General features: G+C 62.3%; 50 protein-coding genes, 1 tRNA gene and 1 pseudogene (2 of these 52 running past the window's edge). 33 read left to right on the top strand and 19 right to left on the bottom strand.

Annotated features, from left to right (window positions below):
- On the top strand, positions 1-64 hold the final stretch of the coding sequence (locus SKZ59_RS03365; RefSeq protein WP_319990820.1) for a response regulator transcription factor. The gene continues 578 nt to the left of window position 1, outside the view; 64 of the gene's 642 nt are visible here — the last part of the coding sequence; its start codon lies off the left edge, out of view; its stop codon occupies positions 62-64.
- A 44-nt stretch (positions 65-108) separates the two neighbouring features.
- Here SKZ59_RS03365 and SKZ59_RS03360 read toward each other — a convergent pair whose 3' ends face one another.
- Positions 109-387, bottom strand: a complete 279-nt coding sequence (locus tag SKZ59_RS03360) for a XapX domain-containing protein (protein ID WP_139091116.1) — start codon at positions 385-387, stop codon at positions 109-111.
- Positions 388-460: 73 nt separating this feature from the next.
- Positions 461-1,147: a hydrolase gene (locus tag SKZ59_RS03355; protein ID WP_034747885.1), complete on the bottom strand. Its 687-nt coding sequence runs from the start codon at positions 1,145-1,147 to the stop codon at positions 461-463.
- A gap of 210 nt (positions 1,148-1,357) precedes the next feature.
- On the opposite strand from SKZ59_RS03355, the gene SKZ59_RS03350 reads away from it, so the two are divergent.
- Positions 1,358-1,990 carry a response regulator gene (locus tag SKZ59_RS03350; RefSeq protein ID WP_034747178.1) on the top strand — a complete coding sequence of 211 codons (633 nt, stop codon included), beginning with the start codon at positions 1,358-1,360 and terminating at the stop codon, positions 1,988-1,990.
- Here SKZ59_RS03350 and SKZ59_RS03345 read toward each other — a convergent pair.
- Positions 1,964-5,044 (bottom strand): two-component regulator propeller domain-containing protein, encoded by a 3,081-nt coding sequence (locus SKZ59_RS03345; RefSeq protein ID WP_319990819.1) that lies wholly within the window; start codon positions 5,042-5,044, stop codon positions 1,964-1,966. The genes SKZ59_RS03350 and SKZ59_RS03345 overlap by 27 nt on opposite strands.
- 6 nt (positions 5,045-5,050) lie before the next feature.
- A complete protein-coding gene (locus SKZ59_RS03340) occupies positions 5,051-5,749 on the bottom strand; it encodes a YoaK family protein (protein WP_319990818.1) in 699 nt (232 codons plus the stop codon).
- A 244-nt stretch (positions 5,750-5,993) separates the two neighbouring features.
- Between SKZ59_RS03340 and SKZ59_RS03335 the strand changes: the two genes are divergently transcribed.
- From SKZ59_RS03335 to SKZ59_RS03320, 4 genes are all read left to right on the top strand, one after another.
- Positions 5,994-7,868 carry an amidohydrolase gene (locus SKZ59_RS03335; protein ID WP_319990817.1) on the top strand — a complete coding sequence of 625 codons (1,875 nt, stop codon included), beginning with the start codon at positions 5,994-5,996 and terminating at the stop codon, positions 7,866-7,868.
- A 16-nt stretch (positions 7,869-7,884) separates the two neighbouring features.
- Positions 7,885-8,967, top strand: a complete 1,083-nt coding sequence (locus SKZ59_RS03330) for a porin (RefSeq protein ID WP_319990816.1) — start codon at positions 7,885-7,887, stop codon at positions 8,965-8,967.
- A gap of 83 nt (positions 8,968-9,050) precedes the next feature.
- The gene (locus SKZ59_RS03325) at positions 9,051-9,878 is read left to right on the top strand and encodes an AraC family transcriptional regulator (protein ID WP_319990815.1); all 828 of its coding nucleotides are present in this window, start codon (positions 9,051-9,053) and stop codon (positions 9,876-9,878) included.
- A gap of 77 nt (positions 9,879-9,955) precedes the next feature.
- On the top strand, positions 9,956-10,375 hold the full coding sequence (locus SKZ59_RS03320; RefSeq protein WP_319990814.1) for a cupin domain-containing protein: 420 nt from the start codon (positions 9,956-9,958) through the stop codon (positions 10,373-10,375).
- Positions 10,376-10,443: 68 nt separating this feature from the next.
- Here the strand turns inward: SKZ59_RS03320 and SKZ59_RS03315 are convergent.
- The 3 genes from SKZ59_RS03315 to pepN all read right to left on the bottom strand — a co-directional run bounded on the left by SKZ59_RS03315 (position 10,444) and on the right by pepN (position 14,436).
- Positions 10,444-10,519, bottom strand: a tRNA-Thr gene (locus tag SKZ59_RS03315).
- A gap of 117 nt (positions 10,520-10,636) precedes the next feature.
- Positions 10,637-11,638, bottom strand: coding sequence for a class 1 fructose-bisphosphatase (locus tag SKZ59_RS03310; protein ID WP_034747152.1), 1,002 nt, complete (start codon positions 11,636-11,638; stop codon positions 10,637-10,639).
- Between the two features lie 143 nt (positions 11,639-11,781).
- Positions 11,782-14,436: an aminopeptidase N gene (gene pepN, locus SKZ59_RS03305; protein ID WP_319990813.1), complete on the bottom strand. Its 2,655-nt coding sequence runs from the start codon at positions 14,434-14,436 to the stop codon at positions 11,782-11,784.
- Between the two features lie 198 nt (positions 14,437-14,634).
- Here pepN and SKZ59_RS03300 point away from each other — a divergent pair, with 198 nt between their 5' ends.
- On the top strand, positions 14,635-15,264 hold the full coding sequence (locus tag SKZ59_RS03300; protein ID WP_072455660.1) for a DUF4136 domain-containing protein: 630 nt from the start codon (positions 14,635-14,637) through the stop codon (positions 15,262-15,264).
- A gap of 311 nt (positions 15,265-15,575) precedes the next feature.
- On the opposite strand, the gene SKZ59_RS03295 is transcribed toward SKZ59_RS03300, so the two are convergent.
- From SKZ59_RS03295 to SKZ59_RS03280, 4 genes are all read right to left on the bottom strand, one after another.
- Positions 15,576-16,565, bottom strand: a complete 990-nt coding sequence (locus SKZ59_RS03295) for a quinone oxidoreductase (RefSeq protein WP_319990812.1) — start codon at positions 16,563-16,565, stop codon at positions 15,576-15,578.
- 23 nt (positions 16,566-16,588) lie between these two features.
- The gene (locus SKZ59_RS03290; protein WP_092608131.1) at positions 16,589-16,978 is read right to left on the bottom strand and encodes a methylglyoxal synthase; all 390 of its coding nucleotides are present in this window, start codon (positions 16,976-16,978) and stop codon (positions 16,589-16,591) included.
- Between the two features lie 28 nt (positions 16,979-17,006).
- On the bottom strand, positions 17,007-17,927 hold the full coding sequence (locus SKZ59_RS03285) for a DMT family transporter (RefSeq protein ID WP_319990811.1): 921 nt from the start codon (positions 17,925-17,927) through the stop codon (positions 17,007-17,009).
- 258 nt (positions 17,928-18,185) lie between these two features.
- Complete coding sequence (locus SKZ59_RS03280) at positions 18,186-20,669, bottom strand: alkaline phosphatase D family protein (RefSeq protein WP_319990810.1); 2,484 nt, start codon at positions 20,667-20,669, stop codon at positions 18,186-18,188.
- Positions 20,670-20,812: 143 nt separating this feature from the next.
- On the opposite strand from SKZ59_RS03280, the gene SKZ59_RS03275 reads away from it, so the two are divergent.
- From SKZ59_RS03275 to SKZ59_RS03215, 13 genes are all read left to right on the top strand, one after another.
- Positions 20,813-21,538, top strand: a complete 726-nt coding sequence (locus SKZ59_RS03275; RefSeq protein WP_034747129.1) for a YebC/PmpR family DNA-binding transcriptional regulator — start codon at positions 20,813-20,815, stop codon at positions 21,536-21,538.
- Positions 21,539-21,598: 60 nt separating this feature from the next.
- The gene (gene purD, locus SKZ59_RS03270) at positions 21,599-22,867 is read left to right on the top strand and encodes a phosphoribosylamine--glycine ligase (protein ID WP_046686096.1); all 1,269 of its coding nucleotides are present in this window, start codon (positions 21,599-21,601) and stop codon (positions 22,865-22,867) included.
- 125 nt (positions 22,868-22,992) lie between these two features.
- Positions 22,993-23,802: a hypothetical protein gene (locus SKZ59_RS03265; RefSeq protein WP_319990809.1), complete on the top strand. Its 810-nt coding sequence runs from the start codon at positions 22,993-22,995 to the stop codon at positions 23,800-23,802.
- A gap of 70 nt (positions 23,803-23,872) precedes the next feature.
- The gene (locus SKZ59_RS03260) at positions 23,873-25,423 is read left to right on the top strand and encodes a class I SAM-dependent methyltransferase (protein ID WP_319990808.1); all 1,551 of its coding nucleotides are present in this window, start codon (positions 23,873-23,875) and stop codon (positions 25,421-25,423) included.
- A 107-nt stretch (positions 25,424-25,530) separates the two neighbouring features.
- On the top strand, positions 25,531-26,445 hold the full coding sequence (gene hemF / locus SKZ59_RS03255; protein ID WP_319990807.1) for an oxygen-dependent coproporphyrinogen oxidase: 915 nt from the start codon (positions 25,531-25,533) through the stop codon (positions 26,443-26,445).
- A gap of 20 nt (positions 26,446-26,465) precedes the next feature.
- On the top strand, positions 26,466-27,113 hold the full coding sequence (gene nadD, locus SKZ59_RS03250; RefSeq protein ID WP_319990806.1) for a nicotinate (nicotinamide) nucleotide adenylyltransferase: 648 nt from the start codon (positions 26,466-26,468) through the stop codon (positions 27,111-27,113).
- The gene (gene rsfS, locus SKZ59_RS03245) at positions 27,114-27,803 is read left to right on the top strand and encodes a ribosome silencing factor (protein ID WP_058050453.1); all 690 of its coding nucleotides are present in this window, start codon (positions 27,114-27,116) and stop codon (positions 27,801-27,803) included.
- A 6-nt stretch (positions 27,804-27,809) separates the two neighbouring features.
- Positions 27,810-28,280 (top strand): 23S rRNA (pseudouridine(1915)-N(3))-methyltransferase RlmH, encoded by a 471-nt coding sequence (gene rlmH, locus SKZ59_RS03240; protein ID WP_034747108.1) that lies wholly within the window; start codon positions 27,810-27,812, stop codon positions 28,278-28,280.
- An 8-nt stretch (positions 28,281-28,288) separates the two neighbouring features.
- Complete coding sequence (locus SKZ59_RS03235) at positions 28,289-28,909, top strand: nucleoside triphosphate pyrophosphatase (protein ID WP_319990805.1); 621 nt, start codon at positions 28,289-28,291, stop codon at positions 28,907-28,909.
- 43 nt (positions 28,910-28,952) lie between these two features.
- Positions 28,953-30,416 (top strand): ribonuclease G, encoded by a 1,464-nt coding sequence (rng, locus tag SKZ59_RS03230; protein ID WP_034747098.1) that lies wholly within the window; start codon positions 28,953-28,955, stop codon positions 30,414-30,416.
- Positions 30,417-30,434: 18 nt separating this feature from the next.
- Positions 30,435-31,286: an aspartyl protease family protein gene (locus SKZ59_RS03225; RefSeq protein ID WP_319990804.1), complete on the top strand. Its 852-nt coding sequence runs from the start codon at positions 30,435-30,437 to the stop codon at positions 31,284-31,286.
- 5 nt (positions 31,287-31,291) lie between these two features.
- The gene (locus SKZ59_RS03220) at positions 31,292-32,077 is read left to right on the top strand and encodes an AraC family transcriptional regulator (RefSeq protein ID WP_319990803.1); all 786 of its coding nucleotides are present in this window, start codon (positions 31,292-31,294) and stop codon (positions 32,075-32,077) included.
- A 75-nt stretch (positions 32,078-32,152) separates the two neighbouring features.
- A complete protein-coding gene (locus tag SKZ59_RS03215) occupies positions 32,153-32,776 on the top strand; it encodes a LysE family translocator (RefSeq protein WP_319990802.1) in 624 nt (207 codons plus the stop codon).
- On the opposite strand, the gene SKZ59_RS03210 is transcribed toward SKZ59_RS03215, so the two are convergent.
- From SKZ59_RS03210 to SKZ59_RS03200, 3 genes are all read right to left on the bottom strand, one after another.
- Positions 32,752-33,291, bottom strand: coding sequence for a hypothetical protein (locus SKZ59_RS03210; protein WP_230518487.1), 540 nt, complete (start codon positions 33,289-33,291; stop codon positions 32,752-32,754). The genes SKZ59_RS03215 and SKZ59_RS03210 overlap by 25 nt on opposite strands.
- Positions 33,292-33,354: 63 nt before the next feature.
- Positions 33,355-33,834 (bottom strand): hypothetical protein, encoded by a 480-nt coding sequence (locus SKZ59_RS03205; protein WP_319990801.1) that lies wholly within the window; start codon positions 33,832-33,834, stop codon positions 33,355-33,357.
- A 109-nt stretch (positions 33,835-33,943) separates the two neighbouring features.
- Positions 33,944-34,969 carry a LacI family DNA-binding transcriptional regulator gene (locus tag SKZ59_RS03200; protein ID WP_051990818.1) on the bottom strand — a complete coding sequence of 342 codons (1,026 nt, stop codon included), beginning with the start codon at positions 34,967-34,969 and terminating at the stop codon, positions 33,944-33,946.
- A gap of 207 nt (positions 34,970-35,176) precedes the next feature.
- Here SKZ59_RS03200 and SKZ59_RS03195 point away from each other — a divergent pair.
- From SKZ59_RS03195 to SKZ59_RS03180, 4 genes and pseudogenes are all read left to right on the top strand, one after another.
- Positions 35,177-36,415 (top strand): annotated as a pseudogene (locus SKZ59_RS03195) (malic enzyme-like NAD(P)-binding protein); the annotation flags it as partial.
- Between the two features lie 252 nt (positions 36,416-36,667).
- Positions 36,668-37,879 carry an O-antigen ligase family protein gene (locus tag SKZ59_RS03190; RefSeq protein ID WP_319990800.1) on the top strand — a complete coding sequence of 404 codons (1,212 nt, stop codon included), beginning with the start codon at positions 36,668-36,670 and terminating at the stop codon, positions 37,877-37,879.
- Positions 37,880-37,929: 50 nt separating this feature from the next.
- Positions 37,930-39,663, top strand: a complete 1,734-nt coding sequence (gene msbA / locus SKZ59_RS03185; protein WP_319990799.1) for a lipid A export permease/ATP-binding protein MsbA — start codon at positions 37,930-37,932, stop codon at positions 39,661-39,663.
- Between the two features lie 35 nt (positions 39,664-39,698).
- Complete coding sequence (locus SKZ59_RS03180) at positions 39,699-40,799, top strand: glycosyltransferase family 9 protein (RefSeq protein ID WP_319990798.1); 1,101 nt, start codon at positions 39,699-39,701, stop codon at positions 40,797-40,799.
- A gap of 15 nt (positions 40,800-40,814) precedes the next feature.
- Here the strand turns inward: SKZ59_RS03180 and SKZ59_RS03175 are convergent, their stop codons facing one another.
- The 4 genes from SKZ59_RS03175 to SKZ59_RS03160 form a co-directional block, all read right to left on the bottom strand.
- The gene (locus tag SKZ59_RS03175; RefSeq protein WP_070301321.1) at positions 40,815-41,426 is read right to left on the bottom strand and encodes a response regulator transcription factor; all 612 of its coding nucleotides are present in this window, start codon (positions 41,424-41,426) and stop codon (positions 40,815-40,817) included.
- Entirely contained in the window at positions 41,413-43,008 is a 1,596-nt protein-coding gene (locus tag SKZ59_RS03170) for an ATP-binding protein (RefSeq protein ID WP_319990797.1), read from the bottom strand. Before SKZ59_RS03170 ends, SKZ59_RS03175 begins: the two co-directional genes overlap by 14 nt.
- Before the next feature lie 119 nt (positions 43,009-43,127).
- Positions 43,128-44,516: a sensor histidine kinase gene (locus SKZ59_RS03165; RefSeq protein ID WP_319990796.1), complete on the bottom strand. Its 1,389-nt coding sequence runs from the start codon at positions 44,514-44,516 to the stop codon at positions 43,128-43,130.
- Positions 44,513-45,199 carry a response regulator gene (locus SKZ59_RS03160; RefSeq protein WP_319990795.1) on the bottom strand — a complete coding sequence of 229 codons (687 nt, stop codon included), beginning with the start codon at positions 45,197-45,199 and terminating at the stop codon, positions 44,513-44,515. The genes SKZ59_RS03165 and SKZ59_RS03160 overlap by 4 nt, the downstream gene beginning before the upstream one ends.
- Positions 45,200-45,356: 157 nt before the next feature.
- On the opposite strand from SKZ59_RS03160, the gene SKZ59_RS03155 reads away from it, so the two are divergent.
- The 3 genes from SKZ59_RS03155 to SKZ59_RS03145 all read left to right on the top strand — a co-directional run bounded on the left by SKZ59_RS03155 (position 45,357) and on the right by SKZ59_RS03145 (position 47,675).
- A complete protein-coding gene (locus SKZ59_RS03155) occupies positions 45,357-46,178 on the top strand; it encodes a MipA/OmpV family protein (RefSeq protein ID WP_219327813.1) in 822 nt (273 codons plus the stop codon).
- A 147-nt stretch (positions 46,179-46,325) separates the two neighbouring features.
- On the top strand, positions 46,326-47,327 hold the full coding sequence (locus SKZ59_RS03150) for a VirK/YbjX family protein (RefSeq protein WP_319990794.1): 1,002 nt from the start codon (positions 46,326-46,328) through the stop codon (positions 47,325-47,327).
- Positions 47,328-47,444: 117 nt separating this feature from the next.
- Complete coding sequence (locus tag SKZ59_RS03145) at positions 47,445-47,675, top strand: DUF6139 family protein (protein ID WP_034747058.1); 231 nt, start codon at positions 47,445-47,447, stop codon at positions 47,673-47,675.
- 61 nt (positions 47,676-47,736) lie between these two features.
- Here SKZ59_RS03145 and dnaE read toward each other — a convergent pair whose 3' ends face one another.
- The gene (dnaE, locus tag SKZ59_RS03140) at positions 47,737-51,276 is read right to left on the bottom strand and encodes a DNA polymerase III subunit alpha (RefSeq protein ID WP_319990793.1); all 3,540 of its coding nucleotides are present in this window, start codon (positions 51,274-51,276) and stop codon (positions 47,737-47,739) included.
- A 137-nt stretch (positions 51,277-51,413) separates the two neighbouring features.
- On the opposite strand from dnaE, the gene SKZ59_RS03135 reads away from it, so the two are divergent.
- From SKZ59_RS03135 to SKZ59_RS03110, 6 genes are all read left to right on the top strand, one after another.
- Entirely contained in the window at positions 51,414-52,310 is an 897-nt protein-coding gene (locus SKZ59_RS03135; RefSeq protein ID WP_319990792.1) for a sulfurtransferase, read from the top strand.
- Between the two features lie 442 nt (positions 52,311-52,752).
- Entirely contained in the window at positions 52,753-54,228 is a 1,476-nt protein-coding gene (locus SKZ59_RS03130) for a flippase (RefSeq protein ID WP_080698425.1), read from the top strand.
- Positions 54,209-55,420, top strand: coding sequence for an O-antigen ligase family protein (locus SKZ59_RS03125; RefSeq protein WP_319990791.1), 1,212 nt, complete (start codon positions 54,209-54,211; stop codon positions 55,418-55,420). The genes SKZ59_RS03130 and SKZ59_RS03125 overlap by 20 nt, the downstream gene beginning before the upstream one ends.
- A gap of 18 nt (positions 55,421-55,438) precedes the next feature.
- Positions 55,439-56,629 (top strand): glycosyltransferase family 2 protein, encoded by a 1,191-nt coding sequence (locus tag SKZ59_RS03120; RefSeq protein WP_034747045.1) that lies wholly within the window; start codon positions 55,439-55,441, stop codon positions 56,627-56,629.
- Positions 56,622-57,443, top strand: coding sequence for a 2OG-Fe(II) oxygenase (locus SKZ59_RS03115; protein ID WP_034747042.1), 822 nt, complete (start codon positions 56,622-56,624; stop codon positions 57,441-57,443). The genes SKZ59_RS03120 and SKZ59_RS03115 overlap by 8 nt, the downstream gene beginning before the upstream one ends.
- On the top strand, positions 57,444-57,671 hold the 5' portion of the coding sequence (locus SKZ59_RS03110) for a glycosyltransferase (RefSeq protein ID WP_034747038.1). Its footprint extends 795 nt past the window's final position; 228 of the gene's 1,023 nt are visible here — the first part of the coding sequence; its start codon is at positions 57,444-57,446; the stop codon falls past the right edge of the window.

The raw sequence follows: 57,671 nt of genomic DNA, 5'->3' as shown, positions 1-57,671 counted from the left end.
CGTATCAAGCCGCACCGAGGCGGCCACGGTGGCCGCCCGGCGCGGCTTGCTGGGCGCGTTCTAGCTGCCGGGAACCGGGGTCAGACCCGCCGGGTCTGACCCCAGCATTTACGCTGCATCATCATCCGACTTTGCCGCGGCCTTGGCCAGCGTTGGCTTCGCTTCCACGCCGCTGATCTTCGGCACGCATTCACTGCGCAGCCACGACACCGTCACGGCTTCGCCCGCCATCAGGCGCTTGACGCTGGGGACGATCTGTTCGCCGATCAGCATGCCCAGCAGGCCGATCAGGGCTATCGCGGGCGGCGCCGGCGAGCGCACCTGCAAGACGGCGTAGATGATGCCAACGAGCAAGCCCACGGCCAGCGAAATCACATATAACTTCATGGCGCATTCCTTTCGATGAAAAAAAACGCCGCGCGCGGTCAGGCGCGCGGCGCATGGCATAGCCGCGCGGCGATTACTTGGCCGGCACCGGCGCCAGGGTCGTGTGTTCGCCATGGATGCGCTGCGGCGCCTTGTGCACCATCGTGTAGGCGTAGTCGACGCCCATGCCGTAGGCGCCCGAGTGTTCGCGCACGATGGCCATGACGGCGTCATAGGTTGCCTTGTGCGCCCAGTCGCGCTGCCATTCCAGCAGCACCTGCTGCCACGTCACCGGCACCACGCCGGCCTGGATCATGCGCTGCATGGCGTAGTCGTGCGCTTCCTTCGACGTGCCGCCCGAGGCATCGGCCACCATGTAGATTTCGTAGTCGCCTTCGAGCATCGCGCACAGGGCGAAGCTGTTGTTGCACACTTCCGTCCACAGGCCCGACACGACGACTTTCTTCTTGCCGTTGGCGGCCAGCGCATCGCGCACCTTCTGGTCATCCCACGAATTCATCGAGCTGCGCTCAAGGATATCCTTGCCGGGGAAGACGTCGAGCAGTTCCGGATAGGTGTGGCCGGAGAAGCTTTCCGTTTCCACCGTGGTGATGATGGTGGGGATGTTGAACACCTTGGCGGCCTTGGCCAGGCCCACGGTATTGTTTTTCAGCGCCTGGCGGTCCATCGACTGCACGCCGAACGCCATTTGCGGCTGCTGGTCGATGAAGATGATCTGGCAATTGTCGGGGGTAAGGACTTCCAGTTTCGGATTGGTCATGATGTCATCCATGAAGGTTGGGGTTGAGTGGGTACTGCCGTGCATCGTATTCCTGGCGCCGCGCCCGCACCACTATCTAAATATAGGCTGGCATGTTGATTGCCTCTGGGAAATAGCTCCTACAGGAGGGCCAGCGCTGCGGTAAAATACCTTTTGCTTACCATGTTCCGACGACTCTTGATCGATAACTCTTCTTTGCCAGACAACATCATGCGCAGCGATACGGCACCGATACGCGTCCTCATCGCCGACGACCACCAGTTGCTGCTCGACGGCATCGCGGCCCTGCTGCGCGCCTTTCCTGGCGTGGTGCTGGTGGGCCAGGCGACCGATGGCCAGCAGGCGGCGCAGCAATTTGACGCGCTGCTGCCCGATGTCACGCTGATGGATTTGCAGATGCCGGTCATGAGCGGCCTCGACGCGATCGGCGCCATCCGCGCGCGCCATCCGCAGGCGCGCATCATCGTGCTGACCACCTACAAGGGCGACACGCAAGTGCTGCGCGCCATCCGCGCGGGCGCCTGCGGCTATGTGCTGAAAAGCGCGCTGCGCCACGAATTGCTGGCGGCGATACAGAACGTGCACGCGGGGCGGCGCCACATCACGCCCGAGATCGAGGCGGAGCTGGCGCTGTATGCCTGCAGCGACGTGCTGTCGAACCGCGAACTGGACGTACTCAAACAGGTGGCGCAAGGCAATTCCAACCGCGAAACGGGCGCTCTGCTGCAGATCAAGGAAGAAACCGTCAAGGCGCACATGAGCACTATCCTGGCCAAGCTGGGCGCCAGGGACCGCACCCATGCCGTCACCATCGCGCTACGGCGCGGCATCCTCGACGCCTGAGCGGCGCCAGCGCTGCCACCAGCGGCGCAGCGGGCCGTGCGCCACCGGCCAGGCGCGGCGCGCCGGCACCCGCAGGTGCCACTGCGTGCCGCCTCCGTCGCGCCCGCCCACGGACAGGCGCGCGCCGAGCCTGGCGGCGCGCTCGCGCATGCCGGGCATGCCCCAGTGTCCGGGAATATGTCCATTGGCCGCCACCACGGGCGGCAAGCCCTGGCCATCATCGCGCACGAGCAGTTCAATGCCGCCGCACGCATAGCGCACCGCCACCTCGACCACCTGCGCGCGCGCATGCTGGAAGGCATTGCGCAGCGCTTCGCTGGCGATGCGGTAGATTTCATGCGCGGCGCGCGCATGCAGCATGCGCGGCTCGCCTTCCTCCGCATAGCGGAAGACGATGCCGTGCTGCGCCGCCAGCCGTTCGCCTTCGCGCTGCAGGATGGCGCTCCAGCGGGCGCCGGCATCGTCGCCGGCGCGCAAGTCGTGCACGTGGTCGCGCCCCTCGCCCAGCATGCGGTCGGCGTCGTCGAGCGCGCGCAGCATGGCGGCGCGCGCGGGATCATCCTCGGCGATGGCCATGCTGGCATTGTGAAAGTGCAGGATCATCGCCTGCGTGCCCTGCAGCAGGGTATCGTGCAGTTCGCGCGCGATGCGTTCGCGCTCGGCCTGCTGCGCCTCCATCCGCGCCTGCAGGCGCGCGGCATGCTGGCCCAGCCGCCAGCGGCAAACGCCATACGCGGCCGCCAGCAGCGCCGCCGCGCACAGGCTGCGGAACCACCAGGTCTGGTAGAAGGCGGGCAGCACGCGGAACGGCAATTGCGCCACCGCGCTGGCCACGCCGTCGCCATTGATGGCCATCACCTGGAAGCGGTAGCTGCCCGGCCCCAGGCCCGTGTATTGCGCCTGGCGCCGCTCGTCCGCATGCTGCCAGTCCCTGTCATAGCCTTCCAGCCGGTAGCGGAAGCGCAGGCGCGACGGCGCGCCCAGGCTGCTGGCGTTATAGGCGAACTGCACGTCGCGCGTGCCGGCCGGCAGGCGCTCATAATCGGCGGCGGCGATGTTCTCGCCATCGACCATCAATGCGCCGATCTCGGCCTGCGGCGCCGGCAGTGGCGGCACCGGCTGGCGCGGGTCGATCCAGAAGGTCGCGCTCTGGCGCGAAAACCAGATTTTGCCATCATCCGCTTCGGCAATCGAGTCGTTATGCAGCAAACTCATTTTGCCGTTCAAGCCATCGGCGCCATCGTACAACTGCGCCTGCATGGGATGCGACGGGTCGCGCAGAGCCTGGGCGACTTCGGCCGCGGCCACGCGCACGGCGCCATTGCCCGTATTGAGCCACAGGCTGCCGTCGCGCGCGCGCAGCATGCCGACCACGCCATCGAAAACGCCGGGCGCAGCGGCGCGCAGCGGCACGAAGCGCCCGCCGCGCCACAGCGCCAGGCCATGCTGGCCGCCCGCCAGCAGCTGGCCGCCCGTCTCCAGCAGCGCGGGCACCTTGCCCAGGTCCAGGCCCTGTGCGAGACCATAGCTGGCCAGGCGCCCGCCGTCCAGCACGGCCACGCTGCCGTCCGGATAGGACAGCCACAGGCGGCCGTCCGCATCGGTCAGCAGCGCCAGCGGCACCTTGCGCCCGCCCTCGGGCAAGGCTGGTTCGCGCCGCCATGCGCCGTCCGCGTACTGGAACACGCCGGCGCCGCTGAAAATCGCCCACAGGCTGCCGTCGGGTGCGTTCACGGCCATGCGCACCCGTTTCAAGGCGGCCGCTTCCGGCGGATAGGCAATCGTCTCGAGCACGCGGCCATCGTCGCCATCGAGCCGCAGCAGGCCGGCGCGGGTGCCGACGCGGATGCCGCCCGGCGCCGCCATGATGGCCGTGATCGGTCCCAGCGCGGGCGCGCGCAGCACCTTGCCGTCGGGCGCCGCCAGCATCAGCGGCGCATCGCCTTCGCGCGACAGCCACATGCGCCCTCCCGTGCCGGGCGACAGCTGCTGCGCGCGGAAGGCTTCGGGCGCCTCGGGTCCCGCGCGCGCGCTGAGGATCACGGGCGCGGCCTGGCGAAAGCGGTCCAGGCCCGCATACGTGGCAACCCAGACATTGCCTTCATTGTCGTCGCACAGGGAACCGATCAGCACATTGCTCAAGCCGTCGCGGGGCAGGAACGATTCCGTGTCGCTGCTGATGCCCAGCTGTTGCGGCTCCAGCGCGCCGGCGCTGCGCGTGCGGTGCAGGCCGAACTGGCTGTCGAACCACAAGGTGCCCTGGCGGTCGACCAGCATGCTGCCGCTGGTGCCGCTCGTATCGCGGTAGATCCAGCGATGGTCGAGCTGGTCGTAGCGCTCGAGCGAGTCGATGATGCGGATGCCGCGCAGCTCCAGCAGATACAGGCGGCCGTCCGGTCCCTGCTGCGGCGGCGCGCGCAAGTCGAGGCGGCCCACAGGCGGCGCAAAGCGCGCCTGGCCCGGCTGCCAGATAAACAGGCCCCTTTCGCTGAACACGCCCAGCCTGCCGTCGCGGTCCGCGAACACGGCCGAGGCTTTTTGCGCCGTGTAGCCCTGCGCCGGACCCATCGCCTGCCAGCGCTGGCCGTCGAAGCGCGACACCCCGGCCACGCCGGCGGCCCACACGGCACCCGTGCCGTCGATGGCAAAACCCCAGATGGAACCGGGCCGCACGCCCTGCGCCTCGCCGTAATTGCGCACCAAGCCATCCTTGACATGGCTGATACCACCCACTTGCCAGCCCACCCACATGCCGCCATCGGCCGCGCGCTTGAGGGCCAGGGTCACCGTATCGGGAAACGCGCCCTGGCGCGCGCGCAAGGGCGCGAAACGCAGGCCGTCAAAACGCACGAGGCCCGAATGGGTGCCCAGCCACAGGAAGCCGTCGCCCCCTTGGGCGATGACGCTGATATCGTCCGGTGCGCCATCCCTGGACGTCCAGCTGGTGTGCTGCAGCTGGTGGATGCCGCGCGCCGCGTCGATGGCCAGCCCGGGAGGGCTGAACAGCAGCAGCAAGGGCAGCCAGCACAGCGCGGCCAGGACGGTCAGGCGCACGGCCGGTCAGGCGGCAGGCACGGCCGCGTGGCCGCTGCGGTGCTGCACGATGATCAGGCCGGCGAGCAGCAGCAAGGGCACGGCCAGCGCCACGAAGCCGAAAGCCAGGTAGGCAAAGGCGGCCGCGATGGCGCCCAGGGCGAAGGCTGCCAGCGGCCAGAAGAACTTGCCGCAGCGCGCATGGGTGGCGGCATCGGCCGCGCCGCGCAGCACGTCGACGGTGTCGATGACGATCTGCGTCACGTTCCCCGTCATCATGGAGGTGGGCGCCAGGTGCGCCAGCAGCAGCCGGCTGGTGGCGCTGTGCACGCCCATGGCGGCCGTGCCCAGCAAGCCCGCCGCCATGGCCATGGAACTGACGTCCTTGCCGATCGGTTCGGCCAGGATGCCAAACACCATGAAGCCGGCCAGCAAGGCCCACTGCAGCAGCATGGCCAGCGTCAGCGACGGGCCGGCGCGGCGCTCGACGGCCAGCACCATCAGGCGCGTGATGGCCACGCCGGCGATAAAGGCGGGAAAAGCGAGAAACTTCAACAGGATGGACACGCGCGATGCGTCCGCCAGGGCGGCGCCGATCAGCACGAAGTTGCCCGTGACATGGGCCGTAAACAGGCCAAACAGGGCAATAAAACCCAGGGTATCGACATACCCGGCTAAAAATCCCAGGCTGGTGCCGAACAAGCGGCTGTGTGGTGGCTGATCCATCGAATGACTCCCGATACCGTGCAATGCACTAAAAAACAAAAAACGCGCCAGGGAAGCGCCCCGGCGCCACTGCCTGCATGGTAAGCCATGCGGCCGGCCGCCGCCCCCGCCATTCGGCCAGTGCGGCCCGCTTCACCTGATCTTTTGGCCCGTGTTCAAACACGGAACGCCAGCTACACTGGCCGACGTGACTTTCGCGCCGCGCACGCCGGCCCTCCCCGCACCGCAACCATGGAGCTGCACCATGCCAGAACACACCCTCCCCGCCGCCGCACCCTTGATACTGCTCAATGGCTGCTTCCATACCGTCGACAAAAGCTGCCCGCAAGCGAGCGCGGTGGCCATCGCCGACGGCAAATTCCTCGCCGTGGGCGATGCCGATGACGTCATGCGCCACCGCACGCCCGACAGCCGTGTGATCGATCTCGGTGGCCGCACCGTGATTCCCGGCCTGAACGACTCGCACCTGCACCTGATCCGCGGCGGCTTGAACTACAACCTGGAATTGCGCTGGGAAGGCGTGCCGTCGCTGGCCGACGCCCTGCGCATGCTGAAGGAACAGGCGCTGCGCACGCCAAACCCGCAGTGGGTGCGCGTGGTGGGCGGCTGGAACGAATTCCAGTTCGCGGAAAAGCGCATGCCGACCCTCGATGAAATCAACGCGGCCGCACCGGACACCCCCGTCTTCATCCTGCACCTGTACGACCGCGCCCTGCTCAACCGCGCCGCCCTGCGCGTGGTCGGCTACGATAAAAATACGCCGAACCCGCCCGGCGGCGAAATCGTGCGCGACGCTGCCGGCAATCCCACCGGCATGCTGATCGCGCGTCCGAACGCCATGATTTTATATGCGACCCTGGCCAAGGGTCCAACCCTGCCGCGCGAATTGCAAGTCAATTCCACGCGCCAGTTCATGCGCGAACTGAACCGCCTGGGCCTGACCAGCGCCATCGACGCGGGCGGCGGCTTCCAGAATTATCCGGAAGACTACGCGGTGGTCGAGGAACTGGCGCAAAAAGAGCAGCTGACGATACGCATCGCCTACAACCTGTTCACGCAAAACAAGGGCGCGGAACTGCAAGACTTCCAGAAGTGGACGGAGATGGTCACGCCAGGCCAGGGCGACGATTACTACCGTCATAACGGCGCCGGCGAAATGCTCGTGTTTTCCGCCGCCGACTTCGAGGATTTCCTCGAGCCGCGCCCGGACCTGGCGCCCGGCATGGACGACGAACTGGAAAAGGTCGTGCGCCACCTGGTGTCGAAACGCTGGCCCTTCCGCCTGCACGCCACCTACGATGAATCAATCGAGCGCATGCTGACGGTGTTTGAAAAGGTCAACCGCGATATCCCGTTCGATGGCCTGCACTGGATGTTCGACCACTGCGAAACCATCACGCCGAAAAACATCGACCGGGTCAAGGCGCTGGGCGGCGGCATCGCCATTCAGCACCGCATGGCCTTCCAGGGCGAATATTTTGTCGACCGCTACGGCGCGGAAGCGGCCAAGGCCACGCCGCCCATCGCCCGCATGCTTGCCTCTGGCGTACCCGTGGGCGGCGGCACGGACGCCACCCGGGTCGCCAGCTACAACCCGTGGACGGCGCTGTACTGGCTGGTGTCCGGCCGCACGGTGGGCGGCTTGCGCCTGTACGACGCGGGCAGCCGTTTGTCGCGCGACACGGCGCTGGAACTGTGGACGGCGGGCAGCGCCTGGTTCTCCAGCGAGCAAGGCAAGAAGGGCCGCATCCAGGAAGGCATGCTGGCCGACCTGGCCGTGCTGAGCGCGGATTTCTTCAGCATCGATGAAGAGGCGATCAAGTCGATTGAGTCCGTGCTTACCATCGTCGGCGGCAAGATCGTCTACGGCCAGGCGGAATTTACCAAGCTGGCGCCGCCTGCCATTCCCGTGCTGCCCGATTGGTCGCCCGTGAAAAACGTGGCCGGCCACTACCGCGCCGCGCCGCCGCAAAAAACCAGCGTCATGCAGCAGCACCAGTGCCAGGGCGCCTGCGGCGTGCACGCCCACGCCCACGACGTGGCGCGCAAGAGTTCCGTGCCCGTGTCCAGCCACTCCGGCTTCTGGGGCGCGCTGGGGTGCAGCTGCTTTGCGTTCTGAGGTGCGTATGGCGCGCGTGTTTTCATGCGCTGCCGGTGCCCTGGCACTGGCAGCGGCCCTGCCCGCCACGGCACAGGAAAATGTGCAGCTGTACGGCCGCCTGAACGTGGCGCTCGAAGCGCTGCGCTCGTCCGGCAGCGGCGACAGCGTGCAGCGCCTGTCCAACAACCGCTCGGTATTCGGTTTTCGCGGCAGCGAAGACCTGGGCGGCGGCTGGCAGGCGCTGTTCCAGGTCGAGGGTACCTTGTCGCCCGACACGGGCGCAGGTTCCATCGCCGCGCGCGACACGCGTGCCGGCATCGCCGGGCCGTGGGGCACGCTGTTTGCCGGCAACTGGACCCTGCCCTACAACAGCGCCACCTCCGCGCTCGACCCGTTCTATCCCACCACGGCCGGCTACATGAGCCTGATGGGCAACGGCGCGGGCGCGACCGAAAACAATACCAGCAACACGTATTCGTTCGACCGGCGCCAGCAGAACAGCGTGCATTACTGGACGCCGCAGTGGCAGGGCTGGTCGCTGCGCGTGGCGCGCGGCATGGCGGAAGAACGGCCGGCCAACGGTGCGCATCCGGCACTGACGTCGGCCGCCCTGCTCTACGACGGCGGCTCCCTGTACGCCACCGTGGCGCTGGAAGAGCACCGCGACTACCAGGGACGAGGCTTGAGCGACCGTGGCAGCAAGCTGGCCATCGCGTGGCGGATCGACAGCGCCACGCAGCTGGCGTTAGCCTTGGAAAGCCTGCGCTATGCCACGGCGACGGGAGAGCTGCGCCGGCGCACGGTGTATGCCTCCGCCACGCGCCAGTTCGGCCGCCACGGCCTGCGTGTCGGTCTGGCCCACGCGCAAAGCGCCAGCGGCAGCGCGCTGGAAACCATCGGCACCGTGCGCGCGGGAGCCGGCACGGGCGCCACCCACGCCACCATCGGCTACGACTACCAGCTGTCGAAACGCAGCAGCCTGTATGCCTACTACACGCGCCTGGCCAACGGCCGCAACGGCATCGCCGGCTTTGCCATCAACAGCTTGGGACGCGATGGGGAAACGACGGGCGCCACCTTGTCGGGCGTGGCGCTGGGCATCAAGCACAACTTCTGAGGCACGGTTTTCGTGGACAGGCCTGCACGCGGCGCGTACAGTCTTCGTTCCGCAACCAGGGCAGGCATCTGCGAACAGACACCATGAAGCGAGCATCAGCGCCGGCACTTGGCGACTGGGTCAAGTGCGCCGAACCGGTACAGGGAATCGAACGCATCGAGGCGTGGTTCCAGGGCAAGGCCTATGCCATGCACCGCCACGACACCTACGCCATCGGCCGCACGCTGGCCGGCGTGCAGCGTTTCAGCTATCGCCGCGGCCAGCGCGACAGCCTGCCCGGCAATACCATGATCCTGCATCCCGACGAGGCGCACGATGGCCAGGCGGGTACCGACGCCGGCTTCCGTTACCGCATGCTGTATATCGAACCGGCGCTGTTTCAGGACGTGCTGGGCGGACGCGCGTTGCCCTTCATCGAGGGCGGCGTGTCGACCGATCCCCGCCTGGCGGCGGCCACTTCAACCTTGCTGCCGCACGACGGCCACCCGCTCGAAGCGCTGGAACAGAGCGAGGCACTGGCCGAACTGGCGCATGCGCTGGCGGCGGCGGCCGGCACGCCGGCGCAGCGTCCAAAAGGCGATTTCCTGGCGGCGCGGCGCGCGCGCGACTACTTGCAAGCGCACTGCACGCGCGCCGTCACCCTGGAGGAACTCGAAGCGGCGACGGGACGCGACCGCTGGAGCCTGTCGCATGACTTTCGCGTTTTCTATGGCACCAGCCCATACCGCTATCTGACGATGCGGCGCCTGGAGATGGTGCGGCGCCTGCTGCTGGCTGGCAGCACGCTCGCCTCGGCCGCCATGGCCGCAGGCTTTGCCGACCAGAGCCACATGACGCGGCATTTCCTGAAAACCCATGGAATCACGCCCGGCCGCTGGCTGCGTTACGCTGGCGGCGCCAGCAAGGGCTGAAAACACCCACGATCGTTCAATACGGCCGGCAAGCACCTGCGTATTCTCGCTGCATCGCCACTTGAACGGAGCACAGCATGCCAGACACTACCATTACCACCACCACGCGCGGCCAGGGCCAATCCATCGACCTGGCAGGCAAGATCGACCTGATCGACGGGCACTGGCAACCGCGCGTCATCGCCGAAATGAACGACTACCAATTCAAGGTCGTCAAGGTACTGGGCGAATTCCAGTGGCACCGGCACGCCGACACGGATGAAACCTTCATCGTGCTGGACGGCGAATTGCGCATCGCCGTGCGCGGTCCTGGCTATGCGGAAGGACACGCCATCGTGCTGACTGCCGGCCAGCTGGCCGTGGTGCCCAAGGGTGTCGAGCACAAGCCGTGCGCCCTTGCCGAAACGAGGCTGCTGCTGATCGAACCGCGCGGCGTGGTCAACACGGGCGACGGCGGCGCGGGGGAACGCACGGTGCAGAACGACCAGTGGATCTGAAACAGGAAAGCGACAAATAACAAAAAACCCGCTGACTTTTGCAAGTAAGCGGGTTTTCTGATGAAACTTGGTGCCGTTGGCCGGAATCGAACTGGCGACCTTCACATTACGAATGTGCTGCTCTACCAACTGAGCTACAACGGCGAAGACCCACATTCTACAAACAATGCACAAAATTTGCTAGTGTCAACGCGAACTTTTTTGCATTTTTTTAGCGGCCTGGCTGCGGGCCGCTGAAAATCGTGGAAAAGTGCGGTTTTTTTACTCAGCGTGGTAGGCCGTGACGCGGGCCACTTCGTCTTTCGAGCCGAGGAACACGGGCACGCGCTGGTGCAGCTTGTGCGGGGCGATGTCCATGATGCGCTGCTGGCCGTCGGTGGCCGCGCCGCCCGCTTGCTCGACGATGAAGGCCATCGGGTTCGCTTCGTACATCAGGCGCAGCTTGCCCGGCATCGACGTGTCGCGCAGGTCGGCCGGGTACATGAAGATGCCGCCGCGGTTCAGGATGCGGTGCACGTCGGCCACCATCGAGGCGATCCAGCGCATATTGAAATTGGTGCCACGCGGGCCAGTGTCGCCGGCCAGCAGTTCGTCGACATAGCGTTTCACGGGCGGATGCCAGTGGCGCGCGTTCGACATGTTGATGGCGAATTCCTTCGTCGTCGGCGGAATCTGCATATTGCTTTGCGTGAGGACCCACGAACCCATTTCGCGGTCCAGGGTGAAGCAGTTCACGCCATTGCCGAAGGTCAGCACCAGCATGGTTTGCGGGCCGTACACGGCGTAGCCGGCCGCCACTTGCTTGCTGCCTGCCTGCATGAAGTCCTGCTCGGTCGGCTGCCCCATGCCGTCCGGCGCCTTCAGCACGGAGAAAATGGTGCCGATCGAGACGTTGACGTCGATGTTCGACGAGCCATCGAGTGGATCGAACAACAGCATGTATTCGCCCTTCGGATAGCGGTTCGGGATCGGGTGGATCGATTCCATCTCTTCCGACGCCATGGCCGCCAAGTGGCCGCCCCATTCGTTCGCTTCGAGCAGGATCTCGTTGGAGATGATGTCGAGTTTTTTCTGTACTTCGCCCTGCACGTTTTCCGTGTCGGCCGTGCCCAGCACTTCGCCGAGCGCACCCTTGCCGACGGCGTGGCTGATGGTCTTGCAGGCGCGCGCGACGACTTCGATCAGCAGGCGCAGTTCGGCCGGAATGCTGTTGTTCGAGCGCTGCTCTTCAACCAGGTATTGCGTAAGACTGATGCGTTTCATGAAACCCCTTCGTTAGTTTTAAATACGTCTCGTTCGGTGCCTGTCGGCTTACGCGCCCCTGGCGCTAAGCCGACCTACAAAATGATGAATGCCCATGCATGCGCGTAGGTCGGATTAGCCCGCAGGGCATAATCCGACAGCCGTCAATTTGCCAATGCCTTGGAAACGACTTCCATCACGTCGTTCGACAAACTGGCCTGGCCGGCGACTTTTTCCAGCGCGTCGCGCATGGGGCTTTGCAGCGCGGGCACGTAACGGCGCCAGCGGTCCATCGAGCGCGCGAGGCGGGCAGCCACTTGCGGGTTCAGGGCGTCGAGCGCGATGACCTGTTCGGCCCAGAAAGCGTAGCCGCTGCCGTCCTGCGCATGGAATTGCGATGGATTGCCATTGGTGAAATTGAAGATCAGGCTGCGCGCGCGGTTCGGATTTTTCAAGGTGAAGGCCGGATGCGTCATCAATTGGCGCACGGCTTGCACGTCGGTCGTTGGCGTGGCCGCCTGCATGGCGAACCACTTGTCGACCACCAGCGCTTCGTTCTCGAAGTCGGCATAGAAGCTGGCCAGCGCCGCCTGCGCGTGCGGCTGCGAGCCGGAATGAATCAGCGCCGCCAGCGCCGCGGCGCGGTCTGTCATGTTGCCGGCATTGTCGAACTGCAGCCGCGCCAGGTCCAGCTCCGCCGCTTCAGGCGCGATCAGCAGATACGACAGGGCCAGGTTTTTCAGCGCGCGCTTGCCGGCCGACAAGGCGTCCGGGCTGTACTCGCCCGGCGTCTGGTTGGCGTGGTACTGCGCCAGCAATTCAGGCTTCAGGGCTGCCGCGATGGTGCGGCGCATGAACTGGCGTGCCGCGTGGATCGCCTGCGGGTCGACTTGCGCCATGCGCTCGGCGATGATGGTTTCCGACGGCAGGATCAGGGCCAGCTCGCGGAAGGCAGGATCGAGCGTGTCGTCGGCCAGCAAGGCGCGCTGCGCTGCAATGAAGGTGTCGTCCAGCGCCAGGGTCTCGCCGGCGGCGACTGCGCCCGTCAGTTTCAACAGCCGCTCCATGGCCAGGCGCTGGCCCGCTTCCCATCGGTTGACGGGATCGCTGTCGTGGCGGAACAGGTGCAGCAACTCGGCATCGGTATAGCCGTATTCGAGCACCACGGGTGCGGAAAAATCGCGCAGCAGCGACGGCACGGGCGCTTCCGCCACGTTCGTGAAGCGGAAAGTTTGCGACGCCTGCGTCAATTCCAGCACGACGCTGGTGGCGCCATCAGCTGCCACGCCATCGACGTGCAGCGGCAGGTCGCGGCCATCGGCAGCCAGCAAGCCGACGGTGACGGGAATGTGGAACGGCAGTTTCTTCGCCTGGCCCGGCGTGGCGGGACAGCTTTGCGCCAGGGTCAGCTCGAACGTCCGGCTGGCCGTGTCATAGCGCGTGGAGGCTTTTACTATCGGCGTGCCGGCCTGGCTGTACCAGCGCTCGAATTGCGTGAAGTCGCGGCCATTCGCATCGGCCATGGCGGCACGGAAATCGTCGCACTGGACGGCCTGGCCATCGTGGCGCTCAAAATACAGGTCCATGCCCTTGCGGAAACCGTCGCGGCTCACGAGGGTCTGGTACATGCGCACCACTTCGGCGCCCTTCTCGTAGATGGTGACCGTATAAAAGTTATTGATCTCGACAAAGGAGTCGGGACGCACGGGATGGGCCATCGGGCCCGCATCTTCAGGGAACTGCGCCTGGCGCAGGGTGCGCACCTGGTCGATGCGCGTGACGGCGCGGCCCGTGTCCGTGCCGATCATGTCGGCCGAGAATTCCTGGTCGCGGAAGACCGTCAAGCCTTCCTTCAGCGACAGCTGGAACCAGTCGCGGCACGTCACGCGGTTGCCGGTCCAGTTGTGGAAGTATTCGTGGCCCACCACAGCTTCGATACCCGCGTAATCGACGTCGGTGGCAACGCGCGAATTGGCCAGCACGTACTTGGTATTGAAAATATTCAGGCCCTTGTTTTCCATGGCGCCCATGTTGAAGTCGCCCACGGCGACGATCATGAAGCGGTCCAAGTCAAGCTCCAGGCCGAAGCGTTCCTCGTCCCAGCGGATCGAGTTTTTCAGCGACTGCATGGCGTAATCGGTCTTATCGAGGTTGCCGTCTTCCACCCACACTTGCAGCAGCACTTCGCGGCCCGACTTCAAGGTGTAGCGCTCTTCCTGGCACACCAGGCGCGCGGCGACGAGCGCGAACAAATAGGACGGCTTCTTGAACGGGTCTTCCCACTTGGCGTAATGGCGGCCGTCGCCCAGGTCGCCCTCTTCGATCAGGTTGCCATTCGATAGCAGCACCGGATATTGTTCCTTGTCGGCGCGCAGCATGACCGTGTATTTGGCCATCACGTCCGGACGGTCCGGGAAGAAGGTGATGCGGCGGAAGCCTTCCGCTTCGCACTGCGTAAAGAAATTATGGTTCGATACGTACAGGCCCGACAGCGACGTGTTGTCCTGCGGCGCCAGCACGGTCTCGATATCGAGCAGCACCTCGTCCGGCGCCTTGGGGATGGTCAGCATGCCGGCCGTCAGCTTGTACTGCGACGGCTTCAGCACCTTGCCATTCAGGCGTACCATCACCAGTTCGATATGTTCGCCGTGCAATTCAATGCTGCGGCTGGCGCTGGCCGGGTTGTGGCGCATATGGATCCGGCTCGCCACCACTGTGCGGGCGGGATCAAGATCGAAACCAAGTTCGACGCTGTCGACCAGGAAGCTGGGCGGCGTGTAATCTTTGCGGTAAATCGTCTGAGGGCTGTCTGTGCGCATAGGGATTTGGGTGGGAGCGGAGGCAAAAGCCTATTTTACCAACACCAGCCCCCGATAGTCGCGATTCGGCTCAGGAATGTTGGATTCCCTTACACGCCGACATGCTCGGTAACATTCTGTAATAATGAATAGAAACAAATAGAACTATTCTTATAATACTAAGCGATGAATTGTGTCTACTAATCAGGAGGTCATGCAATGAAACGTTATCTCACCATCATGATGGCCGCATTGACCGTGTTGCTGACCGGATGCGCCACCACCATACGCAGCGATGTCACCGTCTTCCATGAGTGGCCTGCGCAATTACAGGACAAATCGTATGCGTTTGAAGCGCCAGCGGCGGAAAACGATACGCTGGAATACCGCAGCTACCAGAACCTGGTGCGCGCGGAACTTGCCAAGCACGGCTTTGGCGAAGCTTCCGGCCCTGCGGCAGCCAATTTGCGCGTAGCGATGAATTTCTCGACCGTCGACTATCCTGAGCGCGTGCTGCAAGCCACCGATCCATTCTGGTATGGTCCAGGCTACTGGCCTGGCCGCTACGGCTACCGTTACGGCGCCTGGCCAGGCTATGGCCGCTTCGGCTACAACCCCTACTGGTATGGTCCGCTGGACCTCGAAGAAAGCGTGCGCCATAAATACGAACGCGAATTGCGCATCACGATCAATGACCGCAACGGCAAGAAACTGTACGACGTGACCGTGCAATCGACAAGCAACAAGCGCGCCACGTCGCAAGTGATGCCGGCCATGGTGGCAAGCGCCTTTGCCGACTTCCCCGGCCAAAGCGGCGTACCCCGTAAAGTCGAAGTCAAGGTGGACTGAGAGCGCCAGCCAAAACCTACTGCGCGTCGCGATCTACGGCCTGCGATGCTCACTGTACCTTCGTACAGTTGCGCTTCTCGACCGCAGCTCCCTTCCGCTCGCTACGGTTTTGTCAGGCGCGGAAAGTCTGAAGTATGCTTAAAAAAAACCCGGCTTGTGCATTGCTGCCTCAGCCGGGTTTTTCATGTCTGCATTTCATTCCTAAGAATAATACGCCTCGGCCGCAAAGGTCAGCGCGCCGATCAGGGCGACGGCCAATAACAGCACGATCAGCAGGCGACCGAATTTCGGCGTACCGTCACTGCCGCCGCTCATGGCACGATGATGGTCGAGCCCGTCGTCTTGCGCGCTTCCAGGTCCGTGTGCGCCTGGGCGATATTGTCCAGGCTGTAGCGCTGGTTGATCTCGATCTGCACTTCACCGCTACTGACGACCCCGAACAGCGAGGTCGCCATCTCTTCCAGGTTCGTGCGGTTCGACGCATAGCTGAACAGAGCCGGGCGCGTGAGGAACAGCGAGCCGCGCGAGGCCAATTCGCCGAGGGTAAACGCGGGCACGGGACCGGACGCGTTGCCGAAGCTGACCATCATTCCCAGCGGCGCCAGGCAGTCGAGCGAGCCCGTAAACGTATCCTTGCCGATGGAATCGTAGACGACGGAGACGCCCTTGCCGCCCGTGATCTCGCGCACGCGCTCGACGAAGTTTTCCGTGTTGTAGTTGATGACGTGGGCCACGCCGTGCGCCTTGGCCAGCGCCACCTTTTCATCGGAGCCGGCCGTGCCGATCAGGTTCACGCCCAGTACCTTCGCCCACTGGCAGGCGATCAGGCCCACGCCGCCCGCAGCCGCGTGGAACAGGATGGTGTCGCCCGCCTTCAGGGCCACCGTGCGGTGGAACAGGTATTGCACCGTCAAGCCTTGCAGCATCATGGCGGCGGCCGTGTCGAAAGCGATGCGCTCGGGCAGCACCAGCAGCAGGGCCGCCGGCAGGTTGCGCTGCTGCGCATACGCGCCATTGATGCGCGCCGCATACGCCACCCGGTCGCCGACCTTCACTTCCGTGACACCCTCGCCCACCGCCTCGACGATGCCCGCGCCCTCGACGCCGAGGCCATTGGGCAGCGGCTGCGGGTACAAGCCCGTACGGAAATACACGTCGATGAAATTGAGGCCGATGGCCTCGTGCCTGACGCGCGCCTCGCCGGGACCGGGCGGCGGCAGTTCCACGTCCACATATTCCATCACTTCCGGGCCGCCCGTGCGCTGTACGCGGATAGCTTTGGTGGTAATCGTTGCACTCATGCTCATCTCCTTGTCTGGGTGAATCAGGCGGCCGCGTTGGCCCGCGCCTGCAGTTGCGACAGCACCAGGTGCGCCGACGACAGATTTGTCGCGCACGCCACGTTGTGCACGTCGCAGGCGCGCACCAGGGCGTTGATGTCCGGCTCGTGCGGCTGCGGCGTCATCGGGTCGCGCAGGAAGATCACGCAATCGATCAAGCCTTCCACCAGCAGGGAACCGATCTGCAAGTCGCCGCCGAACGGGCCCGAATGCTTGCGCTCGACTGCCAGCCCCAGCTCGTTGATCAGGCGCCCGCCCGTGGTGCCCGTGGCCGACAGTTCGCAGCCCTTCAAAAAATCCAGGTATTCGCCCGCCAGGGTAATCATGTCATCTTTTTTCTTGTCGTGGGCAATCAGGGCGATGCGTGTTTTCATGGTGAGGACTTTTCAGTGGGTGGATGAATTATTTCTTTTTCGACAGCAAGTAAATACCGGCCAATACCAGGCTGGTGCCCGCCAGTTGCCAGTTGGTGATCGGTTCATCGAGAATCATGGCGCCCAGGAACAGGGTCGACACGGGGCCGATCATGCCCGCTTGCGAAGCGACGGGCGCGCCGATGCGCTCGACGGCAATCATCGTCATGAAGACGGGCATCACCGTGCAAAAGATGCCATTCAGCAATGACAAACCATACACGGGCATGGGCTGGATCAGCAGTTCGACGGGGCGCAGGATGAAGAATTGGGCGATGCAGGCAAAGCTGGCCACGCACATCGCGTAGGAAACGAGCCGCATCGAGCCGATGCGTTTCACCAATTCACCCGATCCCAGCAGATACACGGCATACGAGCAGGCCGAGCCCAGCACCAGGGTCGAGCCCAGCGCCACATTGCTGGCGCCGCCCTGCAAGTCATGCACGAACACCAGCACGATGCCGCAGTAGGACGTGAACAAGGCCAGCCACTGCAAGCGGCTGATGCTCTGCTTGAAGTACACGGTGGTAATCAGGAGCACAAACGTGGGTGTGAGGAACAGGATCAATCGCTCGAGTCCCACGGAAATGTATTGCAGGCCCAGGAAATCCAGGTAGCTGGACAGGTAGTAGCCGACGAGGCCCAGCCCGACGAGGCGCAGCCGGTCGCTGTTTGATAACGGCGGCTCCGTGCGCATCTTCCACCAGGCGATGACGGCGAACACGGGCAGCGAAAAAATCATCCTGAAGGCGATCAGGGTGACGGCGTCGATCTGGTAGCGGTACAGCAGCTTGGCGACGATGGCCTTGGTGGAAAACAGCACCGCCCCGCCCACGGCGATGGCCAGGCCACCGAGGTAGACGGAACGGGGAAGCGAAGATGGGGTTGCTTGCGGGGAACTGGAGCTCATGTCCAGATTGTAATGGCAAAAGCGAAAGGAAGCTGCAATGCCCATGCCGGTGGCGTAGGTCGGGTTAGCCCAAAGGGCGTAACCCGACAACAGCCACATAGCAAGCAAAGACCACCAGCCGCGCCAACCATGTTGTCGGATTACGCGCGGCTTTGCCGCGCTAATCCGACCTACGTCTACAACGCCTATGCCGTTGGCGCAGTGGCGTAGGTCGGGTTAGCCCAAAGGGCGTAACCCGACAACATCCCAGTGCAGCATTTAGGAGACCACCACCGCCGCCGCGCCCGCCGTCACGGTCGCCGTCGTCACCCGTGCAATCACGTTCGCCGGCGCCGCCGTGCCGATCAGTTTATTCACCTGCTTGAACTGCGCCACCAGCTTGCCTGGTGTCAAAGTCACCACCGTGTAGCCTTGCGCATCCGTGTTCAGATGCTTGATCCACGGGTTGTTGCCCAGGCCGGACAATTGCTGCGCCAGGCCCAGCAGGGTCGTGCTGAAGTCAGTGCTCGCTTTCAAGCCAGCCTGCACGGCAGCGACCGTCGCGTCCAGTTGCGCTTCCGGAACGCCCTTGGCGGCCAGGGCGCCGCGCAACTGCACGCGCAATTGCTCGAGCAGGCTGTCGACGGTGGGCGCTGCCTTGCCCATGGTGTAGTCGAGCAGGTTGACGTCGAGATTGACCGTGCCCAGGCCCGTAACGGGAATGGCCAGCGGGTAGCTGACGAGGGTGCCGATATCGCCCATGCTGCCGGCGGCCGACTTCAGGTAGCTGAAGAAGGAGTCCGAGCTGACGCCGGCCGACACCAGGTCCACCATGACGGGCGTGCCGCCGCCTGCCGCGTCGAAATCGTCGCTGACGGTGCCCGCAAAAAACGAGTGGATATCGCCGGTCAGCGCCACCACGTTGCCGATGGCATTGGTTTTCAGGTGCGACATCAGGTTCTTGCGCTCGCTGTTGTAGCCATCCCACTGGTCGCAATTGAGCAGGAAGCGCGTGAAGAACGGCGCCAGCGCCGCTTGCTGGCCCGATGCGGCGACAAAGCTCGATCCGGCGCCCTTGGCCTGCACGTCGGGCTTGATCCAGCCAAAGGCGATCACTTGCGCGGCGGCGGCCGGCGAAGCGCTGTTGTAGGCGGCCACCGTGATGCCGGCCTGAACCGCGCTCAAGCCGGCGCCCACGGCAGCGGCGCCCTGGGCGCTGGCGTTCGCTGCCGCGCCGGCAATGGCCATGGCCGCCGCCTGCGCCACGTTTTGCGCCGCGCCCGCCGTGGAAGCTGCCACGATGGCGGACGCCAGCGGCACGCTGCCGCCCACCAAAGGAAGGGTGCTGGCGATGGCCTGGCCCACCTTGCTCATGGCGCTCAACGCCAGCAAGGTGGCGATCGCATCCGTGCCATTCAAGCCCATGCGCAGCAAGGACACTTCATTGCCCCACAGTTTCCAGGTCGAGGTCGCCGCCTTCATCTTGCTTTTCCACCAGTCGCGCTGCGTGCTGCCCAGCATGCCAACGGAGGCCAGCGGATCCGCGCCAGCCTTGGTGGCGGCCGCCATTTTCTGTCCTTCCACGCTGTCGAACAGCGCTTGCGGCACCAGGTAGCGGCTGCCGATGCTGCCCAGCGGCTTGCCCGTGGCCGGGTTGATGGTCGACTCGGCGATCGCATGGTCGGCGCGGTACAGGCGCTCGTCCGTCATCACCAGCTGCATCAGTTTGCCGAACTGGAAATCGCGGTAGATCTGGATATTCTGGAACGTGGTCGCGGCGCTATCGAACGTGACGTCGGCCGGCATGTATTCGAACCACGCCTGGTTGGCGCTGCGGCGGCGGGCAGGCTGATGCAGATCGGAGCCGTCGGCGGCCACGATGCCTTCGTAGGTGGACGCGTCCTGCCAGGCGTCGTCCGTGAATTCATGGTCGTCCCAGACGGCGATGAAGGCAAAGCGCTCGTGCACGGCTTGCAGGCGCACATCGGTGCGGTATTTCTTGTACAGGTAGCGGTAATCGGCCACCGTGGTCGCGTATTTGGCGCCGGACGCGCCGCTTTTGAAGGTGCCGTCGGGCAGTTTCAGCTGGTCGTGGCGGCTTTCCACGGCGCCGCTCTGGAACGCTTCGCCCACCGTTTCATAGATGTAGTCGCCCAGGTGGACGATGAAATCGAGGCTTTCATTGGCGGCGATGTGCGACAGCGCGCCCCAGTGGTTGATGCTCCAGTCCTGGCACGTCAGGTAGGCGAACTGCAGCTGCGGCACGTCGGCCGTGGCGGCGGGCGCCGTCTTGAAGCGGCCCACGTTCGAGCGCACGTCGCCGGCGATGAACTGGTAAAAATACACCTGGCCAGGCTGCAAGCCCGTCACCTTGTGGCGCAAGGTATTGTCGAAATCGGCTTTCAATGGCAATTTCGCATCGACGATGGGCGTGCCCGCCAGGGCCGTGTTGCTGCCCAGGGCGGCCGTATTGTCGCTGGCGCTGACGATCAGGCGCACGGCCACGTCGGACTTGCCGGCAACGGCGGGCGCGACGGCATCGAAACTGGCGGGCACGACGCGCGTCCACAGCATGGCGCTGTCGGCGCGCGGGTCGCCCGACGCGACGCTTTGCGGGAATTTCCAGTCGCCGCCCGAAGCGAGCGGCACGCCAGGATCGCTGTAATCGGTGCTGCCGCAGGCGGCCAGGCCGGCGGTGGCCACGGAGACCGTAATGAAGCCGCCCAATTTCAGAAATTGCCGCCTGTCCATTTGACTTGCCATGATGTCGCGCCCTCGATATGGTGAAAGCGCGTCACTTTAGCAACAGATTGTGTCATCCTGATGACGGGGCCATGCCGCTTGCCAAGGGGCCGATATGCTAAAATGTCGGCCACAATTGAACACCCGTCTAAGGAAGATTCGACATGGCAGGACATAGCAAATGGGCCAATATCAAGCATAAAAAGGCTGCCACCGATGCCAAGCGCGGCAAAATCTGGACGCGCCTGATCAAGGAAATCACGGTCGCGGCCCGCATGGGCGGCGCCGACGCCATCACCAATCCGCGCCTGCGCCTGGCCGTCGACAAGGCGGCTGACGCCAATATGCCAAAAGACAACGTCCAGCGCGCGATCAACCGCGGCAGCGGCGGCGTCGATGGCGCCAACTACGAAGAAGTGCGCTACGAAGGTTACGGCGTGGGCGGTGCAGCCGTCATTGTCGAATGCATGACCGACAACAAGGTGCGCACGGTGGCCGAAGTCCGCAACGCCTTCAACAAGAACGGCGGCAACATGGGCAACGAAGGCTCGGTCGCCTTTATGTTCCAGCACTGCGGCCAGCTGCTGTTCGCGCCGGGCACCGACGAGGACAAGCTGATGGAAGCGGCCCTGGAAGCGGGCGCCGACGACGTCATCGCCGATGAAGAAGGCGGCTTCGAAGTGGTCACTCCCGTGCACGATTTCGCCACCGTCAAGGAAGCGCTGGAAGCGGCCGGCTTCAAGGCCGAAGTGGCCGAAGTCATCATGAAACCGGCGACGGAAACCGTGTACTCGGGCGACGACGCCATCAAGATGCAAAAGCTGATTGATGCGCTGGAACTGCTGGACGACGTGCAGGAAGTGTTTACCAACGCGTTAATAGAGAATTAATCACTCTGTACTCAAGGGCGGCACCGCCGCCCTGCAACCCACATTGAACGAACGGTCCCTATGAAAATTCTGGTAGTCGGCTCTGGCGGCCGCGAACACGCCCTGGCCTGGAAACTGGCCCAGTCCGAACGCATACAGATGGTGTATGTCGCGCCGGGCAACGGCGGCACCGCGCGCGATGCGCGCCTGGTCAACCTCGACATCAGCGACCCGCAATTGCTGGCCGACTTCGTTCAGCAGGAACACATCGGCCTGACGGTCGTCGGCCCGGAAGTGCCGCTGGCAGCGGGCATCGTCAACCTGTTCCGCTCGCGCGGCCTGAAAATCTTCGGTCCGACCAAGGAAGCGGCGCAGCTGGAATCGTCGAAAGACTTCGCCAAGGCCTTCATGCAGCGCCACGGCATCCCGACGGCCGCCTACCAGACGTTTTCCGACGTCGCTCCCGCGCATGCCTACATCGACGCCATGGGCGCGCCCATCGTCATCAAGGCCGACGGCCTGGCCGCCGGCAAGGGCGTCGTCGTTGCCATGACCCTGGAAGAAGCACACCAGGCGGTCGACATGATGCTGTCCGATAACCAGTTCGGCGACGCCGGCGCGCGCATCGTCATCGAGGAATTCCTGGCAGGCGAAGAAGCGAGCTTCATCGTCATGTGCGACGGCAAGAACATCCTGCCGCTGGCCACCAGCCAGGACCATAAACGCCTGAAGGACCACGACCAGGGCCCGAACACGGGCGGCATGGGCGCGTATTCGCCGGCGCCGATCGTTACGCCGGCCATGCATGCGCGCGTCATGCGCGAAATCATCGTGCCGACCATCCAGGGCATGGCCAAGGATGGCATCACGTTCACGGGCTTCCTGTACGCGGGCCTGATGATCGACGACAAGGGCACGCCGAAGACGCTGGAATTCAATTGCCGCATGGGCGACCCGGAAACGCAGCCGATCATGGCGCGCCTGAAAACCGATCTGGTCACTGTCATGGAACACGCCGTCAACGGCACCTTGGACGCCGTGGAACTGGAATGGGACCGCCGCACGGCCGTCGGCGTCGTGATGGCCGCCGCCGGCTACCCGGACGATCCGGTCAAAGGTACGGCGATCGGCGACATCCCGGCCGAAACGCCGGACTCCGTCACCTTCCATGCAGGCACCCGCATCGACGGCGAACGCCTCGTCACCAACGGCGGCCGCGTGCTGTGCGTCGTGGGCCTGGGCGACAGCATCAAGATGGCGCAGAAGCAGGCGTATGAAACCGTGGAAAAAATCCATTTCGACGGCGCGCAATACCGCCGCGACATCGGCTGGCGCGGTTTGAAACACTGATCAGCCCTTTAGCGGCAAACGGCGGGGCCGGCGCGGAAGTCATCCGCCCCGGCCCCGTTTTAATTGGCGCGCCGGGAAAACGGGCTTTGCGCTAAGATTTTATCTTTAAGACAAAACTGCCGCCCATGCCCAGCCCCAGCCACATTCATCCTTCCCTCGCCCAGGTACGCCAGCTCGGTCTGATCACGGACGATGAACTCGACGACGCCATCGCCGAACTGGAGATCATCGAACTGCAGCGCAAGCATAACGAGGAAGAAGGCATCGACGTGCCGGAATTGGCCGCTGGCGCGGGGCTTGTCGACACCCTGGCATGGCTGCTGCTCACGGACCTGCTGCCACAGGACGACTTTTTGCAGCGGGTGCGCGACCTGCCGCGCCAGCATGGCGGCGCGGCCCTGCTCGAACGCCAGCAACTGGCCGCCGACGCGCTGCGGCAAGTCAACCGCCAGGCCATCGACACCCTGTACGACGAAGACCTGATCGACCAGTGGCAGCGCGACGCCGCGCACGCCCGCTTGCCGGCGGACCGCCTGCTCGCCTCGCCGGTCGCCGCCCTGCGCGACATGCTACGGCAAGGTATCTTGTCCGCGCCCCAATTCGAGGCGCTGCGCCTGCGCACTCGCCAGCGCGGCTCGGAGCTGGGCCGCATCATCGTCGATGGCGCCGCGCAGCGGGCCCACCGCCCCGCGTATGCGCGCCCGGTGACATGGGTGATGCCAGTACTGCTGCTGGTGGTGGTATTGGCCGTTGCCGGCCGCTCCATCATGTCCCGGCAGGCTCCCTCTCCCGCCACCATCGCCGAGCAGGGCGTCGAGCGGCCTGAGCTGCAGCAGAACGCCGCGCACGCCGTCGAAAGCGCGCGCCTGCCGGGCGCCGGGCCGGACCTGTCCATCACCGTCGTGCAGGACGGCGCCACGCCGCCGGCGCCTTGAACCACAACGCACTTCCCGCGCAGGCGGCCATGATGGCATACTGCCGTTTTGCCACCAATGCGGGGAAGCCATGGCCTGGAATGAAGGATACGTGTCGGATATCGAGTACACCAACGGTTTTTACAGCGACCTGAGTCCGCATCACCTCAATTTCAGCTGCATCCTCAACGGCGTCGAACCGGTGCCCCTGGACCAGCCCTACACCTACTTTGAACTGGGCTTCGGCCGTGGCCAGACGCTCAATGTCCTGGCAGCCGCCAATGCCAACGGCCGGTTCTACGGCAACGATTTCAACCCGGCCCATGTCGCTGGCGCACGCGCCCTGGCGGCCAAGGCCCAGTCGAGCAATCTGACCCTGCTGGAAAACAGCTTTGAAGAATTGGCCCAGGGCCACGTGCCCGATCTGCCGCAGTTCGACTTCATTACCCTGCACGGCATCTACACCTGGGTCAACCGCGAGAACCGCCAGCATATCGTCGACTTCATCGCACGCTACCTGAAACCGGGCGGCATTGTTTCGCTCAGCTATAACGCCATGCCTGGATGGAGTTCCGCCCTGCCCCTGCAGCGCCTGCTGCTGGAGTTTGCCGCCAGCTTCCCCGGCCGCAGCGACTTGCAGATGCAGGCTGGCATCGCCTACGTGCAGCAGTTGCAGAACCTGCAGGCTGGCTACATCGCGGACAATCCCGCACTCGCGCCGCGCCTCAATGCGCTCATCAACAGCGATCCCCATTACAGCGTGCATGAATACCTGAACCAGAACTGGGAGCCGTTGTACCACACGGACGTGATGCGCGATGTGGCGCGCGCCAAGCTCGATTTTGCCGGCTCCGCCGACCTGCCTTTTGCCTTTCCCGCGCTGTATCTGAACGCCGACCAGCAAGCCACCATCGACTTGCTGCCCGACGCCGCCATGCGCGAAATGATGAAGGATTATTTTCTCAATACCAGCTTCCGCAAGGATGTGCTGGTGCGGGGCGCGCGCCGCATGGGGGCCGTGCGCCAGGCCGAGTGCCTCGCCAGCGTGCACCTGGCCATGCTGGTGCCGCGTGAAAAAATGGCCTTTACCTTCCAGACCAAGGCGGGCGTCGTGACAGGAAACGAGCAGGTCTACGGCGCCGTCTGCGATGCGCTGGCGACCGGCCCGCATAGTCTGGCCGACCTGGCCGCACTGCCCTCCTTGCCCGGACAGAGCGTGCAAAGCCTGGCGGAGGTGGCGGCCATGCTGGTCACCGGCAGCCAGGTCGTGATGTATTTCCCGGCTGGGGCGCAGGACTGCAGCGGCGACGCGGCCGCGCGCCGCCTGAACCAGGCCATCGGCGCGCAGCTGCGCTACGGCGACGGCAACCGCGTCCTGTGTTCGCCATTGGCAGGCAGCGGCATCGACACGGAATTCATCGACCGGCTGCTGTTTTCGCTGCTCATCCAGGAAGGGGAACAGCCGGATCTGGCCACCTTGCAGGCACAGGCGGCCAGCGCCATGGCGCACTGCGGGCGCCGCCTGCTCAATGAGGGCGCGGCATGCGACGACGAGGCGGCGCACCAGCAGCTGCTCAACGCAGCCATCGAGGAATTCCTGCGTGAGAAACTGCCCGTGCTGCAGCAGTTGCGCATGCTGTAAGGGGCGCTGGCCGCAAAACCACAGCGCCAGCGCCGCCCTATCACAAAAACGCGTAACAGGGTACAATCCGTCCTTACTTTTTTATTTCGGCCTCGTCGGCCCACGCGATGTCGTCAACTCCCTCCCCTTCGGCCGTCAAGGCTTATTTGCTCGATTTGCAAAGCCGTATCGTGCAGGCGCTCGAAGCGCAGGACGGCAAGCCCTTCCTGACCGATGCCTGGCAGCGCCCCGAGGGCGGCGGCGGCATTTCGCGGCTGATCGAGGAAGGCAATGTGTTCGAGCGTGGCGGCGTGAATTTTTCGCACGTCACCGGCGCCGCGCTGCCGCCATCGGCAGCGGCCGCGCGCCCTGAACTGGGTGGCAAGGCATGGGAAGCGATGGGCGTGTCGCTGGTGCTGCATCCGCGCAATCCCTACGCGCCCACGGTGCACATGAATGTACGGTTCTTCACCACCGTGAATGCCGATGGCGCACCCGTATGGTGGTTCGGCGGCGGCATGGATTTGACGCCGTATTACGGCGACGTGGACGACGTGAAGCATTTCCACCAGGTGTGCCACGATGCGCTGGCGCCGTTTGGCGACGAGCTGCATCCGAAGTTCAAGCAGTGGTGCGACGATTATTTCTACCTGAAGCACCGGCGCGAAGCGCGCGGCGCCGGCGGGATCTTCTTCGACGACTTCAACGCCCTGGGCTTTGACGACAGTTTCGCCATGATGCGCAGCGCCGGCGACGCCTTCATCGAGGCCTATGTGCCGATCGTGGCGCGCCGCAAGGACACGCCCTACGGTGAACGCGAACGCGATTTCCAGTGCTACCGGCGCGGACGCTATGTCGAGTTCAACCTGGTCTTCGACCGCGGCACCCTGTTCGGCCTGCAGTCGGGCGGACGCACCGAGGCGATCCTGATGTCGATGCCGCCCGTGGTCAAGTGGCGCTACGACTGGCACCCGGAAGCGGGCAGTCCGGAAGCGGCGTTGTATACTGACTTCCTCGTGCATCGCGACTGGCTGCAGGCGTGACCGACGGTAGTACGGCGTGCGTGGCGCTGCTCGGCGGCAGCTACGATCCGGTGCATATGGGCCATGTCGCGCTGGGCACGCATTTTTCCAGCCTGCTGCACGCCGATGAACTGCGCGTGATTCCGGCGGGCGCGCCCTGGCAAAAGGGTAGCCTGGGTGCCACCGGCCAGCAGCGCGCCGAGATGGCCGGCCTGGCCTTTGCCGGGCTGCCCCTACCCGTGGTGATCGACCGCCAGGAAATCGAGCGCAGCGAACATGGCCAGGCCAGCTACACCATCGATACCTTGCGCCAGGTACGCGCCGAGCTGGGACCGCGCGCTTCCATCGTTTTCCTGATGGGCGCCGACCAGCTGCAGCGGCTCGCGACATGGCGCGAATGGCAGCAATTATTTGAATACGCGCATATCTGCGTCGCGGCCCGCCCCGGCTTCGCGCTGAATGACACAGCAGTACCGCAAGTGGTCGCCGACGAATTTTCGCGCCGCCTGGGGTCTCTGGAAAGCATCCGCAACACGCCGCACGGTCTGACTTATCTGGCACAGGACTTCGCGGTGGATATCTCCGCCACCGAAATACGTGCGGCATTACAACGGGGGAATCGGGCAAACTCGCTTGTTTCCCCGCTAGTGCTAGACTATATTGAACAACATAATTTATACAAAAGCTAAATGGACATCAAAAAACTGCAAACCCTCGTCGTTGACGCCCTTGAAGACGTCAAAGGCCAAGACATCGCCGTCTTCGAAACGAGTCACCTGACCAGCCTGTTCGACCGCATCGCGATCGTCTCCGGCACCTCGAACCGTCAAACCAAGGCGCTGGCCGCCTCGGTACGCGACAAGGTCAAGGATGCCGGCGGCCAGATCATCGGCATGGAAGGCGAGGAAACCGGTGAATGGGTGCTGGTCGATCTGGGCGACATGATCGTCCACATCATGCAAGCGCCTATCCGCGCCTACTACCGCCTGGAAGAAATCTGGGGCGACACGCCGGTCAAGCTGGGCGCCGCCAAGCGCGCGCCGAAAAAAGCCGCCGGCGACGAGCCGAAAAAGGTCAGCGGCCATCTGGCGGCAAGCAAGGCCAATGTGGAAGCTTCGCCCGTGATCGAGAAAAAGACACCGGCCAAGAAAGCCACGGCTGCCACCGCCGCCAAGAAAGCCCCGGCGAAAAAAGCCACCGCTTCCAAAGCCGTCGGCAAAACCGTGAAAGTCGCGCCAACCAAGACCGAAGCGGCTGCCGTGAAAGCACTGAAAGCGCTGCCAGAGAAAAAAGTACGCGCCCCACGCGCGGCCAAGCCGGCAGCCGATGCTGCACCGGCAAAAACCGTGATCAAGCGTATCAAAAAAGTCGAAGCGTAAGCCTCGATGCAGCTCATCATCGCTGCGGTCGGCCATAAAATGCCGGCCTGGATAGAGACGGGCTTCGCGGAATACGCGAAGCGCATGCCGCCGGAATTGCGCATCGTGCTGAAAGAAATCAAGCCGGTGGAGCGTTCCGGCAGCAAGACCGCCGCCACGGCGATGGCGCTCGAACGCGAACGCATCGAAGCCGTCCTGCCCAAGGGCGTGCGCATCATCGCCCTCGACGAACGCGGCAAGGACCTGACCAGCGTCGGCCTGTCGCAGCAATTGATGGCGTGGCAGCAGGATGGCCGCGACACCGCCTTTTTGATCGGCGGCGCCGACGGCCTCGATCCGCAACTCAAGGCACGTGCCGAAGGCATGCTGCGCATTTCCAGCATGACCCTGCCGCACGGCGTGGTGCGCGTGATCCTCGCCGAGCAGCTCTACCGCGCCTGGTCGATCACGCAAAACCACCCCTATCACCGCGTCTGAACTCCTCCATGAAAACGGCTGATCACAAGATCTACCTCGCTTCCAAAAGCCCGCGCCGGCGCGAACTGCTGCGTCAGATCGGCGTCGATTTCGAATTGCTGCTGCTGCGCAGCGACGGCCCGCGCGGCGCCGACGTCACCGAGGAAGTCCTCCCCGGCGAATCGGCGCTCGACTATGTCGCCCGCGTGTCGAATGAAAAAGCCGCCTTCGCGTGGGACCTCGTGCGCCGCCGCCACCTGACCCCGCGTCCCGTACTGGCGGCCGACACCACCGTCACCATCGACGGCGTCATCCTCGGCAAACCGGCCGACCGCGCCGAAGCCGTGGCCATGCTGGAGCAGCTGTCGGGCCGCACGCACGAGGTACTCACCTCGATCGCCGTGCACTACAAAAACTTCGCCGAGCAGCGCACGCAGGTATCGCAAGTGCGCTTCGGCGTGCTCTCGCCCGCCTCGATCGCCGCGTATTGCGCCACGCCGGAACCGTACGACAAGGCCGGCGCCTACGGCATCCAGGGCAGCGCCGCCCTGTTCGTCGAGCATATCGAAGGCAGCCATTCCGGGATCATGGGCCTGCCCCTGTACGAGACGGCGCAATTGCTGCGTCAAGCAGGTTTGCCCCTGCCCTGATCCCGGGTATGATGTCATTCGTTGCCTCCACTCCCGCGCCTCCATGAACGAAGACATCCTGATCAATATCACGCCGCAAGAAACGCGCGTCGCCCTCATCCTGCAGGGCGCCGTGCAGGAATTGCACATCGAGCGCACGCTCACGCGCGGCCTGGCCGGCAATGTGTATTCCGGCAAGGTGGTGCGGGTGTTGCCGGGCATGCAATCGGCCTTCATCGACATCGGCCTGGAGCGCGCCGCCTTCCTGCACGTGGCCGACATCTGGGAAGCACGCGGCCACGACGGCCAGAACGCCACGCCGGCGCCGATTGAAAAAATTCTCTTCGACGGCCAGGTGCTGACGGTGCAGGTGATCAAGGACCCGATCGGCACCAAGGGCGCGCGCCTGTCGACGCAGATTTCCATCGCCGGGCGCATGCTGGTCTACCTGCCGCAAGACAAGCACATCGGCATCTCGCAGAAGATCGAGAAGGAAGCGGAGCGTGAGCAGTTGCGCGTGCGCCTGCAAAGCCTGCTGCCGCCCGATGAAAAGGGCGGCTACATCGTGCGTACCATGGCCGAGGACGCTTCCGACGCGGACCTGAAGGCGGACGTCGACTACCTGAGAAAAACCTGGAGCACCATCACGCACGGCGCGCGCACGCGTCCCGCCACCAGCCTGCTGCACCAGGACTTGAGCCTGGCGCAGCGCGTGCTGCGCGACTTCGTCGGCGATGAAACGGCCACCATCCAGGTCGATTCGCGCGAAAACTACGTGAAATTGCGTGAATTCGCGGAGATCTACACGCCCAGCGAACTGACACGCTTGCAGCACTACACGGGCGAGCGCCCGCTGTTCGACCTGTATGGCGTGGAAGAGGAAATCCTGCGCGCGCTGGGCCGCCGGGTCGACCTGAAATCGGGCGGCTACCTGATCGTCGACCAGACGGAAGCGATGACCACCATCGACGTCAACACGGGCGGCTTTGTGGGCGGGCGCAATTTCGCGGACACCATCTTCAAGACCAACCTGGAAGCGGCGCACGCCATCGCGCGCCAGCTGCGCCTGCGCAACCTAGGCGGCATCATCATCCTCGACTTCATCGACATGGACAATGCCGAGCACCGCAACGCCGTGCTGGCCGAACTCAAACGCACCTTGTCGCGCGACCGCACCAAGGTTTCGGTGAGCAATTTCTCCCCGCTGGGCCTGGTGGAAATGACGCGCAAGCGCACGCGCGAATCGCTGGCGCACATCCTGTGCGAACCGTGCCCCGCCTGCGCCGGCAAGGGACAAGTCAAGACGTCGCGCACCATCTGCTATGAAATCCTGCGCGAACTGCTGCGCGAGGCAAAACAGTTCAACCCGCGCGAATTCCGCATCCTCGCCTCGCAGGAAGTCGTGGATTTATTCCTCGAAGAAGAATCGCAGCACCTGGCCATGCTCGGTGATTTCATTGGCAAGAAAATCTCGCTGCAGGTGGAGAATGCCTACCACCAGGAGCAGTACGACGTGATTTTGATGTAGCCATTGCACACGCTGACCATGAAAACAAACGCTGCCCTGTGCCTGTTGCTGCTGTGCGCATCGACGGCCCTGGCCGCTACCAATGCCACACTCCCCGTCACCCTCGCCAAGGGTACACCCGTGGTGCAGCTGGACCTGAACGGCAAGACGCTGCCCTTCGTGCTCGACACGGGTGCAAGCACCAGCCTGCACCTCACGCCGGAGGTCGCACAATCGCTGCCGGGGCTGGCCTACACGGGTCGGCAACGCAAAAGCATCGACCTGGCTGGCAAGGTTCATGCATCGGACGAATTTCTCGTCCCCGTGCTGACCGTCAACGGCTTGCCATTCGCTACCATGCAGGGTGTCATTCTGACGCCATGGGGCCTGTCGCTGGGCGAGCAAAAGGGCTTGCCGGCAAATATGTCCGTGCTGGGATTGAATTTTTTTGCCGGCAAACGGGTCGTGCTCGACCTGCCAGCGGGCATCCTGCAGATCAGCGCCAGCGATGGTGCCGCACCACCTGCCGGATGGCTGGCAGTGCCATATGAGCGCATCGATGAAGGCTTGCTGCTGCATCTGGCCGACGGCAAGAAAACCTATCGCCTGGTGCTCGACACCGCCGCCTCCATTTCCATTATAAAAAGTTCGGCAGCCGAAGCGTTTTCGCGCGTGCAAAAATGCGCGTTCAAGCTGGGCCCCGGACTTCCCTGCCGCGCGATCACACTGTCGCTCCCGGGCGGCAAGAGTATCTCGCCCCTGTTGATGACGTTGCCGGATGAATTCAAGGCAGATGGCATATTGGGCACGGATTTCTTCAAGCAAATGCCGGTACTGTTCGACCTGCAGCATCAAATGCTGTATTTGCGCCCGTCCGCGCCGGTTGGTTGAGGCCTATGTACGCAAGCAATAGCACCACCGCCTTCTGGCGCGATCCGGCCTTGCCCCACGTGGAGAGCCGGCGCGCCTGCCACAGCCGGGCGTGCTACAAGCCGCACAGTCATCCCACGTTTTCCATCGGCGCCGTCGACGCTGGTGGCAGCGTCTTTACGGGCAGCCAGGACGGCCAGGCCGTGCTCGCCAATGGCAGCCTGGTGCTGGTGCCGGCCGGCTGCGTACATGCCTGCAATCCCCTGCCTGACGCCCTGTGGAGCTACCAGATGCTGCATCTCGATGCACAGTGGCTGCAGGCACACGCGCCGGCGCTCGATGGCGACACGGCGACGGTGCTGCACTGCCCGCTGCTGTATGCGCAGTTTTGCGCCATGAATGCGCTGCTGTTTTCCACGGCCGGTGCGGCGGAGAAAGATGCGGCGCTGCTGGCGTTCCTGGACGCTTGCGCCAGCGCCCGTGCAGACTTGCTGCCTTCGGAACGCAAGCCCGTGCCGCAACGGCTGGCGCCCGTGCTCGCAACGCTGCAGGCGCGACCCTCGGCCAGCCTGCGGCAACTGGCGCAAGTGGCGGGCCTGAGCCCGTATCAATTGATCCGCGCCTTTCGCGCCGCCACGGGCATGACGCCGCATGCCTACCAGTTGAACGCGCACGTGAACCGCGCGCGCAGCCGCTTGCAGGCGGGGACGGCGTTGGCGCAACTGGCGCATGAGCTGGGCTTTGCCGACCAGAGCCATTTTCAGCGCGTGTTCAAAGCCCATACGGGCATCACGCCGGGACGCTACCGCTAAGCTGCAATTTTCTTCAATACAGGCCGCCGCCTGCCCCTGCATACTCGCGCATCGCCATTGCCCGAGCCAACTCCCATGCAGGATTTCCTCTTCATCGCCGCCGCCCACTTTCTGTCCTTGCTGTCGCCCGGCCCCGATTTTTTCCTGATCGCGCGCACCTCGCTGGCCCACGGCTGGCGCGCCGCCGCCGGCACGTGCGTGGGCATTACCGTGGCCAATGCCGTGTTTATCGTGGCGGCGTTTGGCGGACTGTCGGTCCTGAAGGCGGGCAGTACGGCATTCATGGTGGTGCGGCTGGCGGGCTGCGCCTATCTGCTGTATCTGGGCTGGCTGTTCCTGCGCCATGCGGGCAAGAGCAGCCTGGAAGCCGCGCCCGCCACCGGCAAGGCGCGCTGGCGCGGCGGTATGGTGGTGGGGTTTGTTTCCGCCATCCTGAATCCGAAGAATGCGCTGTTCTACGTCAGCCTGGCCACCGTGCTGGCCGCCAGGCAAACGAGCCCCGCTGCGATGGCGGCGTATGGCGCGTGGATGGTCTTTGCCGTGCTGGCGTGGGATATGGCGGTGGCGCTGGCCATCGGCAGCAGCGTCCTGCGGCAGCACTTTGCCCGCGCGCTGCCGTTGCTGGAACGGCTGTCGGGCGTGATGCTGATTGCGTTGGCGATAGGGCTACTGGTTCAGGCCGGCAGCGGATCCAGGTAAAACACGGCATACACTTTCAAGGGCGTCGTTTCCGTGGCTTTTTCCGAGCGCACGACGGAGCAGTCGTCGGCGGCCAGGCTGCGCCAGTTCTGAATGCCGGCCTTGGCGAACATGGCGTGCGCGGGGGCATTCGCGGCCAAGTCCAGCACCAGGCAGGCATTGCGCGGGCCGGCGCCGTAGTTGACGGCGCGGATCTCGATACCGAAGGTCGTCATCCATGGTTCCCACAGGCCTTTTTCCTTGCCGGCCGCCATGCGGTCGAGCATCTCGCCAAAGGTCAAACCTTTCTTGACGGTATCGCGCAGTGCTTGCAACGACGGCGCCAGGCGGGGATCGGGCTGCTTGTTGCCGGCGCGGATCTCGGCGATCGCCTTCAATTCCTTGATGATGGCCGCATCGCGCTCCGTGTAGTCGCGCATGCGCGCGTAAAACTCGGCGTCGAGGAAGGGATTGACGGTCAGCTTGGCGACGCCCTCTTCGCGGCGTTTTGGGGAAGGCGTGTTGGTTTTGGTCATGGCGGTAGAGGGCAAGAGAAACGATGAGGGGCGCCAGTTTAACATCATGGCGCATCGGCGGCGTTAGCGCCGCTTTAATGTTGCGCCTGGCGGGTGCGGGGCGGCCACCGCAGTGCGCGCGACAGGCCGCATGAAGCCGCGCCGTGGCCCGAACAGGAAGACGGCGCCCGCATACAGTCCCGCCAGGGGGAAGCGCACCTCCCTGAGCAACTGCTGGAAAATGGCGATCGACTGCGCGCGGGTGACGGGAATGTCGGCGCGCCACTGGCACAGCACGTCATGTACGAGGCTGGCATGATAGGTCGCCGGCAAGCCCAGGTGCTGCGCGCCATCGGGCGTGCCCACATAAAACAGGCCGAGCACGCTGATACAGGGCGAACAGCCATCCCAGGCATAGCCGGCGCGGATGCGGATCGCCGATTCGCGTATGGTGACCCACTCGTTTTCAAACTCTATGCCGTCGAGCAAGGGCGAACAATAGCCATAATCGCTGCCCAGCGCATAGCGCCAGGCGTTGCCGGGCATGCCGAAATTCTTCGGCATCAGCGGCCTCCCTGCTGTGCTTGCTTGGCTCTCATCTGCATGGCGTTGCCTTGATCATTATCAATATCAAGATTTAAACATACTCGGCAGAAAGAAGGGCAAGAAGGTGTCAGGCGCGCGGCGCGGCAGTCGATTCGCGCACCACAAGTTCAGGTTTCAGGCGCACGTCGAGCACCGGGGAATCGGGCGAGGCGATGGTTTGCAGGATCAGCCGGGCCGCTTCCGTGCCGATGCCGTGGTGGCGGATGCGGATGGTGGTGAGAGGCGGGCGGATCATGTCCATGTACGGCATGTCGTTGTGGCCCACGACGGAAATATCTTCGGGGCAGCTCAAGCCCAGTTCGCGGATGGCGTCGTAGCAGCCGAGGGCCACCAGGTCGCTGCCCGTCACCACGGCCGTCGTTTGCGGCGACTGGCTCAGCAGTTCCAGCAGGGCCGCCTTGCCGCATTCGCGCGAATAGCCGCTGCTTTCAAAGACGAACGCTTGCGAAGGAGCGAGTTCGCTGGCCTGGATGGCGGCCAGGAAACCGAGGCGGCGCACGTGGCCGGTGGACAAATTTTCCGGGCCCGCGATGTGCGCGATGTGCCGGTGGCCCAGCGCAAGCAAGTGCTCGACGGCCAGGCGCATGCCGACCACGTCGTCGCTGACGACGCAGGACGCCACGCCGTTTTCATCGCTGCGGTTGACGGTCACGACAGGCACGTTCTGGTCGATGCACATCTTGATGACGGGATCGTCGCGGCGCGCCGTGGCCAGGATCAGGCCATCGACCTGCTGCCCCAGCAGGCGATTGATGACGAACAGCTGTTCTTCCTCGTCGGCGCCCACATTGGCGACGATGGCCAGGTAGCCATGTTTGCGCAAGCCTTCTTCGATGCCCAGCAGAATCGGCGGGAAAACCGCGTTGGTAATGTCGGGCAAGACCACGCCGATGATGCGCGACTTGCGCGTAACCAAGGTGGAGGCGGCGCGGTTGGGCCGGTAGCCGAGCCGGCCCGCCTCGGCCAGCACGCGCGCGGCCACCTCGGCGCTGACCATTTGCCGCGTTGCCGGGTTCATCACGCGCGATACGGTGGAAAAGTGTACGCCGCTGGCCCGCGCAACGTCACTTAAGGTGGGGTTCTTGTTTGTCATGGGCTTCCCGGATCGCAATACCGTGATTTTATCGCAAAAAATGCCCATTCCGTCAAAAACCGAGCAAACGCTTGCATTGAAATAATGCCGCTGGCCAAAGCGGTTTTGTTACGCTTAAGTACAATCCAGCCTTGACAGCGTGCAAACGCTTGCATACCATGGCTCGGACTTACCACTCGGGCCATGCATGCCCTTCCCAGAATTCCTATGTCTACTTCGCACAGCAAGCACGCCGAACAGAACGGCGAAACCTTCAACCTGAAAGAAGCCGCCCTCGCCTATCACGCGGAACCCCGCGCAGGCAAGATTTCCGTAACCCCCACCAAACCGCTGGGCGACGCCCGCGCCCTGACCCTGGCGTACTCGCCGGGCGTGGCGTTTGCCTGCGAAGCGATCGTGGAAGATCCGCGCACGGCCGGCATCTACACGTCGCGCAGCAACCTGGTGGCCGTGATCACCAACGGCACGGCCGTGCTGGGCCTGGGCGATATCGGTCCGCTGGCCAGCAAACCGGTGATGGAAGGCAAGGCTTGCCTGTTCAAGCAGTTCGCCGACGTCGACGTGTTCGACATCGAATTGGCCGAGAACGATCCCGACCTGTTCATCGACACCGTGGTGCGCATGGAGCCGACCTTCGGCGGCATCAACCTGGAAGACATCAAGGCGCCCGACTGCTTCTACATCGAACAGCAATTGCGCAAGCGCATGAACATTCCCGTCTTCCACGACGACCAGCACGGCACGGCCATCATCGTCGCGGCCGGCATCCTGAACGGCCTGGAACTGGTGGGCAAGGATATCGGCAACGTCAAGGTAGCCGTCTCGGGCGCGGGCGCGGCTTCGATCGCTTGCCTGGACCTGCTCGTCTCACTGGGCCTGAACAAGTCGCTGCTGAAAGTGTGCGACAGCCAGGGCGTGATCTACCCGGGCCGCGACGCCAACATGGAAGAGAACAAGGCGCGCTACGCGAACGACACGAGCGACCGCGACCTGGCCGACGCCATGGCCGGCGCCGACATCTTCATCGGCGTCTCGAAGGGCGGCGTGGTCAGCGCGCAAATGGTCGAATCGATGGCCGCCAAGCCGTTGATCTTCGCCCTGGCTAATCCGCATCCGGAAATCGCGCCGGAAAAAGTGCATGCCGTGCGCGACGACGCCATCGTGGCCACCGGCCGCTCGGATTACCCGAACCAGATCAACAACGTGCTGTGCTTCCCGTACATCTTCCGCGGCGCGCTCGACGTGGGCGCCACCACCATCAACGAAGAAATGAAGCTGGCCTGCGTGCGCGCCATCGCCGCGCTGGCCAAGGAGCCGCTGCCAGGCCACGAGAGCAGCGCCCTGACGCCGCTGCAACTGATCCCGTCGCCGTTCGACGAACGTCTGCGCAGCTGGGTCGCGCCTGCCGTATCGCAAGCGGCCATCGCCACCGGCGTCGCCACGCGCGTGCCAGCCACCGCCTGAGACGCATGACAGGCCTTGCGGCCTTGGCAAAATAACAGCAAGTTACCATTGCTTACAAAAAAACCATGGCTAAAAACCATGGTTTTTTTCATTCTTCCCCTTGAGACTGCTTAAATAGTTATCGAAGAGCAAATTCCCCCGTGGGCGTTTTTGCAGTCACCTTCGATTACAATGACGCCTACTTTATGTTGCTACAGTTGCCATAATGGCGACACGTGCGTTACCAAGGATATTATGCTCGGCCTGACCTCTGTTTGTGTTTTTCTCTTTTCGGCATTGGCGCTGGCTGTCAACAGCGGATATTCCCTTGGCGCGCTGGTTCTCCTGCTGGCTAGCGGTTCCTTGTTATGGAAGCTCCCCAGCCTGGCGCTGCAGCGTCGGGACTACCTGTTGATCACTGTCCTGCTGGCGTATTTCCTGATCTTTACCACAAACATGCTGTACCACGGTGATCCTGCACGCGAATTCGACATGCCGCTACGATCCCTGCTGGCGGTCCCGGTGCTGCTGTTGCTGCTGGCATATCCACCACGGCCGACGTTCTGGTGGGCCGGCTTGTCCGTCGGCGCTATTGCCGGCGCAGCTTATGCCTTGATGCAATTTGTTCCTGACAGCCTAATTCGTCCGCAAGCGGCAACCAGCAACCCAATTCACTATGGCAATGTCAGCATGCTGCTGGGTATACTGGCGCTGTGCGGACTCGACTGGGCACGCACGCAAGCGTACCGTTATGCCTGGAGTAGCCTGTTACTGGCAGGATGCCTGGCCGGCATCGTCGGTTCGGTCATCAGCGGTAGCCGCGGAGGCTGGCTGGCATTGCCTGTCTGCCTCATCATCATGGCTGTACATCACGCCAAAAACCATGGCCGCCGCCATCTGGCCATCACCTTGTCACTACTGTTCGCCCTCCTGGGCCTGGCCTATGTCATGCCGCATTCGCCGGTACAGCAGCGTGTGGCCACCGTCATCTCCGAATTGGAAAAATACAAGAATGATGGAGATGTCACCACCTCGGTTGGCCAGCGCCTAGTGATGTGGGATACCGCGACAGAACTCGTAAAAGAGCATCTATGGCTGGGCATGGGCCGTACCGGCTATCTGCAACAAAAAAAAGTAATGCTGGCGGAAGGGAAAATTAGCAAACTCGTCAGTGATTATACGAATGCCCATAGCGACTACCTCGATGTGCTGGTCAAGCGCGGCATCACCGGCGTGCTGGCACTGCTGGCGCTGCTCCTGCTACCCTTGGTCCTGTTTGCACGCACATCGCACCGAGGGCCTGCCGGCGCACGGCCGTTTGCTCTGGCGGGCATGCTACTGTGCACTTGCTATATGATTTTTGGCCTGACGACGAGCTCGCTTACTCTGAATATCGGCATCATCATGCTGGTCTTCCCGATGGTGATACTGTGGGCCATGCTGCGCCAGCAAGAGCGCACTGCTTGAGCTTGTTTTCCGCCTGACCGTTTTTGTTGTCCCTGCAAGGAACCATACCGATGCTGACGCCAGACCTGAAGCGCCTCACCGCGCTGCACGCGCCCTATAAGAAACATTTGGCTCTGGCCCTGCTGGCGATGGTCGTCACGGCGGCCACGGAGCCGCTGCTGCCGTATGCGCTCAAGTTGCTTCTCGACAATGGTTTTGGCGGCAAGGTGAGTTTTTCCTTCTGGCTCGTGCCGTTGATCGTCATCGGCATCTTTGCCATGCGCGGCGCCTCGACGTTTGCCAGCAGCTACCTGATGAGCTATGTCTCCACGCGCATCCTCAACGAATTGCGGAGCCGGATGTTTGCCAGCATGCTGAACTTGCCCATCGACTTCTACAACACGCACACGGTGGGCAAAGTCATCAACTCCATCATGTTTGAAGTGCAGCAGATCATCGAGATGGTGACCAAGGTGTTTACTTCGATCGTACGCTCCTCGCTCACGGTGCTGGGCCTGCTGGCGTGGCTGCTGTACCTGAACTGGGCACTGACCCTGGTGACCCTGGTGCTGCTGCCCGTGCTGACCATCGTCGTGCGCACGACGGGCAAGCGCCTGAAAAAACTCAACCGCGACTCGCTGGCCGTCAATGCCGAGCTGACCCAGGTCATCGAGGAAACCACGCGCGCCCAGCAAGTGATCAAGATCTTCGGCGGCCAGACCTACGAGAAAGCCCGTTTCGAAGAACGCGCCGAACAATTGCGCCGCTACAGCATGCGCATGACGACGACCTTTTCCGCCACCGTGCCCATCACGCAGGTAATCACGGCCGCGGCCGTGGCCCTGGTCATCGTGATGGCCCTGTTCCAGTCGGAACAGGGGCAAATCACGGTCGGCGGCTTCGTTTCCTTCATCACGGCCATGCTGATGCTGCTGACGCCCTTGAAGCAGCTGGCCGAAGTCAACGGCCCCCTGCAGCGCGGCATGGCCGCCGCCGAGGAAGTCTTCCAGCTGATCGACAAGACACCGGAACGCACGGGCGGCAAGCCGCTCGCTGGCCGCAGCAACGGCCGCATCGAGTTCAAGGACGTGAGCTTCGCCTACCCCGGACATCCGGAGCCGGCCCTGCAACATATCGACCTGAGTATCGCGCCCGGACAAACGGTCGCCTTTGTCGGCATGTCCGGCGGCGGCAAATCGACGCTGGTCAGCCTCCTGCCCGGCTTTTACTCGGCCAGCAGCGGTGAAATCTTGCTCGATGGACAGAATATCGATGCCATCGCCCTGACCAGCCTGCGCAGCCAGATCGCCATGGTCAGCCAGCAGGTGGTGTTGTTCGACGATACCCTGGCCGCCAACATCGCGTATGGCGATGCGGCCCCGGACCGGCAGCGCGTCGAAGCGGCCGCCGCGGCCGCCTTCCTGTCGGACGTCATCGACGGTTTGCCCGACGGCCTGGAAACGCGCCTGGGCGATAACGGTTCGCGCCTGTCCGGCGGCCAGCGCCAGCGCGTGGCCATTGCCCGCGCGATCTACAAGGATGCGCCCATCCTGATCCTCGATGAAGCCACCTCGGCACTGGATACGGAGGCGGAACGGGCCGTGCAAGCGGCACTGGAACACCTGATGCAAGGAAAAACCACCTTAGTTATTGCTCATAGGCTATCAACAATTGAACGTGCGGACCGTATCGTGGTATTGTCACATGGGAAAATAATGGAAACCGGCAGTCACCAGCAATTGTTGGATGCCAACGGCGCGTATGCCAATCTGCATCGCCTGCAATTTTCCCAGCAAGTGGTATGACACCATCGAATGAATACCTGAAATCGTACTGATACATGACGCCTTTGATTCCCGCCGAACTTCTACAAAAGTCGGAAAAAATTCTGTTCATCGCCCATCTGGCGCTGGGAGACTTTACCTACCTGCAAAACGGTTTCCGCGCCTTTGCCGCGGCTTACCCGCATATCCAGATCCATCTGTGGGTCGACGAAGTACGGCGCACGTCCGACGCCAAACAATGGGAAAGCTTGCGCACCTATTCGCTGTACGACTGGGTCGAACAGTCGGGCCTGTTTTCCAAGGTGTACCGCAAGACCTACAGCCCGGCGCTATACGAAGAGTCACTGCGCGAAGCCAAGGCCGAGCACTATCCTGTCGTCGTGTCGCTGGCCCACGTACGGCCGCAGCAATATGCGGACCTTGCCCGCGCGATCAGCCCGCACGGGCTGGTGATCGGTACGCGCAAGCCGTTCAGCCCGCTTCGCCCCTGGCATTACCTGGCCTACCGCAAGATCGATGCCGTGCTGGCCTCGTATGCGGGACAAGATGCCGGCGAGCACCATATCAGCAGCGTGTATGCGGACTGGTTCCATCAATTGACGGGACTCGACATTCCCGTGGCCGAACGTTATCCCTTCGTGCACATTCCCGAGCAAGCGCTGCAGCAGGCGCAGGAGCAACTGGCCGCCTGGGGTTTTTCCCCGCGCCAGGGTCCGCTCGTGCTATTGAATCCGTTTGCCAAGTCGCACAAACGCGGCTGGCCCCTGGAGCGCATTGCCGAGCTGATCGCGCGCATGCAGGCGATGCCGAAATGGCAGCATGCCTGCTTCCTGATCAATGCCATGCCGCAGGAATTGGCCAAGGTGAATGCCGTCGTGCAGGCGCACAATTTGCCGCGCACGCAGGCCTTCAGTGCCGTCGACAACTTTTTCCAGTTGCCGGCCATGCTGGCGCAATGCGACCTGATTATTTCGGTGGAAACATCAATCATGCATCTGGCGAACGCCGTGCATGTGCCCGTGGTGGCATTGATGCGCAAGAAGAATCCGGAATGGGCTCCCTTTGACAGCGCCAACAGCACCGTCATCACGGTGGCGCGGCGCAGCGACTGGGTCAAGGCGATTTCAAGCGATCAGGTATTGCAGACCATCGCCTAGAGAACGCTTCAGTGGCTAGCCGGTGCCCAGCATGCTGATGCGCACCAGGTCGGCCACATTATCGACGCCCAGCTTGTCCATCAGGCGCGCCTTGTGCACTTCCACTGTGCGCACGGAAATCCCCAGCGCCGGGGCGATATCGCGGTTGTGCTGGCCCGTTACCACCAGTTGCATCACTTCGCGCTCGCGCGGCGTCAAGGCGCGCAGCAAGGCCAGCCCGTCCACCTGGCGCTGCAACTGGCCGCGCGCATGCGCCTCGTGCGAAAACGCTTCATCGATAGCGGCCAGCAGCTTGTCGTGATCAAATGGTTTTTCCAGGAAATCGCTGGCTTGCGCCTTGAAGGCCTGGCGTGCCAGCGCCACGTCGCCGTGCCCCGTAATGATGATGATGGGCAGCAGGCATTTGCGCTCCAGCAAGCGGCGCTGCAGGCTCAGGCCATCCATGCCCGACATGCGGATATCGATCAGCAGACAGCCGGCCCACTCGGGCCGCCAGCTGTGCAGGAAATCCTCGCCGCAGGAAAACAGGGCCGTGCGGTAGCCGCGTATGCCCAACAGCAAACCCAGCGCATCGCGCACGGCGGGATCGTCGTCCACGATAAACACCGTCAAATTACTTGTCACCATACTCTCCCGTAGCGCCTGCACTGGCGTGCGCCAGGGGCAGGATAAAACGAAACATGCCATGCTTGCCCACTTCGGCCCAGAGCTGGCCGCCATGCGCTTCGACGATGCTGCGGCTGAGCACCAGGCCCAGCCCCAGGCCGCTGGCCTTGGTCGAGACGAACGGTTCGAACAGGCGCGCGGCCAGGCTGTTGGAAATGCCGGGCCCGCTATCTTCCACGGACAGGCGCAGCCGGCCGCCCTCAAGCGGCTCGGCCGAGACCGTGATCCGGCGCTGGCCGCGCGGCTGGCCCATCACCGCATCCTGTGCATTGGCCAGCAGGTTACGCAGCACCAGCTCGATTTGCAGGCGGTCCGCGTTGACGGCCAGCGACGACGGCGGCGCCAGCGCCAGCTCGATACCGTGTTCATGGAACAACGGCGTGAACTGGCGTGCCAGGCCCTCGATCAGCTCACTCGCCCGCACCGCCTCGAGCTGCATTGCGCCCGTGCGGAAAAAGTCGCGCAGGCGGCGCACCACGTCCGCAGCCCGTCCCGATTCGACGATCATGTGCCCGATGGCGCCTTGCAGCAAGGCGCCGCTCTCGCCCCGTTCCAGCAGGTATTCACACGCCTTGCCATAGGTCGACAAGGCCGTCAGCGGCTGGTTCAGCTCGTGCGCCAGGGCGGCCGCCATTTCGCCGGCGGCAGCCAGGCGCAGCGTGTGTTTCAGTTCGTCGGCCACTTGCCGTATTTCATCGACGACGATGCCGATAAAAAAGCCCACCAGCGCCAGCACGGCATCGAGCAGCTGCAATTCATAAAACTGGATATCGACGGCATGCGTCCATTTCACCAGGGTGATGATGCATAGCTGCAATACAAACACGGCCAGCATGGCGCCGTGCAAGCCCTGGCGCGAAGCGGCCCAGATGACGGGAAGAAACAGGAAGTAGAAATGCTTGTATTCGGAACGCACGATGGAGCCGAAGAGGCTCCACAGCACGAAGCTGGCCAGGGCCAGGTAGGCCAGGGTTTCCCAGCGCCAGACAGCGGCATGCAGGCGTTCGCGCCCGCGCTCGCTGAACAGCACCCAGATCAGCGGCATCGACACCAGCATGCCGACCGTGTCGCCGATGCCGAAACGCCAGACGGCCGTGCCCCATTCACCGGCCGGTATGCGCCCCGTGAGCGACAGCAATGAAATATAGCCGAGCGCATTGAGCGCGGTGCCCAGCAGCACGATGAGAACCCAGGCGCTCAGGCGGCGCCGGTTGTCAAAGATGTCGCTGCTGCTGAAACTGCGGCGCAGGACTGCGCCGATTCCACCATAGCCGAGCACCAGCCACGCCGAACAAAGCAAGGTCAGGGGCAGGCCTGCCGGCATGCCGCGCACCAGCACCTCGCCGGCTACCAGGGCGATGAACCATGGCAGCGCCGCCTTGCGGCCATGGATCAGCCAAAACACGAGGCCCAGCGCGGGATCGGGGTTCCAAGGGGTAATGTTCAGCCCGTACATCGGGTCGATATACGTGGCCCAGTCAAACAGCAGATACAGGCCGACAAAGGCGGGATACGGCAGGTAGCGGGACAGGAATGGACGCATAACGGTGTTTTTTTAACTGTCCCGCATTATGCATCGCAAGCGTGCGCCACGCCATGCCATCTTGCGTTATATGCACATGAAATAATTTTCATGCAATATCGCAAGACCTGCCGACGCAGTCAGGCCACGGCCAAGGGCAAGCGCACCTCCACCAGCAAGCCCAGGCCGCCGTTACCGCTGTGCAGCTGAATCGTGCCGCCATGCTGGCGCACGACGGAAGCGACGATGGACAAGCCCAGGCCACTGCCTGGCTGCACCTGCTGCGGCGCGCGGAAAAAGCGGTCGAACACGCGCTCATACAGCGCCGGCGCGATGCCCGGCCCCTGGTCGGCCACATGCAACACGGCCTGGCCCCGCTCCGCATGCAGCGACACCGTCACGCTGCTGCCGCGCGGGCTGTACTTGATGGCGTTTTCCACCAGGTTGTCGATCAGCGAAACGAGGCTCTCGCGCTGTCCCGGCACGCTGAGCGAGACGCTGGCTTGCAACTCAAGCTCGATCTCGCCCGCCTGGGCCAGTCCGGACAGGGCCGCCAGGCGGTCTTGCAGCAAGGTATCGAGCGCCTGCCGCCGCGGCAACTCGCCCGCGCCCGCCTGCACTTCGCTGCGCGTCAGCTGCAGCAGCTGGCCCACCAGGCGCGCGGCCCGGTTGCCGCTATTCAAGATACCGTCCAGCAGCTCTTGCTGGCGCGCATCATGTACCTGGCCCTGCAAGGCCTCGACATTCACGCGCATGGCAGCCAGAGGCGTGCGCAGCTCATGCGTGGCATCGGCGATGAAGCTGCGTTCGCGCGCGGCGCTGGCATCGACCCGCTGCAGCAGTGCATTGATATTGTCGACCAGTGCCGCCAGTTCGCCATGCGGCGGCTTGAATGCCAGCGGACGCAAATCCTGCGGCCCACGCGCCGCCACCTCTTGCGCCAGCTTGCGCCACGGTCGCATGGCAAGGCGGATCGACAGCCAAGCCGGCACCAGCAGGAACGGCAGACTGATCAGCAACGGCAGCAGGTAGTAACCGCGTGAATTGATCGTGATGAACAATTGCCATGCGCCTCCCGCTTCCAGCACCGTCACGCGCGTGTTGCCCTCGGCCAGGCTGCGGCTGCGCCAGGCCTGGCCCTTGATGTACACCACTTCCATCTGCTCCGGGCCGGCGCTGCGGATACCGCTGGGCGCATCGGGCGACTTGTAGACCAGCTTGCCTTCGCGCCAGACCAGGATGCGCGGCGCCAGTTCCGGCACCTGTCCCGTTTCAAACTCTTCGCGCAAGGCTTCGTCGATGGCGCGCAAGCTTTGTTCCTGGCGCTGCGGCTGCTCGGCCAGGTTATCGGCCACGCTGATAATGGCGTGCAGGACGCCGCGGCTCACATTGCTCGCTTCGTCCGCCCCCTCGACCATCACATACGCCACGGCCAGGCTCCACACCATGGTCAGCATCAGCATTTGCGCCATCATCAGGCGGCGCACCAGGGTAGGCCGGCGCAGCATGGCCCAGAAACGCCCCATCATGCGCCAGCACCTGGCGCGGTGGACGGTTCGCCCTGCTGGTCGATGACATAGCCGACGCCGCGCACGGTACGGATATACCCTTCACCTATCTTGCGGCGCAGGTTACCCATATGCACATCAAGGGTGTTGCTGGCATTGGCCAGCCCGCCGGGCAGGATGTGTTCTTCCAGCACGCGGCGCGTGATGACCCGGTTGGCGCGCATCAGCAAGGTCTTCAGCAGCGCATATTCACTGGCGGTAAGTTCCACAGGAAGGCCATGCACGCTGACACGGCGCGTGGGTACCTGCAGCAGCAGGCCGCGCAACTCGATGGTGTCGCCGTCAAAGCCATAGCTGCGGCGCGCCAGCGCGCGCACGCGCGACAGCAGCTCGGCCAGCACGAAGGGCTTGACCAGGTAATCGTCGGCGCCGCCGTCGAGGCCGCGCAAGCGCTGTTCCAGCGTGTCGCGGGCGCTGAGGATCAGCACCGGCAGGCGAGCCGCGCGCAGCCGGGCCAGCAAATCGAGGCCATCGCCATCGGGCAAGCCCAGGTCCAGCAGCACCAGCTCGCAACTGTCGTGCTCGATGCTGCGCGCCGCATCCTCGAGGCTGCGCACCCAGACCACTTGCATGCCCTGGTCGCGCAAGGCGATCCGCACGCCATTGCCCAGGTCCATATCGTCTTCAATCAGCAGTATCTTCATGGTCAGTATTAAACCACCGCAAGCTGAAGAAAGGGTAAAGAAGCACTCTTCATGCAATCTTAATAAAAGGCTCATTTTTCCTTCATGGCAAGGACAGATACTGTCGGCAGTCAATCGAGCCACTCCGGACTCGGTTCTCCACCTGACGGAAAACTCCATGCACGCATCTACAACCTTGTTGACCTCGCTGGCGCTGGCCTGCGGCCTGAGCTTGAATCCCCTGGCTGCCGCGGCGGCCGAACCGGCTGCGGAAAATGTCTTCACCATCGGCGGCGGTGTTGCCGCCGTGTCCAGCTATTCCGGCGCCGACAAGCTGTCGGCCTCGCCGCTGATCATTCTCGATTACGCCATGGCCAATGGCCTGTTCTTCAGCACGTCGCGCGGCATCGGCTATGGCGGCCAGGCAGGCCCCCTCAGCTACAGCGCGGCGCTGGGCTACCGCGGCAACCGCGAAGACCACAAACGCAATGGCGCCAACGGCTGGGGCGGCAGCGATTATCTGAAGGGCATGGGCGAAGTCAAGGGCAACGCCAGCGCCCTGCTCAGCGTGGGCTATTCGCCATTGCCGGGCCTGTCGCTGAGCGTGTCGAGCGACATTCCCCTGTCGAACCGCGAAAACGGTGCAAACGTGCATTTCGAAGCGACGGGCCAGGTCTACGGCAGGTCCGATGCCAAGGGCATGCAAAAGGATAGCGTAACCATCGGCGGCCAGTTGGCCTGGGGCGAGCGCAAATACGTGCAGACCATGTATGGCGTCACGGCCACCCAGGCCGCGAACACCTCGTTCAAGCAATACACACCCAAGGCCGGTTTCTATGAAGCGCAAGCCACCGTCAACTGGGAGCACCGCTTCGATGCGCGCTGGGGCATCAATACCCTGGTCGGCGTCGAGAGCCGCCTGGGCGACGCGGCCAAGAGCCCCATCGTGCAGCGCAAGACCTCGCCGATCGGCGCCGTGTACGTCACCTACCGCTATTAAAACAGGGCTGGCATAAGGGGAACCCGTACGCTGTTTCGCCAATTTACAGGAGGAGATGGCGTGCATAAGATGACATGGTTTTCCGACCATGACCATCCCTCCCATGCATGCGGCACGCCTTGCCTTGCCTTGTAACTCCACGCCACGATGATGCCAACTATTACCCTGTCTGACGGCTTGATGGCGATGCCGAGTGGCATGCGCCGCTGGCGCGAACTGCTCAAGCTGCATCTGCGCGCCCGCGTGCAACAGCGCCAGACCCGCCGCTGGCTACAACTGCTGAACTCGCATCCGGCGTTTCATGATCTGGTACAAGCCTATCCGCACATGATCCACAAGGTCTACCGCCCGTACCTGAGCCTGACCTTGAATTGCCAGCAGCGCGTGGAATTGCTGACCGAGCACTACCATTTCATCTTGCAGCAGGGCTGGGGCAAGCTGATGAGCCAAGCGGCGCACGGCCCCGTACGCCTGGGCACGGTGGCGGGCAAGTCGGGTGCGCCCTACCATTTGCAACTGTGTTCGCTGCATCCGATGGACCGCGAAGGCGAAATGGTGCTGCAATTGATGGATGACGACGACGTGCTGTATTCAATCGCCTTTTCCTTCTTCGGCAGCCAGCTGCGCGCTACCCTGGGCATGCGCATCGGCTGCCTGCAAGGCCCGAAGGGCGATGACAGCGCGCACCGCGTGCGCGAGGCAACGCGCGACTTGCACGGCATGCGTCCCAAGACCCTGATGGTGCGCCTGGTGCGCCAGCTGGGATACGAACACGGCTGCCGCAAGATGCTGCTTGTCGGCAATATCAACCGCGCCGTGCACCATTCTGCCAAGAAAGGCCGTCTGTTCGCCGACTACAATGCGCTATGGCAAGAACTGGGTGCGCAAGTGCGCCAGGATGGCGATTTTGAATTAGCGTGCGAAAACCTGCCCTCGCCTGCGCTGCAAGACATTCCTTCCAAAAAACGCTCGGAAGCACGCAAGCGCCACGAACTGACACTGGCCATGATCGCCAGCCTGCGCAGCGGCCTCGACGCCCATCGCAGCCCGTTGCGAGTCGCCACGGCAAACGCTGCGGCCGCCGCCGGCGGGGTGCGGCAATCGGCCATGCTCGGCGAAGACGACGACTACGCTTCCGCCATCACCTGAGCACCGCCCCTCCTGCGGCACACGCTACAACCCGTGCACGGCACAATCCTGTTACGCTAGCGCTATCGGCATGCACTGCGGTGCACCGGTTCCCCCAACGCTTACTAGGAGGCATTCATGCGCGTAGACATCTACCGCCGGGCCGAGCACGACGGCATTTTTTCCTACCTCGCCGTGCCGGAAGGAAAGCTCATTCCGGAAGAAGTGACCAATACCGACTGGCAGCTCGAAACACGCGCCAGCGAAGTGGCCGACGATGCCGAAATCTTGCCCGACTACCATATCGAACAGCCGCACCAGCAGATCGCCGCCAAAGGCTATGCGATCACGGGCCTGAAAGACATGTAAACGAAAAAAGCCAAACCAGCATGTCTGCGGTTTGGCTTTGTTGTATGCCGGGCGGTGCCGGTCAGTATTCGACCGCCACCTCTTGTGCGCCCAGCATTTGCTCGAGCGCCATCTGCAATTCATCCGATGGCGCCACTTTCCACTCGTCACCAAACTGCAGCACGCAGCTGACGCCTTGCGGGCTGACCCGCGCGGCAATCGGCAAGCCCGTCTCCGCACGGTGCGGCATGATCACGTCGCGGATGCGCTTGGCGTCCAGGGTGGCCGGCAAGGTCAGGCCCAGCTGGCGGCCATACTGCACGCGCGCGGCGATGATGTCGAAGGCGCTCTCGGCCGTGATGCGCAAACCGCCCGAAAAACGGTCTTCCGACACCTTGCCCACGACGGCGAGGAATTCATCTTCCTTGAAGATTTTCCTGTTCGAGTCGAACAGTTCCCCATACACCGTCACTTCCACCGTGCCGCTCTTGTCGTCCAGGGTGACGATGAGGATCTTGCCCCGTTGAGTCATCTGCGTGCGCAAGCCCGTGATGACGCCGGCCATCATGCGCGGTTCGCGCGACGGCGACAGTTCCGACAATTTCGTGCGAGCAAAACGGCGCGCCTCGGGCGCATACGAATCGAACAGGTGGCCGGACAGGTAGAAGCCCAGTGCGATCTTTTCTTCCGTCAATCGCTGTTTATCGGTCCACACGGGTACCTTGACGTACTCGGGCGGCGCCACCATGTCGCTGTCGTCGCCGCCGAACAGGCTCACCTGGTTGGCTGCCTTGGCGGCCTGGTCCGCGCATTCCATGGCGAAGGCCACCGATGCGAGCAGGATGGCGCGGTCGACCTTCAGGCAATCGAAGGCGCCGCTGCGGATCAGCGACTCGATGGTGCGGCGGTTGATCTGTTTTTTATCCACGCGCTTGCAGAAATCGAACAGGCTCGTGAAGGGGCCACCCGCTTCGCGCGCGGCGATGATGGCTTCGATGGCGTTCTGGCCCGAGCCTTTCACGGCACCCAGGCCGTAGCGGATCTGCGTGACTTTCTTGCCGCTCACGGACGGCGGCGCGCCGCTCGGCGTGAAGCGGTAATCGGATTCGTTGATATCCGGCGGCAACAAGGTCAGCTTGCAGATTTCCAGCGAGTCTTCCACCAGGATCTTGATCTTGTCCGTGTCATCCATGGCCAGCGACAAGTTGGCTGCCATGAAGGCGGCCGTGTGGTGCGCTTTCAGGTAAGCCGTGTGATACGACAGCAAGGCGTAGGCGGCGGCGTGCGATTTGTTGAAACCGTAGCCGGCGAACTTTTCCATCAAGTCGAAGATCTCGTCGGCCTTTTCCGCCGTCAAGCCATCTTTTGCCGCACCGGCGCGGAAGATCTCGCGGTGCTCGGCCATCTCTTCGGCCTTCTTCTTACCCATGGCGCGGCGCAGCATATCGGCGCCGCCCAGCGAGTAGCCGCCGACGATCTGCGCCATCTGCATCACCTGCTCCTGATACACCATGATGCCGTAGGTTTCGGACAGAATCGATTCCGTGCGCGGATCGGGATAATCAAAACGTTCGCCGTGCTTGCGCTTGCAGAAGTCGGGAATCAGGTCCATCGGGCCCGGACGATACAAGGCCACCAGCGCGATAATGTCTTCGAAACGGTCGGGACGCGCGTCTTTCAGCATGCCCTGCATGCCGCGCGACTCAAGCTGGAACACGGCGACGGTCTTGGCCTTGGTCAGCAAGTCGTACGACGGCTTGTCGTTCAGCGGCAAGGTGGCCAGGTCGAAATTGGCCTGCGCCGGATCGAGCTGCTTGATGTAGCGCACGGCGCGGTCGAGAATCGTCAGGGTCGTCAGACCCAAGAAGTCGAACTTCACGAGGCCGACGGCCTCCACGTCATCCTTGTCGTACTGCGACACAACGCCGGAATCGCCGCCCTGCGTGTACAGCGGGCAGAAATCCGTCAGCTTGCCTGGAGCAATCAACACGCCCCCCGCGTGCATGCCGATATTGCGCGTGATGCCTTCGACTTGCTGCGCCAGGTCCAGCAGCTGCTTGACCTCTTCCTCGTTTTCCAGGCGCTCCTTGAGCAGCGGTTCTTCCTCGATGGCGTCGGCGATCGACACGGGTTTGCCCGGCTTAAACGGGATCAGCTTCGAGATGCCGTCGCAGAAGTTGTAGCCGAAATCCATCACGCGGCCCACGTCGCGGATCGCGCCCTTGGCCGCCATGGTACCGAAGGTGGCGATCTGCGAGACCGCCTCCTTGCCATACAAATCCTTGACGTGCTGGATGACGCGGTCGCGCCCTTCCTGGCAAAAGTCAATATCGAAGTCGGGCATCGAGACGCGTTCTGGGTTCAAAAAGCGCTCGAACAGCAGGTTGTACTGCAATGGATCAAGGTCGGTAATGAGCAGCGAATACGCGACCAGCGAACCCGCACCCGAACCACGGCCCGGACCGACGGGCACGCCGTTTTCCTTGGCCCACTGGATAAACTCGGCCACGATGAGGAAGTAGCCGGGGAATTTCATGTTGCAAATCGTATCCGTCTCGAATTTCAAGCGCGACTCGTAGCGCGGACGCTCCTTTTCACGGCGCTCGGGATCGGGATACAACTGCAACAAACGCTTTTCCAGGCCCGCCTGCGATTCGGCGACGAGGAACTGGTCGATCGTCATGCCGTCCGGCGTGGGGAAGTTCGGCAGTTGCGGCTTGCCCAGGGTCAAGGTCAAATTGCAGCGCTTGGCGATTTCCACGGAATTGGCCAGCGCGGCCGGCAAGTCGGCAAACAGTTCCGCCATGTCGGCCTGCGACAGGAAGCGCTGGCTGTCATTGAAACGTTTGATGCGCTTGGCGTTGGCCAGCATTTCGCCTTCGGCGATACAGGTGCGGGCTTCGTGGGCAATAAACTCTTCAGGGGAAATGAATTGCACGGGATGCGTGGCGACGACAGGCAGGCCCAACTTGGCCGCCAGCGCCACCGCATGGCGCACCTGCGCTTCCTGGTTGGCCTGGCCGCCACGCTGGATTTCGATATAGAAATGACCGGGGAAAATCTCGGCCCAGCGCTGCGCATTGCGCTCGGCCAGGGCCAGGTTGCCATTTTCGATGGCGGTACCGACATCGCCGAAGTGCGCGCCGGACAGCACGATCAAGCCATTGGCCGCGCTTTCGCCCGGGTACAGGTCGTAGGTATTCGTCGCCAGCGCCTGCAGCCACTCGATGCGCAACTCGGCGCGGCCCTTGTACTGGTTCGTCAGCCAGGCCGTCGACAGCAGTTCGCACAGCTGCAGATAGCCCATGCGGTTCTTCGCCAGCAACAGCAAGCGCGACGGTTTTTCGCGGTTATCGTCATTCGTGATCCACACGTCGACGCCGACGATGGGCTTGATGCCCTTGCCACGCGCTTCCTTGTAGAACTTGACCATGCCAAACAGGTTCGACAGGTCGGTGACGGCCAGCGCCACCTGCTTGTCCTTCGCCGCCGCCTTGACGACGTCGTCGATGCGCACCAGGCCATCGACGATCGAGTACTCCGAGTGCACGCGCAAATGGACGAAAGCAGGACCGGGCTGCATCGCTTGCTGTGAACCTGCCGGAGCGCCGGCCTCTTGCATTACCATTTCCATCCTGTGTACCGTTTCGTGCAAAATTCAATGGGGTCTATTCTACCGCGTCGCGCGTACGGACCGGGTATCCTGCCTGGCCTGTCGGGCTTATAATATCGGCTGTTCAGTCTAAGCCGATCGCCATCATGCAAGCCATCACCCCAGCAACACCCGCCGTTTCCACCGCCGCCAGCCCGCTGGCCGCCACGTTTGTCAATATCGCCGCGTATAAATTCATCACGCTCGACGATACGGAAGCCATGCGCCCCTTGTATCAGGAGCAATGCCTGGCGCTGGAGCTGAAGGGCACGATCCTGCTGACACCGGAAGGCATCAATATGTTCCTGTCGGGCACGCGCGAGCATATCGACAGCTTCCTCGCCTGGGTGCGCAGCGACGAACGTCTGGCCGATCTGGAATGGAAGGAAAGCTTATCGAACGAGCAATCGCACAAGCGCATGCTGGTCAAGCTAAAAAAAGAAATCATCACCATGCGCATGCCGCTGATCAAGCCGGAACTGGGCCGCGCCCCGTCCGTCGACGCGCACACGCTCAAGCGCTGGTTAGATGCCGGCGTCGACGATGCGGGCAAACCCGTGGTAATGATGGAAACGCGCAACGCCTTTGAAGTGGACGTGGGCACGTTCAACAATACGCTCGATTACCGGATCGACAAGTTTACGGAATTCCCGGCCGTGGCCGCCGCTCACAAGGACGAGCTAGAAGGCAAAACCGTCGTCACCTTCTGCACAGGCGGCATCCGCTGCGAAAAGGCAGCCATCCACATGAAGGAAATCGGCTACGACAGCGTGTACCAGCTCGACGGCGGCATCCTGAAATATTTCGAAGAAGTGGGCGGCGAGCACTACACGGGCGACTGCTTCGTCTTCGACTACCGCACGGCCCTGAACCCGAAACTGGAACCGACGGAAACCGTGCAATGTTTCGTCTGCCGCGCCGTCGTCACGCCGCGCCAGCAACTGGCGCCGGAATATGTGTATGAGGTGTCTTGCCCGCATTGTTACGGTAAGCACGCAACCTAGGCAACATTCCCTGCGGTGCGGTGCAAACTGGCGCCAGGTGTTCCGTTCGCCATACGCAGCGGGCACGCCACTGTCCGGCGCAGCTCCCCCATAATAGATGGCATGCGCACTGCAAGCAATCAATAATAAATTCCTAAAAGAAAGCTATTTAAAAAAACAAGATAATAAAATATGGCTTACAAATGATTACAATTCTACGGGGAAAAATAGGCTCCACCATAGGATAAGAATTTGCCCAATTGCTATAATAAATATATCATCACCTGTTTTGACCGACAGTCGACCCTTGGCTGGTGGTCTCGCGTTTATATTACTCCCCGATTTAGTCGTTCAGCCCTACCCGCGGCCTCTATTTTTTGGCGTGGAATTATTGCATTAATGCAAACAATTTATCCACACTGAAAATCTGCGCTACTCACCTCGGATTAATTGCCATACTTGCATGATTATCAAAAACACCGTTTACAATTTATTAGGATTGGGCTTGCCGCTACTAGTTGCGGTTGCTTCAATGCCGGTGCTGATACACAGCTTGGGAGATGCGCGTTTTGGTGTGTTAACACTGATCTGGGCGGTGGTCAGCTATTTCGGTTTGTTCGATCTGGGCTTGGGACGGGCACTCACGCAACAGCTATCGGTACTAATCGCGGAAGAACGCCATGCGGATATCGCTCCCATGGTCTTTACGAGCCTGCTGATGATGACCGGCCTTGGCTTGCTTGCATCGGCCTTGCTATGGTTCGGTGCGGAGTTTGGTGCGCACAGCATTTCGCACGCTGAAGACAACGGGGAAATCGTCGGTTCAATCAGGGTAATGGCCATCGCCATGCCTTTCATCGTACTCACTACAGGTCTGCGCGGTATTCTCGAAGCCAAATCAGCCTTTGGCGTGATCAATCTGATTCGCCTGCCCATGGGTATATTCACCTTCCTGGGTCCACTGGCCATCGTACTTTGGTACAAGAATGACCTGATTGCCGTGACTGCCATGCTCACCGCTGGCAGGATCATTGCCTGTCTCGTGCATGGTTATTTCGCTGCGCGCAGCCTGCCTGGTATGCTCAGCAGCAAGCATTTCAATGCCGGATTCATGAAGCCCCTACTGGTATCCGGTGGCTGGATGACGGTTACCAATATCATCAGTCCCTTGATGTCCTATCTGGACCGTTTCCTGATCAGCACGACGATTTCGGCGGCGGCGGTGGCTTATTACGTGACGCCCAATGAAATGATCACCAAGATCTGGATCATTCCTGGCGCCTTGACGGCGGTGCTGTTTCCCGCATTTTCCAGCCAGATCGGCGGTGGCCGCGGCCATGAACTGGTGGAACTGTATCGCCGTAGCGTGCTGTATTTGCTGCTGGCGATCACACCGATGACGCTGATTATCGCCTTTGCCAGCCAGGACATTCTGACGCTGTGGGTGGGCGCTGCATTTTCAGAACAAAGTACGAGCCTGCTGCGCATCTTTTCGTATGGCGTCCTGATCAGTAGCATCACGCAAATTCCATTTTCCTTGCTGCAAGGCGCTGGCAAGGCAGCCTTGACGGCCAAGGTACATGTTGTCGAGTTTCCCCTGTACTGCCTGTTGCTCTGGCTGGGGTGCAGCTATTACGGACTGGAAGGAGCGGCGCTGGTGTGGCTTCTGAGAATCTGTGCCGACGCGTGGCTCATGTTCTACTTCTCCTTTGACGTTCTGGAAATAAAATTCAAGGAAGTATTAGGCGGAAAATTTATCGTATTAATGACATTAATCACGCTTTCCTTTTTGATCTCGCTTAATCCACTTGCGACATTCAAGGCTTGGCAATTTTCGGCATGCTTCGCGATCATTGCTGCTTATACGTGGTTCAATTTCTTAAGTGAAGTTGAACGCCTGTTTTTCAAAAGAAAAGTCTATGCAATTTTCGGTAAATAACAGCGGCCGGGTGTGGATGGACAGGGTAACCAGAATGCTGGTACCGCTGTATTATGGCGTGCTATTTTTCATCTTTGTTGGCGAATTCAAGATCTACATTGGCGCCAGCTCGGTCAGCCTGCCGATCAGTTTTGCGCTGATCGGCCTGATTTTCATGGTCAGGCTACTGCGAGAGGACCTTGTCCTCACGCGCAATGCTCTTATACTGTGCACTATCGCTGGGCTGGGTATCCTGACGACCTTGCTGCGAGATCCGGGACAGCTCCAGCGGGCCGTGGCTGCGGTGATACCACTGGTCGTCTCGGCCATGGCGCTCGTCAGCCTGCGCGCATGGCCGGTCGACATGCACAAGGCGCGGCAGGCCATCCTGTATGGTGGCATTGTCCTGGCATTATGGACCTACTTGGGCTTCATTCAATCCTTTGGCGTCAACGGCGACTACTACGACAAGAAATTGATGGTCGAAACGCTCCTCGGACGTTCCAACTATTTGGCAGCCTTTCTCTTTTTCCTGGCCGCCACGTTTTTTTATCAAAACAAGTACCTGTTCCTCTTCTTCGTCGGTGCCATTCTGGCGACCATGTCCAGGGGTGGCATTTTGATTATCAGCCTATTCATTTTGTACATTTTCTGGACAGACAAGAAATACGCGCACATCAAATATTTCACGATTTTTTTATCCATCCTGTTCGCTCTGTACCTGTTTTTTGAATATGGTTACAGTCTGTTTATGCTACTCCACGATAATGAATACAAGATTCCGGATTCGTTCAACAACCGCATCATTCTGTGGGAATTTTCAGCCGACTTGATTGCCAAGTCGCCGTGGCTGGGCGTTGGGCCGAATGGCTTCCGCTCCGCCATTGAAGCGGCCGGCAACATGGAGGATGTATGGGGGGCACATAACTCCATATTGCTGCTCTGGTTGAATTACGGCGTAATTGGCTTGCTGCTGTATCTGAAATACCTGCACAATATTTACCGCGAAATAAGCAAGGCGGCACGGAGCACGCCGATTTTTCAATCAATCAAGGTTGCATTTTTATTCTTGCTATTATTTTCGTTGTTTGAACCGCTAATTGGGTCCGTATCGTTCGAATTGTTGTTGGTTATGTTGTACATTACGGCCAAGAATATTAACCGCCAGAATCATACTGGCGCCAGCCTGCCGCGGAATACCACGCCAGTCTAACTTTTTGTGAGTTTGCTTATGCCAATTTTATCCGTAGTAATCGCGACCCACAATCGCAGCGCGTATGCCGTGCATGCCGCAAAAAGTGTCTTGAGCATCAACTCGCCCTTAATCGAACTTGTCATGCATGACACCAGCACCGACGGCAAATTGCAAAATGAGATCGTGCCGCTGTTGGACGATGCACGCCTGCACTACCAGCATTGCCCCACGCGCCTGTCCATGACAGAGAACCACAATCAGGCGCTGGCCATGGCCAGCGGCGACTATGTCTGCCTGGTCGGCGACGACGATACCGTTGCCGCCGAGATCCTGGACGCAGTGCAATGGGCGATCGAACACAAGGTGGATGCCATTTCGCCCAAGGTGGTGGCCAACTACGCTTGGCCGGACTTTCTGTCGAAAACTTTCGGCCGGGGCCACTCCAGCCGCCTGTACATCAACGATTTCTCATCACGCATCTCCCGTACCGATTGCGCCAAGGGCATGCAAGACTCACTGGAAATGGCATGCCAGGGGGCCGATGGTTTACCCAAGATTTACCACGGCATCGTAAAGCGCTCCGTCATGGAACAAGTCAAGGAAAAGACGGGGGCCTATTTCCACGGTGTGAGCCCAGACGTATCGGGCGCGCTCGGCATTGCCGCCATTACACCATCTTTTGCGGAAATCGATTATCCACTGACCATCCCTGGCGCTGCCGGCAACAGCAACACCGGGCGCAGCGCCATGAATGCCCACCGGGGCAACCTGGAAGACGATCCCCATATCAAGCCCTACAAGAATCTGGTGTGGCCACCGCTGATTCCACGCTTTTTCAGCGTCGAGACCGTCTGGGGCCAGGCAGCCTATGAAACTCTGAGCAAACTGGATGCCACGCAACTGGATCGTTTCAACTTCATCCATTTGTATGCAATCTGCCTGGTCAGCCATCCGGATTACTATAAAGAAATTTTCAAGGCGGCGATGGCTTACACGCAACAATATGGCAAGAGTGGCACCGTCACCGTTACCCGCGTGCTGCTGGGCGCTACGCGCATCGCTGTGGCCAAGATCATCCGCCTGGCCAAGCGCGCCACCCGGCCAAGCGCAGCGGGCGGACGGTTCTTCATCCCCGACATTCCCAACATTCATGCGGCAAGCGACGCCCTGAAGGCTTTCTTGGGTAAAAAATCGGCATCATTTAAAGGTAAGAATGGAAATGTCTAAAAACGAAATCGTGGAATTGATTGTGGCGCGCCTGCAAACGGAAAAAAAACGCGCCACCGACATGTTTGCAGCCAGCGCTGGCAAGGTCGGCGTACGTCATTGCTATATCGAGAATATGCTTCCCGATGCACTGGCAATGGAAATCTACCAAGCCTTTCCAAAGCTGGAGCAGATGCGTCTGATGTCGAGTTTTCGCGAGAAAAAATTCACTTCCAAACATTTTGATCAATTTAATCCGATTCTCAAGGACATTACCTTCGCGATGCAGGATGTCGCGGTGGTCAGAATTATCGAGGAAATCACCGGTATCACGCAGCAGATTCCCGACCCCACGCTATATGCCGGCGGCTTGAGCATGATGGGTGAAGGGCATTTTCTCAACCCCCACATCGACAACTCGCACGAAGCGACCCGCCAGTTTTATCGCACGCTGAACCTGCTTTTCTATGTCACGCCGGATTGGGAGCTGGGCAATGGTGGCAACCTGGAATTGTGGGAACCATCCGTGCGCAAAAACGAAACCATCCATAGCAAATTCAACCGTCTGGTGCTGATGGAAACAACACCAAGCTCGTGGCATTCGGTCAGTCCGGTCCAGGTCGATCGCCTGCGCTGCTGCGTTTCGAACTATTACTTTTCGCCCGCGTCTCCAACAGGCGAGCAGTACTTCAACGTCACGTCGTTCAGCGCCCGCCCCGAGCAAACGGCACGCAGGGCGTTGGCATGGGTGGACAACAAGCTGCGCCAGGGCGTGCGGGCGCTCGTACCTGGCGGTGTCGGTCCGAAAGACGTCTACAAGGCAGGAGATAAATAAGTGGGGCGTTTATTGCTACATGCACCAAACGTCCACGTGGGTGGCGGACTGGTGTTACTCAAGGAGTTGCTTGCCGCCCAGAATGGCGCAACGCTATGGGCCAACCTCGACTACAGGGCCAAGGCAATCTTGGACTTGCCGGCAGGAACGGAAAGTTACTTTGTCAAGGCCTCGCCAGTAGATCGCCTCAAGGCCGAACTGCGCCTGCAACGCGCGGCACGCGCCGAC

The sequence above is a fragment of the Janthinobacterium sp. GMG2 genome (assembly GCF_033949445.1).
Lineage (GTDB): Bacteria > Pseudomonadota > Gammaproteobacteria > Burkholderiales > Burkholderiaceae_D > Janthinobacterium > Janthinobacterium aestuarii.
Note: the sequence above shows the minus strand (reverse complement) of the source record. Positions and strands in the feature narration are given on the sequence as shown.

Bases quoted from the DNA above. Each gene is read 5' to 3' on its own strand.
- SKZ59_RS03135 (WP_319990792.1), top strand. From the start codon at position 51,414: ATGCAAGCCATCACCCCAGCAACACCCGCCGTTTCCACCGCCGCCAGC.
- SKZ59_RS03215 (WP_319990802.1), top strand. From the start codon at position 32,153: ATGCAGGATTTCCTCTTCATCGCCGCCGCCCACTTTCTGTCCTTGCTG.
- SKZ59_RS03290 (WP_092608131.1), bottom strand. From the start codon at position 16,978: ATGAAAACACGCATCGCCCTGATTGCCCACGACAAGAAAAAAGATGAC.
- SKZ59_RS03320 (WP_319990814.1), top strand. From the start codon at position 9,956: ATGCCAGACACTACCATTACCACCACCACGCGCGGCCAGGGCCAATCC.
- SKZ59_RS03165 (WP_319990796.1), bottom strand. From the start codon at position 44,516: ATGATGGGGCGTTTCTGGGCCATGCTGCGCCGGCCTACCCTGGTGCGC.
- SKZ59_RS03210 (WP_230518487.1), bottom strand. From the start codon at position 33,291: ATGACCAAAACCAACACGCCTTCCCCAAAACGCCGCGAAGAGGGCGTC.
- rlmH (WP_034747108.1), top strand. From the start codon at position 27,810: ATGCAGCTCATCATCGCTGCGGTCGGCCATAAAATGCCGGCCTGGATA.
- SKZ59_RS03150 (WP_319990794.1), top strand. From the start codon at position 46,326: ATGATGCCAACTATTACCCTGTCTGACGGCTTGATGGCGATGCCGAGT.
- SKZ59_RS03180 (WP_319990798.1), top strand. From the start codon at position 39,699: ATGACGCCTTTGATTCCCGCCGAACTTCTACAAAAGTCGGAAAAAATT.
- SKZ59_RS03145 (WP_034747058.1), top strand. From the start codon at position 47,445: ATGCGCGTAGACATCTACCGCCGGGCCGAGCACGACGGCATTTTTTCC.
- SKZ59_RS03220 (WP_319990803.1), top strand. From the start codon at position 31,292: ATGTACGCAAGCAATAGCACCACCGCCTTCTGGCGCGATCCGGCCTTG.
- SKZ59_RS03200 (WP_051990818.1), bottom strand. From the start codon at position 34,969: ATGACAAACAAGAACCCCACCTTAAGTGACGTTGCGCGGGCCAGCGGC.
- SKZ59_RS03160 (WP_319990795.1), bottom strand. From the start codon at position 45,199: ATGAAGATACTGCTGATTGAAGACGATATGGACCTGGGCAATGGCGTG.
- SKZ59_RS03275 (WP_034747129.1), top strand. From the start codon at position 20,813: ATGGCAGGACATAGCAAATGGGCCAATATCAAGCATAAAAAGGCTGCC.
- SKZ59_RS03335 (WP_319990817.1), top strand. From the start codon at position 5,994: ATGCCAGAACACACCCTCCCCGCCGCCGCACCCTTGATACTGCTCAAT.
- SKZ59_RS03300 (WP_072455660.1), top strand. From the start codon at position 14,635: ATGAAACGTTATCTCACCATCATGATGGCCGCATTGACCGTGTTGCTG.
- pepN (WP_319990813.1), bottom strand. From the start codon at position 14,436: ATGCGCACAGACAGCCCTCAGACGATTTACCGCAAAGATTACACGCCG.
- SKZ59_RS03350 (WP_034747178.1), top strand. From the start codon at position 1,358: ATGCGCAGCGATACGGCACCGATACGCGTCCTCATCGCCGACGACCAC.
- purD (WP_046686096.1), top strand. From the start codon at position 21,599: ATGAAAATTCTGGTAGTCGGCTCTGGCGGCCGCGAACACGCCCTGGCC.
- SKZ59_RS03340 (WP_319990818.1), bottom strand. From the start codon at position 5,749: ATGGATCAGCCACCACACAGCCGCTTGTTCGGCACCAGCCTGGGATTT.
- SKZ59_RS03325 (WP_319990815.1), top strand. From the start codon at position 9,051: ATGAAGCGAGCATCAGCGCCGGCACTTGGCGACTGGGTCAAGTGCGCC.
- SKZ59_RS03155 (WP_219327813.1), top strand. From the start codon at position 45,357: ATGCACGCATCTACAACCTTGTTGACCTCGCTGGCGCTGGCCTGCGGC.
- SKZ59_RS03115 (WP_034747042.1), top strand. From the start codon at position 56,622: ATGTCTAAAAACGAAATCGTGGAATTGATTGTGGCGCGCCTGCAAACG.
- SKZ59_RS03175 (WP_070301321.1), bottom strand. From the start codon at position 41,426: ATGGTGACAAGTAATTTGACGGTGTTTATCGTGGACGACGATCCCGCC.
- SKZ59_RS03120 (WP_034747045.1), top strand. From the start codon at position 55,439: ATGCCAATTTTATCCGTAGTAATCGCGACCCACAATCGCAGCGCGTAT.
- SKZ59_RS03170 (WP_319990797.1), bottom strand. From the start codon at position 43,008: ATGCGTCCATTCCTGTCCCGCTACCTGCCGTATCCCGCCTTTGTCGGC.
- rsfS (WP_058050453.1), top strand. From the start codon at position 27,114: ATGGACATCAAAAAACTGCAAACCCTCGTCGTTGACGCCCTTGAAGAC.
- SKZ59_RS03125 (WP_319990791.1), top strand. From the start codon at position 54,209: ATGCAATTTTCGGTAAATAACAGCGGCCGGGTGTGGATGGACAGGGTA.
- SKZ59_RS03260 (WP_319990808.1), top strand. From the start codon at position 23,873: ATGGCCTGGAATGAAGGATACGTGTCGGATATCGAGTACACCAACGGT.
- SKZ59_RS03235 (WP_319990805.1), top strand. From the start codon at position 28,289: ATGAAAACGGCTGATCACAAGATCTACCTCGCTTCCAAAAGCCCGCGC.
- SKZ59_RS03205 (WP_319990801.1), bottom strand. From the start codon at position 33,834: ATGCCGAAGAATTTCGGCATGCCCGGCAACGCCTGGCGCTATGCGCTG.
- SKZ59_RS03310 (WP_034747152.1), bottom strand. From the start codon at position 11,638: ATGAAACGCATCAGTCTTACGCAATACCTGGTTGAAGAGCAGCGCTCG.
- SKZ59_RS03360 (WP_139091116.1), bottom strand. From the start codon at position 387: ATGAAGTTATATGTGATTTCGCTGGCCGTGGGCTTGCTCGTTGGCATC.
- SKZ59_RS03280 (WP_319990810.1), bottom strand. From the start codon at position 20,669: ATGGCAAGTCAAATGGACAGGCGGCAATTTCTGAAATTGGGCGGCTTC.
- rng (WP_034747098.1), top strand. From the start codon at position 28,953: ATGAACGAAGACATCCTGATCAATATCACGCCGCAAGAAACGCGCGTC.
- SKZ59_RS03355 (WP_034747885.1), bottom strand. From the start codon at position 1,147: ATGACCAATCCGAAACTGGAAGTCCTTACCCCCGACAATTGCCAGATC.
- SKZ59_RS03265 (WP_319990809.1), top strand. From the start codon at position 22,993: ATGCCCAGCCCCAGCCACATTCATCCTTCCCTCGCCCAGGTACGCCAG.
- SKZ59_RS03225 (WP_319990804.1), top strand. From the start codon at position 30,435: ATGAAAACAAACGCTGCCCTGTGCCTGTTGCTGCTGTGCGCATCGACG.
- dnaE (WP_319990793.1), bottom strand. From the start codon at position 51,276: ATGCAAGAGGCCGGCGCTCCGGCAGGTTCACAGCAAGCGATGCAGCCC.
- SKZ59_RS03285 (WP_319990811.1), bottom strand. From the start codon at position 17,927: ATGAGCTCCAGTTCCCCGCAAGCAACCCCATCTTCGCTTCCCCGTTCC.
- SKZ59_RS03130 (WP_080698425.1), top strand. From the start codon at position 52,753: ATGATTATCAAAAACACCGTTTACAATTTATTAGGATTGGGCTTGCCG.
- msbA (WP_319990799.1), top strand. From the start codon at position 37,930: ATGCTGACGCCAGACCTGAAGCGCCTCACCGCGCTGCACGCGCCCTAT.
- SKZ59_RS03190 (WP_319990800.1), top strand. From the start codon at position 36,668: ATGCTCGGCCTGACCTCTGTTTGTGTTTTTCTCTTTTCGGCATTGGCG.
- SKZ59_RS03295 (WP_319990812.1), bottom strand. From the start codon at position 16,565: ATGAGTGCAACGATTACCACCAAAGCTATCCGCGTACAGCGCACGGGC.
- hemF (WP_319990807.1), top strand. From the start codon at position 25,531: ATGTCGTCAACTCCCTCCCCTTCGGCCGTCAAGGCTTATTTGCTCGAT.